At 62.4% G+C, this 53,668-nt stretch carries 61 protein-coding genes and 1 pseudogene (1 of these 62 cut by a window edge); 39 read left to right on the top strand and 23 right to left on the bottom strand.

The window, feature by feature from the left end; translation table 11 throughout:
* The 4 genes and pseudogenes from CHU94_RS01555 to ahpF all read left to right on the top strand — a co-directional run.
* Positions 1-294 (top strand): annotated as a pseudogene (locus CHU94_RS01555) (tripartite tricarboxylate transporter permease); the annotation flags it as partial.
* A gap of 18 nt (positions 295-312) precedes the next feature.
* Positions 313-1,608 (top strand): DUF3422 family protein, encoded by a 1,296-nt coding sequence (locus CHU94_RS01560; RefSeq protein ID WP_094476053.1) that lies wholly within the window; start codon positions 313-315, stop codon positions 1,606-1,608.
* A 107-nt stretch (positions 1,609-1,715) separates the two neighbouring features.
* Positions 1,716-2,279 carry an alkyl hydroperoxide reductase subunit C gene (ahpC, locus tag CHU94_RS01565; protein ID WP_094476055.1) on the top strand — a complete coding sequence of 188 codons (564 nt, stop codon included), beginning with the start codon at positions 1,716-1,718 and terminating at the stop codon, positions 2,277-2,279.
* 163 nt (positions 2,280-2,442) lie between these two features.
* Entirely contained in the window at positions 2,443-3,999 is a 1,557-nt protein-coding gene (gene ahpF, locus CHU94_RS01570; RefSeq protein ID WP_094476057.1) for an alkyl hydroperoxide reductase subunit F, read from the top strand.
* 86 nt (positions 4,000-4,085) lie between these two features.
* Here ahpF and CHU94_RS01575 read toward each other — a convergent pair whose 3' ends face one another.
* Positions 4,086-5,114 (bottom strand): integron integrase, encoded by a 1,029-nt coding sequence (locus CHU94_RS01575; RefSeq protein ID WP_094476059.1) that lies wholly within the window; start codon positions 5,112-5,114, stop codon positions 4,086-4,088.
* 134 nt (positions 5,115-5,248) lie between these two features.
* Between CHU94_RS01575 and CHU94_RS01580 the strand changes: the two genes are divergently transcribed.
* The 8 genes from CHU94_RS01580 to CHU94_RS01615 all read left to right on the top strand — a co-directional run bounded on the left by CHU94_RS01580 (position 5,249) and on the right by CHU94_RS01615 (position 10,130).
* Positions 5,249-5,713 carry a DUF4262 domain-containing protein gene (locus CHU94_RS01580; RefSeq protein ID WP_094476061.1) on the top strand — a complete coding sequence of 155 codons (465 nt, stop codon included), beginning with the start codon at positions 5,249-5,251 and terminating at the stop codon, positions 5,711-5,713.
* 130 nt (positions 5,714-5,843) lie between these two features.
* Entirely contained in the window at positions 5,844-6,284 is a 441-nt protein-coding gene (locus tag CHU94_RS01585; RefSeq protein ID WP_094476063.1) for a hypothetical protein, read from the top strand.
* Between the two features lie 96 nt (positions 6,285-6,380).
* Complete coding sequence (locus tag CHU94_RS01590; RefSeq protein WP_094476065.1) at positions 6,381-6,782, top strand: hypothetical protein; 402 nt, start codon at positions 6,381-6,383, stop codon at positions 6,780-6,782.
* A gap of 146 nt (positions 6,783-6,928) precedes the next feature.
* Entirely contained in the window at positions 6,929-7,330 is a 402-nt protein-coding gene (locus CHU94_RS01595; RefSeq protein WP_141211354.1) for a hypothetical protein, read from the top strand.
* 146 nt (positions 7,331-7,476) lie between these two features.
* Positions 7,477-7,989, top strand: a complete 513-nt coding sequence (locus CHU94_RS01600) for a hypothetical protein (RefSeq protein WP_141211355.1) — start codon at positions 7,477-7,479, stop codon at positions 7,987-7,989.
* A 14-nt stretch (positions 7,990-8,003) separates the two neighbouring features.
* Positions 8,004-8,525 carry a GFA family protein gene (locus CHU94_RS01605; protein ID WP_094476071.1) on the top strand — a complete coding sequence of 174 codons (522 nt, stop codon included), beginning with the start codon at positions 8,004-8,006 and terminating at the stop codon, positions 8,523-8,525.
* Positions 8,526-8,735: 210 nt separating this feature from the next.
* Positions 8,736-8,984: a hypothetical protein gene (locus tag CHU94_RS19335; RefSeq protein ID WP_094476073.1), complete on the top strand. Its 249-nt coding sequence runs from the start codon at positions 8,736-8,738 to the stop codon at positions 8,982-8,984.
* A 195-nt stretch (positions 8,985-9,179) separates the two neighbouring features.
* Positions 9,180-10,130 (top strand): tRNA-dihydrouridine synthase, encoded by a 951-nt coding sequence (locus CHU94_RS01615; protein WP_094476075.1) that lies wholly within the window; start codon positions 9,180-9,182, stop codon positions 10,128-10,130.
* Positions 10,131-10,203: 73 nt separating this feature from the next.
* Here CHU94_RS01615 and CHU94_RS01620 read toward each other — a convergent pair whose 3' ends face one another.
* A complete protein-coding gene (locus CHU94_RS01620; protein WP_094476077.1) occupies positions 10,204-10,980 on the bottom strand; it encodes an NUDIX hydrolase in 777 nt (258 codons plus the stop codon).
* A 108-nt stretch (positions 10,981-11,088) separates the two neighbouring features.
* On the opposite strand from CHU94_RS01620, the gene CHU94_RS01625 reads away from it, so the two are divergent.
* A complete protein-coding gene (locus CHU94_RS01625; RefSeq protein ID WP_094476079.1) occupies positions 11,089-12,003 on the top strand; it encodes an SDR family NAD(P)-dependent oxidoreductase in 915 nt (304 codons plus the stop codon).
* A gap of 9 nt (positions 12,004-12,012) precedes the next feature.
* On the opposite strand, the gene CHU94_RS01630 is transcribed toward CHU94_RS01625, so the two are convergent.
* Positions 12,013-13,209 (bottom strand): diguanylate cyclase, encoded by a 1,197-nt coding sequence (locus CHU94_RS01630; RefSeq protein WP_141211356.1) that lies wholly within the window; start codon positions 13,207-13,209, stop codon positions 12,013-12,015.
* Between the two features lie 153 nt (positions 13,210-13,362).
* Between CHU94_RS01630 and gshA the strand changes: the two genes are divergently transcribed.
* Entirely contained in the window at positions 13,363-14,898 is a 1,536-nt protein-coding gene (gene gshA, locus CHU94_RS01635; protein ID WP_094476083.1) for a glutamate--cysteine ligase, read from the top strand.
* Here the strand turns inward: gshA and CHU94_RS01640 are convergent.
* Positions 14,895-15,782: a LysR family transcriptional regulator gene (locus CHU94_RS01640; RefSeq protein WP_094476085.1), complete on the bottom strand. Its 888-nt coding sequence runs from the start codon at positions 15,780-15,782 to the stop codon at positions 14,895-14,897. The genes gshA and CHU94_RS01640 overlap by 4 nt on opposite strands.
* 95 nt (positions 15,783-15,877) lie before the next feature.
* Here CHU94_RS01640 and CHU94_RS01645 point away from each other — a divergent pair, with 95 nt between their 5' ends.
* A complete protein-coding gene (locus CHU94_RS01645; protein WP_094476087.1) occupies positions 15,878-16,846 on the top strand; it encodes a sodium-dependent bicarbonate transport family permease in 969 nt (322 codons plus the stop codon).
* Positions 16,847-16,913: 67 nt separating this feature from the next.
* Here the strand turns inward: CHU94_RS01645 and CHU94_RS01650 are convergent, their stop codons facing one another.
* Complete coding sequence (locus CHU94_RS01650; RefSeq protein WP_094476089.1) at positions 16,914-17,447, bottom strand: hypothetical protein; 534 nt, start codon at positions 17,445-17,447, stop codon at positions 16,914-16,916.
* Positions 17,448-17,623: 176 nt separating this feature from the next.
* Here CHU94_RS01650 and ylqF point away from each other — a divergent pair, with 176 nt between their 5' ends.
* The gene (ylqF, locus tag CHU94_RS01655; protein WP_094476091.1) at positions 17,624-18,595 is read left to right on the top strand and encodes a ribosome biogenesis GTPase YlqF; all 972 of its coding nucleotides are present in this window, start codon (positions 17,624-17,626) and stop codon (positions 18,593-18,595) included.
* A 74-nt stretch (positions 18,596-18,669) separates the two neighbouring features.
* Positions 18,670-19,392, top strand: coding sequence for an SOS response-associated peptidase (locus CHU94_RS01660; RefSeq protein WP_094476093.1), 723 nt, complete (start codon positions 18,670-18,672; stop codon positions 19,390-19,392).
* Between the two features lie 6 nt (positions 19,393-19,398).
* Here the strand turns inward: CHU94_RS01660 and trxC are convergent, their stop codons facing one another.
* The 6 genes from trxC to CHU94_RS01690 form a co-directional block, all read right to left on the bottom strand.
* A complete protein-coding gene (gene trxC / locus CHU94_RS01665) occupies positions 19,399-19,839 on the bottom strand; it encodes a thioredoxin TrxC (RefSeq protein ID WP_094476095.1) in 441 nt (146 codons plus the stop codon).
* 5 nt (positions 19,840-19,844) lie between these two features.
* Positions 19,845-20,669, bottom strand: a complete 825-nt coding sequence (locus tag CHU94_RS01670; RefSeq protein WP_094476097.1) for an alpha/beta fold hydrolase — start codon at positions 20,667-20,669, stop codon at positions 19,845-19,847.
* Positions 20,670-20,707: 38 nt separating this feature from the next.
* A complete protein-coding gene (locus CHU94_RS01675; RefSeq protein ID WP_094476099.1) occupies positions 20,708-21,802 on the bottom strand; it encodes a M48 family metallopeptidase in 1,095 nt (364 codons plus the stop codon).
* A 3-nt stretch (positions 21,803-21,805) separates the two neighbouring features.
* Complete coding sequence (locus CHU94_RS01680; protein WP_094476101.1) at positions 21,806-23,008, bottom strand: YjgN family protein; 1,203 nt, start codon at positions 23,006-23,008, stop codon at positions 21,806-21,808.
* 90 nt (positions 23,009-23,098) lie between these two features.
* On the bottom strand, positions 23,099-23,998 hold the full coding sequence (locus tag CHU94_RS01685; RefSeq protein WP_141211357.1) for a hypothetical protein: 900 nt from the start codon (positions 23,996-23,998) through the stop codon (positions 23,099-23,101).
* A 64-nt stretch (positions 23,999-24,062) separates the two neighbouring features.
* The gene (locus tag CHU94_RS01690; protein ID WP_094476105.1) at positions 24,063-25,247 is read right to left on the bottom strand and encodes a toxin-antitoxin system YwqK family antitoxin; all 1,185 of its coding nucleotides are present in this window, start codon (positions 25,245-25,247) and stop codon (positions 24,063-24,065) included.
* 176 nt (positions 25,248-25,423) lie between these two features.
* Here CHU94_RS01690 and CHU94_RS01695 point away from each other — a divergent pair, with 176 nt between their 5' ends.
* From CHU94_RS01695 to CHU94_RS01705, 3 genes are all read left to right on the top strand, one after another.
* Positions 25,424-25,864 carry a universal stress protein gene (locus CHU94_RS01695; RefSeq protein ID WP_094476107.1) on the top strand — a complete coding sequence of 147 codons (441 nt, stop codon included), beginning with the start codon at positions 25,424-25,426 and terminating at the stop codon, positions 25,862-25,864.
* A 75-nt stretch (positions 25,865-25,939) separates the two neighbouring features.
* Complete coding sequence (locus CHU94_RS01700; RefSeq protein ID WP_094476109.1) at positions 25,940-26,773, top strand: zinc-dependent peptidase; 834 nt, start codon at positions 25,940-25,942, stop codon at positions 26,771-26,773.
* A gap of 27 nt (positions 26,774-26,800) precedes the next feature.
* Complete coding sequence (locus tag CHU94_RS01705) at positions 26,801-27,424, top strand: YitT family protein (protein ID WP_094476111.1); 624 nt, start codon at positions 26,801-26,803, stop codon at positions 27,422-27,424.
* A 424-nt stretch (positions 27,425-27,848) separates the two neighbouring features.
* Here the strand turns inward: CHU94_RS01705 and CHU94_RS01710 are convergent, their stop codons facing one another.
* Together CHU94_RS01710 and CHU94_RS01715 are read right to left on the bottom strand one after the other, a co-directional pair.
* A complete protein-coding gene (locus CHU94_RS01710) occupies positions 27,849-29,015 on the bottom strand; it encodes a dipeptidase (protein WP_094476113.1) in 1,167 nt (388 codons plus the stop codon).
* 96 nt (positions 29,016-29,111) lie between these two features.
* A complete protein-coding gene (locus CHU94_RS01715) occupies positions 29,112-29,729 on the bottom strand; it encodes a thioredoxin fold domain-containing protein (RefSeq protein WP_255033736.1) in 618 nt (205 codons plus the stop codon).
* A gap of 510 nt (positions 29,730-30,239) precedes the next feature.
* On the opposite strand from CHU94_RS01715, the gene CHU94_RS01720 reads away from it, so the two are divergent.
* From CHU94_RS01720 to CHU94_RS01740, 5 genes are all read left to right on the top strand, one after another.
* Positions 30,240-30,620: a SirB2 family protein gene (locus tag CHU94_RS01720; RefSeq protein WP_094476115.1), complete on the top strand. Its 381-nt coding sequence runs from the start codon at positions 30,240-30,242 to the stop codon at positions 30,618-30,620.
* 92 nt (positions 30,621-30,712) lie between these two features.
* Entirely contained in the window at positions 30,713-32,263 is a 1,551-nt protein-coding gene (locus CHU94_RS01725; protein ID WP_094476117.1) for a diguanylate cyclase, read from the top strand.
* 61 nt (positions 32,264-32,324) lie between these two features.
* Entirely contained in the window at positions 32,325-33,014 is a 690-nt protein-coding gene (locus tag CHU94_RS01730; RefSeq protein ID WP_094476119.1) for an ankyrin repeat domain-containing protein, read from the top strand.
* Between the two features lie 5 nt (positions 33,015-33,019).
* Positions 33,020-33,400, top strand: a complete 381-nt coding sequence (locus CHU94_RS01735; RefSeq protein ID WP_094476121.1) for a MerR family transcriptional regulator — start codon at positions 33,020-33,022, stop codon at positions 33,398-33,400.
* Positions 33,401-33,457: 57 nt separating this feature from the next.
* A complete protein-coding gene (locus CHU94_RS01740; protein WP_094476123.1) occupies positions 33,458-34,048 on the top strand; it encodes an NAD(P)H-dependent oxidoreductase in 591 nt (196 codons plus the stop codon).
* 25 nt (positions 34,049-34,073) lie between these two features.
* Here CHU94_RS01740 and CHU94_RS01745 read toward each other — a convergent pair whose 3' ends face one another.
* Entirely contained in the window at positions 34,074-34,400 is a 327-nt protein-coding gene (locus tag CHU94_RS01745; RefSeq protein ID WP_094476125.1) for a DUF6172 family protein, read from the bottom strand.
* A gap of 44 nt (positions 34,401-34,444) precedes the next feature.
* Between CHU94_RS01745 and CHU94_RS01750 the strand changes: the two genes are divergently transcribed.
* A complete protein-coding gene (locus CHU94_RS01750; RefSeq protein ID WP_094476229.1) occupies positions 34,445-35,041 on the top strand; it encodes a 3'-5' exonuclease in 597 nt (198 codons plus the stop codon).
* Between the two features lie 21 nt (positions 35,042-35,062).
* Here the strand turns inward: CHU94_RS01750 and CHU94_RS01755 are convergent, their stop codons facing one another.
* Positions 35,063-35,311, bottom strand: coding sequence for a hypothetical protein (locus CHU94_RS01755; protein WP_094476127.1), 249 nt, complete (start codon positions 35,309-35,311; stop codon positions 35,063-35,065).
* Positions 35,312-35,395: 84 nt separating this feature from the next.
* Here CHU94_RS01755 and CHU94_RS01760 point away from each other — a divergent pair, with 84 nt between their 5' ends.
* Positions 35,396-36,400, top strand: a complete 1,005-nt coding sequence (locus CHU94_RS01760) for a 2-hydroxyacid dehydrogenase (protein WP_094476129.1) — start codon at positions 35,396-35,398, stop codon at positions 36,398-36,400.
* 9 nt (positions 36,401-36,409) lie between these two features.
* Here CHU94_RS01760 and CHU94_RS01765 read toward each other — a convergent pair whose 3' ends face one another.
* Positions 36,410-37,021 carry a DUF938 domain-containing protein gene (locus CHU94_RS01765; protein WP_094476131.1) on the bottom strand — a complete coding sequence of 204 codons (612 nt, stop codon included), beginning with the start codon at positions 37,019-37,021 and terminating at the stop codon, positions 36,410-36,412.
* Between the two features lie 280 nt (positions 37,022-37,301).
* Between CHU94_RS01765 and CHU94_RS01770 the strand changes: the two genes are divergently transcribed.
* The 3 genes from CHU94_RS01770 (at position 37,302) to CHU94_RS01780 (ending at position 39,409) form a co-directional block, all read left to right on the top strand.
* A complete protein-coding gene (locus tag CHU94_RS01770; protein WP_094476133.1) occupies positions 37,302-38,105 on the top strand; it encodes a formylglycine-generating enzyme family protein in 804 nt (267 codons plus the stop codon).
* A gap of 27 nt (positions 38,106-38,132) precedes the next feature.
* Positions 38,133-39,017: a TraB/GumN family protein gene (locus CHU94_RS01775; RefSeq protein WP_217901280.1), complete on the top strand. Its 885-nt coding sequence runs from the start codon at positions 38,133-38,135 to the stop codon at positions 39,015-39,017.
* Between the two features lie 128 nt (positions 39,018-39,145).
* On the top strand, positions 39,146-39,409 hold the full coding sequence (locus CHU94_RS01780; protein WP_094476135.1) for a hypothetical protein: 264 nt from the start codon (positions 39,146-39,148) through the stop codon (positions 39,407-39,409).
* Positions 39,410-39,442: 33 nt separating this feature from the next.
* Here CHU94_RS01780 and CHU94_RS01785 read toward each other — a convergent pair whose 3' ends face one another.
* The 3 genes from CHU94_RS01785 to CHU94_RS01795 form a co-directional block, all read right to left on the bottom strand.
* Positions 39,443-40,498, bottom strand: coding sequence for an alkene reductase (locus CHU94_RS01785; protein WP_094476137.1), 1,056 nt, complete (start codon positions 40,496-40,498; stop codon positions 39,443-39,445).
* A gap of 97 nt (positions 40,499-40,595) precedes the next feature.
* Positions 40,596-41,693 carry a sialidase family protein gene (locus CHU94_RS01790; protein ID WP_094476139.1) on the bottom strand — a complete coding sequence of 366 codons (1,098 nt, stop codon included), beginning with the start codon at positions 41,691-41,693 and terminating at the stop codon, positions 40,596-40,598.
* A gap of 24 nt (positions 41,694-41,717) precedes the next feature.
* Positions 41,718-41,987 (bottom strand): MoaD/ThiS family protein, encoded by a 270-nt coding sequence (locus tag CHU94_RS01795; protein ID WP_094476141.1) that lies wholly within the window; start codon positions 41,985-41,987, stop codon positions 41,718-41,720.
* Positions 41,988-42,150: 163 nt separating this feature from the next.
* Between CHU94_RS01795 and CHU94_RS01800 the strand changes: the two genes are divergently transcribed.
* Genes CHU94_RS01800 through CHU94_RS01810 form a run of 3 tightly spaced genes read left to right on the top strand, consistent with a single transcriptional unit; the run spans position 42,151 to position 44,574 of the window.
* On the top strand, positions 42,151-43,074 hold the full coding sequence (locus CHU94_RS01800; protein WP_094476143.1) for a M14 family metallocarboxypeptidase: 924 nt from the start codon (positions 42,151-42,153) through the stop codon (positions 43,072-43,074).
* Complete coding sequence (locus CHU94_RS01805) at positions 43,071-43,472, top strand: group II truncated hemoglobin (protein ID WP_094476145.1); 402 nt, start codon at positions 43,071-43,073, stop codon at positions 43,470-43,472. Before CHU94_RS01800 ends, CHU94_RS01805 begins: the two co-directional genes overlap by 4 nt.
* A gap of 22 nt (positions 43,473-43,494) precedes the next feature.
* Positions 43,495-44,574 carry an XdhC family protein gene (locus tag CHU94_RS01810; protein ID WP_094476147.1) on the top strand — a complete coding sequence of 360 codons (1,080 nt, stop codon included), beginning with the start codon at positions 43,495-43,497 and terminating at the stop codon, positions 44,572-44,574.
* Between the two features lie 4 nt (positions 44,575-44,578).
* On the opposite strand, the gene CHU94_RS01815 is transcribed toward CHU94_RS01810, so the two are convergent.
* Positions 44,579-45,331, bottom strand: a complete 753-nt coding sequence (locus tag CHU94_RS01815; RefSeq protein ID WP_094476149.1) for an IclR family transcriptional regulator — start codon at positions 45,329-45,331, stop codon at positions 44,579-44,581.
* 82 nt (positions 45,332-45,413) lie between these two features.
* On the opposite strand from CHU94_RS01815, the gene CHU94_RS01820 reads away from it, so the two are divergent.
* Genes CHU94_RS01820 through CHU94_RS01840 form a run of 5 tightly spaced genes read left to right on the top strand, consistent with a single transcriptional unit; the run spans position 45,414 to position 50,490 of the window.
* Positions 45,414-46,247, top strand: a complete 834-nt coding sequence (locus CHU94_RS01820; RefSeq protein WP_094476151.1) for an SDR family oxidoreductase — start codon at positions 45,414-45,416, stop codon at positions 46,245-46,247.
* Positions 46,248-46,283: 36 nt separating this feature from the next.
* Complete coding sequence (locus CHU94_RS01825; RefSeq protein ID WP_094476153.1) at positions 46,284-47,612, top strand: NAD(P)/FAD-dependent oxidoreductase; 1,329 nt, start codon at positions 46,284-46,286, stop codon at positions 47,610-47,612.
* 30 nt (positions 47,613-47,642) lie between these two features.
* Positions 47,643-48,563 carry a bile acid:sodium symporter family protein gene (locus CHU94_RS01830; protein ID WP_094476155.1) on the top strand — a complete coding sequence of 307 codons (921 nt, stop codon included), beginning with the start codon at positions 47,643-47,645 and terminating at the stop codon, positions 48,561-48,563.
* A complete protein-coding gene (locus tag CHU94_RS01835) occupies positions 48,560-49,570 on the top strand; it encodes an NAD-dependent epimerase/dehydratase family protein (protein WP_094476157.1) in 1,011 nt (336 codons plus the stop codon). Before CHU94_RS01830 ends, CHU94_RS01835 begins: the two co-directional genes overlap by 4 nt.
* The gene (locus CHU94_RS01840; RefSeq protein ID WP_094476159.1) at positions 49,567-50,490 is read left to right on the top strand and encodes an EamA family transporter; all 924 of its coding nucleotides are present in this window, start codon (positions 49,567-49,569) and stop codon (positions 50,488-50,490) included. The genes CHU94_RS01835 and CHU94_RS01840 overlap by 4 nt, the downstream gene beginning before the upstream one ends.
* 11 nt (positions 50,491-50,501) lie before the next feature.
* On the opposite strand, the gene CHU94_RS01845 is transcribed toward CHU94_RS01840, so the two are convergent.
* The 3 genes from CHU94_RS01845 to CHU94_RS01855 form a co-directional block, all read right to left on the bottom strand.
* Positions 50,502-51,146, bottom strand: a complete 645-nt coding sequence (locus CHU94_RS01845) for a Smr/MutS family protein (protein ID WP_094476161.1) — start codon at positions 51,144-51,146, stop codon at positions 50,502-50,504.
* A 9-nt stretch (positions 51,147-51,155) separates the two neighbouring features.
* On the bottom strand, positions 51,156-51,875 hold the full coding sequence (radC, locus tag CHU94_RS01850; protein WP_094476163.1) for a DNA repair protein RadC: 720 nt from the start codon (positions 51,873-51,875) through the stop codon (positions 51,156-51,158).
* A gap of 336 nt (positions 51,876-52,211) precedes the next feature.
* Positions 52,212-53,384 carry a hypothetical protein gene (locus CHU94_RS01855; RefSeq protein ID WP_141211359.1) on the bottom strand — a complete coding sequence of 391 codons (1,173 nt, stop codon included), beginning with the start codon at positions 53,382-53,384 and terminating at the stop codon, positions 52,212-52,214.
* A gap of 168 nt (positions 53,385-53,552) precedes the next feature.
* On the opposite strand from CHU94_RS01855, the gene CHU94_RS01860 reads away from it, so the two are divergent.
* Positions 53,553-53,668, top strand: the 5' end (the start) of a protein-coding gene (locus tag CHU94_RS01860; protein WP_094476167.1) for a peptidylprolyl isomerase. 349 nt of this gene lie beyond the right edge of the window; only the first 116 of its 465 coding nucleotides appear in the window; its start codon is at positions 53,553-53,555; its stop codon lies beyond the right edge, outside the window.

The following is a 53,668-nucleotide window of genomic DNA, read 5'->3' on the forward strand; positions in this document are numbered from 1 at the left end:
TATTCGACCAACAACAACACCTGGGATATCTGGATGGTGGCGCTGTTTGGCATCATTGGTTACATCTTTATCAAGCTGGGCACGGAACCTGCGCCACTGCTCTTGGGCTTCATTCTGGGGCCGATGATGGAAGAGTACCTGCGCCGGGCGCTGCTGCTGTCCCGGGGGGACTGGAGTGTGTTCATCACCCGGCCGCTCTCGGCTGGCTTGTTGGCCGCTGCCGTTCTGCTGCTCGTCATCGTGCTCATGCCTTCTATCAAGGCCAAGCGCGAAGAAGCATTTGTTGACGATTGATTCTGTTTTGAACTGGGCCTGGCGTTGAATTCACTTCCGGCACAACACGCCCAGCGCTTGTCGCTGCACAACGAGGTCCACGCCCGCCCACCAGAGCCTATGGGCTTGCCCATGGCTTTGTCCCATGTGGTGATGGTGTGCAACGCGCAGCAGCGTGATGCCAGCCGGGCCCACATGGCTGCTCTGGCGCGCGACCACCATTTGCCACCACCCGATGCAGCGTCTATCCATATCCGCATGGACTTTGGCTTGTACCGGGTGCGCTGGGAACTGCACACCGAGTTTGTCACTTGGACTTTTATGCGCCCGATAGCAGGGCAGGGCGGTACCGAGCGCGAACCTGAGCTGGCACTGGATGCGGTGCCTCACCATTGGTTTGCGGCGTTGCCGGGTGAATGCCTGGCCAGCCTGCATCTGTGGGTGCTGCCCACGCAAGAAGTGAATACCGGCCCCTGGATTCGCCAAGTGTTGCACGAAGAAACGCTGGTGGCGTCTACCGTGGCCGACGGCTTTGGCGAGGTGTACACCGACTTTGCGGTGCATGCCGACGGCTTCTCGCGCATGGTGCTGCTGGCGGGTGGCATGACGCCGCGCCGCTTGGGCCGCCTGGTGCAAAGCCTGCTGGAGATCGAAACCTACCGCATGGCAGCCCTGTTGGGATTGCCTGCAGCGCGCGAGGCGTCCACGGTACTGGCCAGTGCCGAGCGGGAGCTGGCCGAGCTGGCAGAGGCCATACGCTCCGCCACGCGTGACGATGAGCCGCAGCTGCTGGACCGCCTGACTCGTCTGGCGGGCCAGGTGGAAAGTCAACACGCGGCCACCCATTCGCGCTTTTCGGCGAGCGCAGCCTACTTTGAGCTGGTGGACAAGCGGATTGAAGACATTGCCGAGTCCCGTCTGGCGGGTATGCAGACCATCCGCGAATTCATGGACCGCCGCCTTACGCCTGCACGCAGCACCTGTGCATGGTCTAGCCGGCGGCAGGACGCGTTGTCGCAACGTGTCTCGCGCATCAGCAACCTGCTGCGTACCCGGGTGGAAATTGAGCAGCAGCAAAGCAGCCAAGCCCTGTTGGCCACCATGAACAGTCGCCAGGGCATGCAGCTCAAGCTGCAGTCCACCGTGGAAGGCCTGTCGGTGGCGGCCATCACCTACTACATCGTGGGTCTGGCCAGTTATTTGGCCAAGGGCGCCCAGCACTGGGGTTGGCCCTGGAGTCCCGAAATGACGGCGGCAGCCGCCATTCCGGTGGTGGCGGGCAGCGTTTGGTGGTCTTTGCGCCGTCTGCACCACCGGGTGTTTCGGTCGTCATAGCCAAAGTCAATGTGGTTGATTGGATCAATCAACCCAAAACATTGCGCAATCGCTCTAAGATTCACCCCGTTCACTTCACGAACAACCTATTTCTACAGGAAGTCACCATGTCTTTGATCAACACGCAAATCCAAGCTTTCAAGAACGAAGCTTTCCACAACGGCAAGTTCGTCACCGTGTCCAACGAGTCCATCAAGGGCAAGTGGAACGTGTTCATCTTCATGCCTGCCGCATTCACCTTCAACTGCCCTACCGAAGTGGAAGATGCAGCGGACAACTACGCTGAATTCCAAAAGGCCGGTGCTGAAGTGTTCATCGTGACCACCGACACCCACTTCGCCCACAAGGTGTGGCATGAAACTTCCCCCGCTGTGGGCAAGGCCAAGTTCCCCCTGATCGGCGACCCCACCCACGCCCTGACACGCGCTTTTGACGTGCATATCGACGAAGAAGGCCTGGCACTGCGCGGCACCTTCATCATCAACCCCGAAGGCGTCATCAAGACTGCCGAAGTGCACTCCAACGAAATCGCCCGTGATGTGAAAGAAACCGTGCGCAAGCTGAAGGCCGCCCAGTACACCGCCGCTAACCCCGGCCAAGTGTGCCCCGCCAAGTGGAACGAAGGCGCCAAGACCATCGCTCCTTCCATCGACCTGGTCGGCAAGATCTAAACCCCGGCATCTGTCGGTAGGGCGGCGCAAGCCGCCCACCAGCCGGACAGCGTCCCGCAGCGTGTGTTGTGGGCCGTCCGGCTTTTTTATGCCCAAATTGGGCTCTGGACCCCGTGTAGTCTGCGCAAGCAGCTACTGAATAGATAGCAAAAAAGGAATCACCATGCTCGACGACACCCTCAAATCCCAACTCGGCGCTTACCTGGAGCGCGTCACGCTGCCGATCGAGATGGTGGCGTCCTTGGGTGATGACGACAACTCCGCGCAGATGCGCGAGCTGCTGCAAACCATCCAGAGTTTGCGCAGCGACAAGATCACTGTGGCATTCGACGGCACTGATGCGCGCAAGCCATCTTTCAGCCTCAAGCGCGCTGGCACGGACACTTCGCTGCGCTTTGCCGGTTTGCCCCTGGGCCACGAATTCACCTCGCTGGTGCTGGCCCTGCTGTGGAGCGGCGGCCACCCGCCCAAGGTCGAGCAAGACGTGATCGACCAGATTAAGGGCCTGGACGGCGACTTCAACTTCGAGGTTTACATGTCCCTCACCTGCCACAACTGCCCGGACGTGGTGCAGGCCTTGAGCCTCATGGCTATCTTGAACCCCAAGGTCAAAACAACCGTCATCGAAGGCGGCGCTTTCCAGGACGAAATCAACGCCCGCGAAATCATGGCGGTGCCCAGCGTCTACCTGAATGGCGCATTGTTTGGCAACGGCCGCATGCTGGTGGAAGAAATTGTGGCCAAGCTCGACACCGGCGCCGCCGACAAAGACGCCGCCAAGTTGAGTGCCAAAGACCCGTTTGACGTGCTCATCGTTGGTGGTGGCCCTGCAGGCGCCGCCGCTGCGGTGTACGCGGCCCGCAAAGGCATCCGCGTGGGTGTGGCGGCCGAGCGCTTTGGTGGCCAGACCAACGACACCATGGCTATTGAGAACTACCCCTCGGTGCAAGAGACCGATGGCCCCAAGTTCGCAGCCGCCCTGGAAGCCCAGACCCGCTCGTACGGCGTGGACATCATGAACCTGCAGCGCGCCGACAAAATCGTGCCCGCCGCAGAGGCCGGTGGCTTGACCGAAGTGGTGCTGGCCAACGGCGGCACGCTCAAGGCCAAGACGGTCATCTTGTCCACCGGCGCGCGCTGGCGCAATGTGAACGTACCTGGAGAGGCCGAGTACAAAAACAAAGGCGTGGCCTACTGCCCGCACTGCGACGGCCCCTTGTTCAAAGGCAAAGACGTGGCGGTGATTGGCGGGGGCAACTCCGGCATCGAAGCCGCTATCGATCTGGCCGGTGTGGTGAAGTATGTGACCGTGATTGAGTTTGCCGACCAACTGAAGGCCGACGCCGTGCTGGTCAAAAAGCTGCACAGCCTGCCTAACGTGACCGTGCACACGAACGCCCAAACCACCGAGATCACCGGTGCCGACGGCAAGGTGAACGGCCTGAAATACAAAGACCGCGCTACCGGCGTAGAGCACCACATTGCGCTGGAAGGCGTGTTCGTGCAAATCGGCCTAGTGCCCAACACCGAGTTCCTGAAGGGCGTGGTGGACCTGAGTAAGTTCGGCGAAATCGTGGTGGACGCCAAAGGCCACACCAACGTGCCCGGCGTGTTTGCCGCAGGCGACTGCACCACCGTGCCCTACAAGCAAATCGTGATTGCAGCCAGCGAAGGCTCCAAGGCCGCGCTGAGCGCGTTTGACCACTTGATCCGGCACTGAGCTTTCTGAGCTGCCGTTTCCAAGTAAAAGAGGGCTGTGGCCCTCTTTTTTATTGCGCAAGCAGCTATAAATTTGATAGTGCTTGGCTAGTGCGCCGGCAGCAAGGTGTCCAGCGGGCTGGCCGTGCCTCCCGCAGCTACTTTGAGCACGTGGGTGTAAATCATGGTGGTGGACACATCGCTGTGGCCTAGCAGCTCTTGCACGGTGCGGATGTCGGTGCCCGCCTGGAGCAGGTGCGTGGCGAAGGAATGGCGCAAGGTGTGCACTGTTGCATGTTTGGCGATGCCTGAATGCATCAATGCAGCTTTTAGCCTGTTACCCAAACGCTCATCAAAAAGGTGATGTCGTCGCTCGACACCTGTACGCGGGTCTATGGATAGTTTGTCTGACGGGAAAACCCAATGCCAAGCCCAAGACTCACCAGCCCGTGGGTACTTTGCTTCCAAAGCATGGGGCATGAAAACGCCGCTTCGCTGCGATGCACGATCTGTTGACCACAGGGCGCGCGATTTTGCCAATTGATCGCGTAGGCTGCGTACCAAACTGTGCGGCAACATCACCACTCTGTCTTTATCACCCTTGCCACTGCGCACCACAATGGCGTGGCGATCAAAGTCCAAGTCTTTCACACGCAGGTTCAGGCCTTCGGCAAGGCGCATGCCAGTGCCATACAAGAGGCGTGCTAAAACGCCTTCTGCGCCCTCGATCAATGCCAACACAGATTGCACTTCAGCCACAGTGAGCACCACAGGAATCCGCTTGCGCTCAGGCGGACGACCAATCGACTGCAGCCAAGGCAAGTCTTGGCCCAACACTTCCTTGTACAAAAAAAGAATGGCGTTGAGCGCTTGACGGTGTGTGGCGGGTGACACCTGCCGCTCAGCTGCCAACATGGTCAAAAATGCCTCCACTTCCGCTTGACCCATAGTCCGCGGATGGCGCATCTCACCATTGCGACCATGCCAGCGCACAAAAAAGCGCGCCCAATAGACATAAGCTTTTTCGGTTTGCAAGCTATAGTGAAGATAACGAATCCGCTCGCGCAGTTGATCCAGAAGGCGCGTGGACTGGAGTGCAGGTGCACCGACTTTGGGGTCTTTGTTATACCTGTTCATTTATACAGTATATTTTTCTAACCCTATGTTTGCAAATGATTTTTCGCCCTCGTTTGACCCATGTTATTTCGTGCAGTGCCGTGGTATCCGGCAAATTCACGGGATATATCAATAGTTAAATTTGGAAAGTACGAATGGATGAGCGAGATCGGAAAGCGCTGGAAGATATTGAAAAGTTTGGTTGCCACGTTCTGAATGTTATGGAGGGTGAAGAGCAGCCATGCTTTTCATATTCCATTGGCATAGAAAAAACGCTAAACCAACCTGAATTAATAATAGTTGGGCTAAAGCGCGAACTTTCACACTCCATAATAAATAACTATCGCCAAAGGTTAGCAGCCGGTGAGGTTTTTATTTCTGGGGCGTTTTATTCGGACTTCATAGAAGGGTTTGACGTTACGTTCATTGAAATGGACAAAAAGCATTACAAGGAATACCTTGGCTGGGGGCTTTGGCTTTACTCGGGTAATAACTTTAAAACTTACCAACTAATTTGGCCTACCACGGCTGGCATTTGGCCGTGGAGCGAAAACAAATCAGAATATTATGTTTGGGCGCAGCCAATTCTCAATTCATCGGGTGTGCTTGAAAAAATTTAACAAGGCGCTCCAGCACCGCACACTTCGTGTGCTCGACAGTTCGTAAGCCGCTTTTTTGTGGTTTTGCTGCGCAAAAGTTTTCCACAAAAAAACAACTTACGAACTGCGGCTGAGCTGAACGTTAAAGCTCATGACACCTGCCCAAGCTGCTCCTGACCTCGAACAACGCCTGCTCGTTCTGGGGTTTGATTTCAGTCGTCCCAGCCTACAGCTTGCCTTGAAGGCATTTCGGGAGCACTTGTCTGTCTCCGTGGACGGTGTGTCGGACTACGTGATGGTAGAAGTTGGAACGAACGACTTTGAGTTTCAGTCAATTCGTCCGGCGCTCACCATCGATCTCACTCGCCAATTTGGTCATTTTGAAAACGGCGAGTTTTCGCACTACGAGCAATTGCACCTAACGCTCTATGCCCCGGTCAAACCAGAATTTGAAGACTTGCAGATGTCAGAATTTTGCGACGACGGTGAGGAGCGCGGCACTTTCTTCGATGCCGTTGAGGCCAACCGAGCCATCGTCGCCGCAGGCAACATTGAATTTGCTGCATGCCTCCTCAAGCAGTGGGATGTGTGAAATGAGCTTTAACATGTCTGCCCACACGGACACACTGCTGCAGGTTGCCGCTATGCGGCGCTTGCTGCGTGCCGGTAGCCTCCAACGTTATGCGCCATGACAACTCCGAGCGAATTCGAGTTTGAGGGGCTGCGAATGCATGCCGCAGTAGACGCGACCGGCGCAAGCCTATTCGTATCGATTGCCAGCGGCTTTGCAGAGTTTGAAGTCAAGGTTCCGCTTGCAGAGAAAGATTTGCAGGTATTGCAAGCCGACTCAGAGCGTTCTGCATTTCTTCAAGCTGCACTGCATCATCCGTTCCAGCTTCGAGAAACCGCACTTTCTGAAATTGAGCAGCGAAGATACCTAGACATCATTCTTCACTCCCCAGTCGCAGACGTCGAAGCATTCTTGACCACCCTCGACCACGGCTTGGCAAATGGAGCCATTTCTAACATGCTGAGAATTACACGAGGCCGGAATCAACAAGCCATGCGCAGCGGGGCGTGGTTCGCATGAGGCCAAGCATGGGCAAGGTGGCTTTCGTGCATAACCGTTCATTGCAGCCGACCTGCGCCAGCTTCGCTGGCTGGTCGGCTGAATTCAAACGGTAGGGCTCATATCCATGATCTTCTGCCTATGATCAGGTCAGCCTTGGAGAAGCCATGAGTTGGGACGTTTCGATTTGCAGATTTGGTCGACAGTACGAGACGATGGAAGAGATTCCGAACGACGAACGCTGCTATCCGCTAGGCACAAGAGTCGAGATACACGCCGCCATCTCACGGTCGTTTCCAGGCACCGACTGGTCAGACCCAGCATGGGGCGTTTGGGAGTCCCCGTTCGGATCAATTGAGTTCAGCATCGGAAATGACGATCCTGTTGAAGGTGTAATGCTGCACGTTAGAGCAAACGAAGCTGTAGTTCACCCGATCATCGAACTCTGCCTGGACCAAGAGTGGCAAGCATTCGACATGTCGAACGGAACGTTCCTTGAGAAGTCTGCAGTTCCTGAGGCTGGACTTCGAGGTTGGCACGAGTTCAAAACGCGAGTACTGCGCCAATGAGGCCTAACCCCTCGGTCGAGGTTAGGCCCAACGGCGAGGCAGGCCAGCAGCCTCGAGGTTGTGCTTATCATCCTTCCGGCGGCTGGGCAGCCTCGCCGTCGGCCCCGCCTCACCTCGAACGTTAGGCGTCACAAGGAGAATCCCTTTTGGTTCGCATTGCAATTGCAACTTCGATGCTTTGGCTGCTGGCCAGTTGCGCGAGCTCGCACTTTGATGTCGGGGGAACAGAGACCGTTCTCCCGCTGAGCCGCGCTTGGGTTGACGGGCGGCAAGTTGAATACATCACAACCGACATCTCGGATGCGGCGATGGCGCGTGCAGCTGGCGTGAACTATGCACCGCGACTACGCGATGCAATTGCTTCTCGGCCCTCCGTCCTTGAGCGTGTGTACAAGTTTTCTGGGGGAGAGCAGATCAGCATTTTTCAATCAGCTCCCCGCCCTGTAGGCGCCGGTAACACGGATCAGGCCTATAGCCCGCTCTGGCGTCTCGTCATGGTCACGCGCAGGGCATCCGGTATCGGTCCCGAACTCAAGTCTGAAGAAGAGCTCCTATCCGCGCAGGAGAAGGGCCTTGTCTCCCTCGAAGTTACCGACATCGTCGTCAACTGCCCGGTCACAAGGGCGGTTGGTGGCGGTAGCCTGCAAGGCGTACGGTGACAATCAACACGCATATGCCGCACCCATCTCTATTCAAAGCCGAAGGTGGCTGCGACTGCAAGGCTGTTCGCTACCGCATGGAGTCAGCGCCACTGGTTGTGAACTGTTGCCATTGCCGCTGGTGCCAACGAGAGTCAGGCTCTGCATTCGCACTAAACGCGATGATTGAATCGGATCGCGTGACGAATTTGGGTGTGGAACCAGAGATCGTCAACACTCCATCTGCGAGTGGGAAGGGGCAGAAGATCGCCAGATGTCCTGTCTGCAAGGTCGCCGTCTGGAGCCACTACGCGGGCGCCGGTCCCATCACCAAATTCATTCGTGTCGGCACACTGGACAACCCGGACTTGCTCCCGCCGGACGTGCATATCTTCACCCAGTCCAAACAGCCGTGGGTCGATCTTTCAGGCGCGGTACGGGTCTATTCCGAATACTACGAACGTGAAGAAGTGTGGTCGCAGGAAAGCCTGGCAAGACGTGAGGCCCTGCTACCGCACATCGAGGCCTACCAAGCTGCGATGCGTGGCGACGCGTAACTACGCGTCATGCGGAGTGCGGTCGTCGCCAGTGCGGCCCAACCCATGGTGCCCGTGAATGAGGACGCGCGCCACGTGCCGTCCGGATATGGGAATGCGGTGACAATGCGCCCCTGACTCCTTGGCGCAGCATTTCCCCGGTCCCGAGCGGAATGCGGGGAGCAAGGCCGACTACGAATATCTGTTTTTTACTACCTTGTCAGACTGTTCATGATCCGACATCAGACCATCGCCCTGATCCTCTTGGCATTTGCGGTGAGTGCTTGCGCATATGGGGTTTTGTTCTACGCATCCACAGCGATGCCATACCCAGATCCCACGCCTGAGCTATTGCGTTTGCAGGAGGCGCAGCTTCGCTTCGCCATCGCCCTGGTCTTGGGCAGCGCCATGGCTGGAGTCCTCTGCGCCGTGTGGCTGTGGCGTTTGCGCGCCAAGGGAGGTGCGGCATGCGCCAAGTAGTTCTGTGCCTTGCGATGCAGCTGGGTCTCACGGCAGCACATGCTGCGCAGCCTGCCGACCAGCAGTTCAAGCGTGATGAGTTTGACGACTCCGTGATGCCTTAGGCCCAGATATAGCTGTTGTTCGCCGCCCCAACACCGTTCCCATTTGCTTTCGTTTCCCACTGCCGTGCCCGTACGTATCTACCTTGCCCCCATGGAGGGGCTTCTCGACTTTGTGTTGCGCGACATCCTGACCCGTGTGGGCGGGGTGGAGAAGTGCGTGTCGGAATTCATCCGCATCACGCATACGCTGATGTCCGAAAAGGCACTGTTGCGCACGGTGCCTGAGCTGGCGCATGGTGCGCGCACCTATGCGGGTGTGCCGGTGTGGCCGCAGCTGCTGGGCTCAGACGCACCTTGCATGGCCGAGAACGCCGCCCGCCTGGCGGAGATGGGCGCACCCGGCATTGACCTGAATTTCGGTTGCCCGGCCAAGGTGGTCAACCGCCATGGCGGTGGTGCCACGCTGTTGCAGGACCCGGAGATTCTTCACACCATCGTCGCAGCCGTGCGGGCCGCTGTGCCGGCACACATCCCTGTCACGGCCAAGATGCGGCTGGGCTACAACGATGACAGCCTGGCGCTGGACTGCGCCCGCGCGCTGGAGGCTGGTGGTGCTGCTGAAATTGTGGTGCACGCTCGCACCAAAGCCCAGGGCTATCGCCCGCCCGCCTACTGGGACCGCGTCGCCGATGTGCGCAGCGCGGTACAGGTGCCGGTGGTGGTGAATGGCGAAATCTGGAATGTGCAAGACGCCCAAGCTGCCGTGGCGCAAAGCGGCTGCAATACGCTCATGCTGGGTCGCGGCATCGTGGCCCGCCCGGCGCTGGCCCGCAGCATTCTGGCCACCATGGGCACCGCAGCCGGCAGCCTGGCCCAGCCGGGGGAAGACTGGACGTGGCAAGACCTGGGCCCGCTCATGCACGCCTTTTGGCAAGTGGCCAGCACGCGCCTGGAGCAAAAGCAGCAGGCCGGCCGCGTGAAGCAGTGGCTCAACCTGCTGCGCCGCCACTACCCCGAGGCGCAAGTGGCGTTTGATGAGATGCGCACGCTGGTCAAGCCCAGTGATGTGGATGCGTGGGTACGCCGCTCCATACCGGTTTAGGCATCAAATTGGCCTCTAGGCCACATGAATACTGCGCGAAAAGCTCCTTATTTGATAGCAAATATTGTTGGCGTCAAGCCCACAGACTCTCCAGACCGTCCACCGGAACAAAGCGTTTGTTGCGCACCACCAGCCGGGTGGGGCCGGGCAGGGCGCGCTCAGGCACGGAATGGCGCGGATCGCCGGGGTAGCACAGCACCACCACGTCCTGTTCGCTGAAGTTCTCTGGGCAGATGCAGGGCGGGCGCTGCTGGCTCGCCGCCTGCAAAGCCTCTGCCGCGCTGCGGTAGCGGGCCAGGTGGCCCAGGCTCATGATTTGGGGTGGCGCCATGTCGATCTCGCCGCGGTAGTAGCGCTGCAGCGCATCCTTGGGGCTGAGCCAGATGCTGGCGGTGGTTTCAAAGTTGTCGTGGCTGGCCACTTGGTCGCTGGGGGAAAGGGCCAGGAAGAAGCGGGTGTCAAAGCGCTTTTTGCTCAGCGCTGCCATGCGCGGCGTGATCCAGCGGCTCCAGGGCACCAGGGCGCTGGCGGGCAGACGGATGCCGGCTTCCTCGGTCAACTCGCGCAGCGCTGCCACCAACAGGCTGGCCGCCATGGTGGGGCTGAGTTCGGCTTCATTCATTTGCAGGGGCAGCGTGGCGGTCGGAATGTCCAGTGTCTGAAGGGCCTCGGGGCTGCTGTCCTGCGCGTCTAGCTTGCCACCAGGGAACACATAGGCCTCGCAGAAGGTGTCTGACAAACCACTGCGCTTCATCAAAAACACTTCCAGCCCGTGGTGGGCATCGCGCAGCAGCACCACGGTGGCGGCATCGCGGGGGGCGCCGGTGGCAGGTTCCAGGGTGTCTTGCATGGGACTTTGTCTTTTTGGTGAGCAATTGCTTGAATTAAAGTACCGGCAGCTGACGGTAGGCCTACGGAATGGCCTTGGGTCAGATGCAACAACCCGAGGAGACGAGTGATGAATCTGGATTTCAAAGGCCGCGTGGCCATCGTAACGGGCGCAGGCGGCGGCTTGGGTCGCCAACACGCCTTGGCCCTGGCCGCACGCGGCGCCAAAGTGGTGGTGAACGACCTGGGCGGCGCGCGCGATGGCTCTGGGGGCTCGCTGTCTGCCGCCGAGTCCGTGGTGGCCGAGATCCGCTCCGCGGGTGGCGAGGCAATCGCCAACGGCGCATCGGTCACCGACTTTGAGGCCGTCCAGGCCATGGTGCAGCAGGCCGTGGATACCTGGGGACGCGTGGACATTTTGGTGAACAACGCGGGCATCCTGCGTGACAAGAGTTTTGCCAAGATGGAGATTGCCGACTTCCGCACCGTGGTGGACGTGCACCTCATGGGCGCAGTGCATTGCTGCAAGGCCGTGTGGCCGCATATGACGGAGCAGAAGTACGGCCGCATTCTGATGACCACCTCTAGCTCCGGCCTCTACGGCAACTTTGGCCAAAGCAACTATGGCGCGGCCAAGCTCGCCCTGGTGGGCCTGATGCAAACGCTGGCCTTGGAAGGCGCCAAAAACAACATCCACGTCAACAGCCTAGCCCCCACGGCGGCCACCCGCATGACCGAAGGCCTGATGCCCGAGGCCGTACTTGCCGCCTTGAAGCCGGAGGCCGTGGTGCCCGCCATGCTGGTGCTGGTGTCCGAGGGCGCGCCCACCCGCACTACGCTGTGCGCCGGTGCCGGCAGTGTGGAGGCCGCGCACATCACGCTCACGCAAGGCGCATGGATCGGGTTGGATGCCAACGCGCCTGAAACCTTGGCCGCGAACCTGCGGCAGGTCTTGGCCCGTGCGGGTGACATGGTGCCTGAGAGTGGTGCCGCGCAAGGCAGCCAAGAGGTCACCCGCGCCCTGGCCCAGCTGGGCGGGCGCTGAGCCCGGCAGTCAAAACGCGGTGGCGGGTGCGGGCGGTGTACTGCCCGCGTTCTCCCAAGAGCGGCGCTCTGCCTCATCCACCACGGCCACCGGATCTGCACTGGCTGCACGCACGGTGACCAGACCCATGCCGTAACGCGGCATGAAGGTATGGAATGCTTCGTCCAGCCCCACCACACTGAGCGGCTTGGACAGCACCATGCGCAGGCGCAGCACGGTGCGTTCCACCAACTCCTCGTGTTTGACGCCGGAGATCACCACCACAAAGCAGCGCGGGTGGTACAGGCCCACCACACAGCGAAAGCCCACCGCCCGGCGGATACGCGCGGTAATAGACGTCAGGATTTGCTGGTCCACGCGGTGGCCCGCGGACTCGCCCAGTTCGTAGAGGTTGTGCAAATGGAGGCACACCACGGTGCATTGGCCCTGCTGGCGCGCGGCACGCCAAAACGTGTCGTCCACCTTGGACAGCAATACCGATCCCGTGGGCAGGCCGGTAGCCGGGTCTGCCCCTTGGGCCAGGCCTGCCAGGCGTAGCAGGCGGCGGTTTTGCCGGTTTCGACGCACGGCAAGCGCCGTGGTCAACAAAAAATGGGCGACCGTGCAAAAGGCCGTGAGCGCCATGCCCTGCCAGCCAAACCACGTGGGGTGCAGCGTGAAGGCGTACAGACCCAGTGTCATGCCTGCCAGAAAAAAGCAGGCCACCACCATCCAGCGCGCCAACTCGTCCCCCAGCACATGGGCTCGGACCGACACCCCCAGCGCGAGCAGCATGGCCCCGGCACTGAAGCCTGCTGCGACTTCGATCACTTGCTCGGGGTGCGGGCCCTCGTAGTTCAGGGCCCAAAACGCGAGCAGCACGGCGGTACCGATCAACACCGTGGCGCCCCAAGCCAGGCTGTAGTAGACGAAGCGGTCTTCGGCCGCCGCACCCAGCCACAGGCCCAGGTAAATCAGGGACAGGGCACCACACAGGGGGCCCATGCTGGCTTTCAGTGTGAGCAAAATGGACGCCGGGAGCTCAGGAAACCAGAGCGCGGGCAGGCTGGTCATCAGGATGGCGCAGCTGCCCAGCATCAGCACAAACACCAGCCCCCGCCACGAGGCGACGCTGCGGTTCATGAGTACGTCGGCCAGCGCGACGGTGGCCAGTGTCAACAGGCCGCCGAGCATGCAGGACCAGACCATCAGTTCGGAGGTTTCCACGGGGGCATTATTCACCAGCCGCCCGGCTGCACCGTTGAAATTTGGCCGGTCGTCCCAAGCTACTTCTGAACCGCAAAGTCAACCCGCCGCCTGCAGCAAATGCCGGCCTGTGGTAACTTTGCGCCCCGAAGAAAAATGGAAGGGCCCCTAGGCATGGACAGTAGAGAAACGGCCCTGAGCGCCCTGACCGCAGAACGTTTGCGCGGTATCCGCCGGGGAGTGGAGAAGGAAAGCCTGCGCGCGCTGCCCAGCGGCATGTTGGCCCTGACCTCGCACCCCCAGGCGCTGGGCTCGGCCTTGACGCACCCCCATATCACCACCGATTTCAGCGAATCGCAGGTGGAGCTGATCACGGGTGTGCATGCCGACCCCGAGGTATGCCTGCAGGAATTGGCCGATGTGCAGCAGTTCACCTTGGGCGCCATGGGCGATGAGCGGCTTTGGGTGTCCAGCATGCCCTGTTGTCTGCCGGGTGATGACGAGATTCCCCTGGGCCAGTACGGCTCGTCCAATGTGGCGCAGTCCAAGACTGTGTACCGCCGTGGCTTGGGTCACCGCTATGGCCGGCGCATGCAAACCATTTCGGGCATCCACTACAACTGGTCGCTGCCCGATGTCAGCAGCGAGCAGTACTTTGGCTTGATCCGCAACTTCCGCCGCCACGCGTTTTTGTTGCTGTATTTGTTTGGCGCTTCGCCTGCGGTGTGCTCTTCGTTTGTGGCGGGCCGCCAGCACCAGCTCCAGCCGCTGAGCGAAGGCACCATGTATCTGCCCTATGCCACCTCGCTGCGCATGGGCCGCTTGGGCTACCAGAGTGATGCGCAGGCCTCTCTGGCCGTGAGCTACAACAGCCTGGAGGGCTACGCCCACTCGCTGCACAACGCGCTGACCCAACCCTACGCACCCTACGAGGCCGTGGGCGTGCGGGGTGCCGATGGCGTCTACAAGCAATTGGCGACCACGCTGCTGCAGATCGAAAACGAGTTTTACGGCACCATCCGCCCCAAGCGCGTGACCTTTGCGGGCGAGCGCCCGCTGCATGCGCTGCGTGAGCGTGGCGTGGAATATGTGGAGGTGCGCTTGATGGACCTGGACCCGTTTGAAGTGGTAGGTATCAACAGCCAGACCATGCGCTTCCTGGACGTGTTCTTGCTGCACTGCCTCTCCACCGCCAGCCCGGATGACTCACCGCAGGAAATTGCTGCCGTGGGGCGCAACCAGCACGCAGTGGCCGAACGCGGCCGCGAGCCTGGCTTGCTGCTGGAACGTGGCGATGCCCAGGTCACCCTGACCAGCTGGGGCCAAGAGCTTGTGGACGGCATGGTGGGCATTGCCCAAGCGCTGGATGCCGCCCATGGCACCGACGCCTACAGCCGCGCCGTGCAAGCCGCGCAGCACGCATTGCAGCACCCTGACACCTTGCCCTCGGCGCGCGTGTTGCGTGCCATCACCGAGCAACACGAAGGTTCCTTTGTGGCTTTTGCGCGTGCGCAGTCTGAGCAAACGCGGGCGGCCATGTTGCAGGCTCCGTTGGCGCCTGAGGTCGCTGCACGCTTTGCCCAGGAGTCGCAAGCGTCATGGGACGCACAGCGTGCCATCGAGGCGGCCGACACCATGCCGTTTGAGGTGTACCTGAAGGAATACCTGGCGCCGCATCGTTTGCAGGCGCGAGCCATCAAAGCTGCCTAAGTGGCGTCTTGCTGCAGCAAGCGCAGCACCAGCGGGTGCTGCACTTTCTTTTGGGTGCCGATGGCAAAGAAGTGCTGTTGCACACCCTCACACGGCCCGATTCTTTGTACCTTGTAGTGCGCCAGGATGTCGGCATGCACCCAGTCTGCCGCCGGGAAAATGCCCATGCCGCTGGCCCCAAAGGTCTTGAGCAAGGCACTGTCTTCAAACTCTCCGCGTACCTGGGGCCGTAGCCCGTGCTGCTCAAACCACTGGTCCAGACGCGCGCGCACGGCCGAATGGTGGGTGGGCAGCAATACGGGCAGTTCTGCCAGGCTGGCGGGAAACGTCTTGCGTGCCTTGCTGGCCAGCGCCGGTGTGGCGTACCACGACAAGGGTGATGCGCCAAGTGGATGGCTGTAAAGCTTGATATTGGGGTTGGTGGGGGCCGGTTGGTCGGCCAGCACCAGGTCCAGCTTGTGCAGGGCCAAATCGGCCAGCAGGGCCTCCCACGCATTCTGGTGGCAGACAAGCCGGAGCTTGGACTCGTGTTCGATGGGCGCCAGCAAGCGGTGAATCACCAGCTTGGGCAGGCTGTCGGCGATGCCCAAGGCCAGGCGCATGCCGGGCTCGGTGCCCGCGGCACGCACCAGCGCGGGCAGTTCCTCGCCCAGTTGAAAGATCTGGTCTGCCCGTTGCAGGGCGGCTTTGCCAGCCTCCGTCAGTTCCAGGCCGCGCCCCGCGGGTTTGAGCAGCACATGCCCCAGCGCGCGTTCCAACTCACGGACCTGGGTGCTCACAGTTTGCACGGCAGTGCCCAGTCGCTCTGCGGCGCGGGACATGCCGCCCTCCTTGGCCACCACCCAAAAATAGTACAAGTGCCGGTAGCTGAAGGGAGGAAGCATATTCTGTAAAAGCAGAAGTGTTGTTCATCAATTATCTGCTTTATCAGAAACATAAAAGACATTACCTTCTCCCGTCATTCACACACGAGGTGCACATGGGAGGTTTTCTCGATCCGGCCATTCTGTTTTTTGTCTTTGGCATGGCTGCGGGGCTGCTCAAGTCCAACCTGGACATTCCGCACCCCATCTCGCGTTTTTTGTCGCTGTACCTGCTGATGGCCCTGGGCCTCAAAGGCGGGTTTGCCTTGGCCAAGTCGGGCTTCAACGCGGAGGTGGCCATCACCCTGGGGGCCGCACTGGCCCTGGCCTTTGCCATTCCTGCCCTTGCCTACTATTTGTTGCGCCGCTTCCTCAATGGGTTTGATGCGGCGGCGGTGGCAGCCACCTACGGCTCAGTCAGTGCCGTGACCTTCATCACGGCCGTGCAGCATCTGGACAACCTGGGTGTGGCGTATGGTGGGCACATGGCCGCTGCCATGGCACTGATGGAGTCGCCGGCCATAGTAATGGCAGTGGTTTTGGCCAGCTATGTGCGCCGGCAGTCTGCCGCAGGCGCCATGCCGGTGCCGGGCACCTTGCGCCGCGTGTTGCATGAATCGCTGACGGACGGTGCGCAGCTCCTGTTGTTGGGGGCCATGGCCATTGGCATGGCCACTGGTGCGGCAGGCGAGGCCGTGATGAAACCCTTCTCGGTGGACTTGTTCAAAGGCATGCTGGCCTTCTTCCTGCTCGATATGGGCTTGCAAGCGGCCCGCAACATGGGCGGCCTGAGGGGCCAGTCTGCCTGGCTGCTGGTGTACGCGGTGGTGGCACCTCTGGCGCACGCCGGTTTGGCACTTTTGCTGGGCTGGGCCTTGGCCATGTCGGTGGGCAACACCGCGCTTTTGATGGTGCTGGCGGCCAGCGCGTCGTACATCGCGGTGCCCGCCGTGGTGCGCCAGACCATTCCTGAGGCAAATCCCTCCCTGTACTTTGGCATGTCGCTGGGGCTCACATTTCCGCTCAACATTTTGTTCGGGATTCCGGTCTATACCGAGGTGGCCCGGCGCGTGCTGGGCGCATAAAAAAACGCCGGCTCCTTGCGGAGCTGGCGCTGTGTGCCTGTTCGCAGCGCCGTCTGGCGCCGGGGGCTCAGGCTGCTTTGCGAACGCGGGCCACTTTCTTGGCCACTGCGCGTTTGGCAGTTGCCGCCTTGGCTTTCACCTTGGAGCCAGCAATCTTGCTCACCAGCGCATCGCTTTGGGCTTCCAGCTTGGCCGCTACATGGCTGACCGCCACGGCTGCCGGCACAGCCGCCACGGCGATGGTGTTCAGGGTGGTAAGGCCTGTGCTCTTTTCAAAGCGGTTGGCGTTGGCTGCCACTTGTTCCAGGCCTTTGCCAGCCAGTTCCACGGCCTTGTTGACGGCGCTGTCGGCACTGTCGGTGGTCAGGGTCACGCCATGGGTGTAGAGGGCGGTGACCTTTTTCTGGGCGGCAACGGCGTTGGTACGCACTTCGGCGCTGATGCGGTTGCCTGCCTTCTTGACGGCGGCGGCCCAGGACTGGTCGACATAACCTACAGCACGGGCATTGCCCACGCGGTAGGCGTTGATCACATTCTTGGCAGTGTTGCCATAAGACGCGATCAGTTCGTTGGTCACGGTGGATAGTTTCTTGTTGGCCATGGAAAACTCCTGCAAAGTGGATGAATGAAAAACCAGTGCCTTGCATTCTCCGAAGCCCTCCTAGTGAAGGCACCTTAAATCCTGCGTCTTTCCTAGAGGCGCACGCCTAAGAGATGGTGGAGTGCCACATGCCGGACAATGCAGGGTTTAGCGCACAGGCAGAAAGACGATAAGGCATGGCAATTCAGTGGTTCCCGGGGCATATGCACCTGACCCGCAAGGCGATCCAGGAGCGCATCAAGGCGATCGACGTGGTGATCGAGCTGCTCGACGCGCGCCTGCCCGGATCGAGCGCCAACCCCATGCTGGCCGAGATGACCGCAGGCAAGCCTGCGCTCAAGGTGCTCAATAAGCAAGACCTGGCCGATCCCGCACGCACGGCACTCTGGTTGACGCACTACAACGCCATGCCCGGCGTGCGCGCGCTCCCGCTGGATGCCAGCATGACCACGCCGGCCAAAGCCTTGGTCGCCGCCTGCCACGAGTTGGCCCCCAACCGCGGCGGCATGGCCAAGCCTATGCGGGTGCTGATTTGTGGCATTCCCAACGTTGGCAAGTCCACCCTCATCAACACCTTGAAAGGTAAGCGCGCTGCCAAGACCGGCGACGAGGCCGGTGTGACCAAGCTGGAACAGCGCATCACCATCGCCGACGACTTTTACCTCTACGACACGCCCGGCGTACTGTGGCCGCGCATCATCGTGGCCAAGAGCGGCTACAACTTGGCAGCCAGCGGCGCCATTGGCAAGAACGCGTTTGACGAAGAAGAGGTGGCGCTCGAACTGCTGGACTACCTGCGCCAGCACTACGCCGAGCCGCTGCAGGTGCGCTACAAGCTCACCGGTGTGGCCGACATGACGGACGAGCAACTACTCGACGCCATTGGCCGCAAGCGCGGTGCGCTGCAGAGCGGCGGCAAGATCAACCTGCAAAAGGCGGCCGAGATCGTGATCCATGACTTCCGCGCTTGCGCCATCGGCCGTATGACGCTGGAAACCCCCACCGAGTTTGCCGACTGGCTGGCCGCCGGCCAGAAGCTGGACGCCGAGCGCCAGCTCAAGAAGGACGCGATCGAGCTGGACCGCAAGATCCGTTTCAAGAAGGTCCCCCGCCCACCGCGCGTGGCGGATGCCGGGGTCGAGGAATAGAGCCAAATAGGCCTCTGGGTTCCGTGGATACTGCGCGAATAGCTCCTCTGTTGATAGCAATCTGAGCGGCGGTCATGTGTACCAATTACGTTCCCTCTGCCAAAGCCGCGTATCTGGAGGCGCGTTTAGGTGCATTGGCGGCCCCGGCGGATACGCCTGCCTTGGCGCACGTGTCGGAGGTTTTTCCGGGCTACAGCGCACCCGTGGTGTTGCGCCGCGGCGCCCCAGTGGACGGGTTCGCAGTATTGCGCCCCGCACAGTTTGGTTTGATTCCACATTGGTGTACCGATGCTGCGCAGGCCCGCGACATCAGCCGCAAGACCTACAACGCACGCAGCGAAACCGCAGCCGGCAAACCCAGCTTTCGGGCCGCTTGGGCCGCCCGCCAGTGGGTGCTGGTGCCCATGCAGTGCTTTTTTGAACCCAGCTGGGAAGACGCGCCAGCAAACGGCGGCCGCCCCACGCGATGGCGCATTGCGCGAGCGGACGGAGCGCCCTTTGCTGTGGCGGGCCTGTGGGACCGCTGGACCGATCCGGCGACGGGCAGTGTGCAGGGCAGCTTCACCGTGCTTACAGTGAATGCCGATGGCCATGCTGTGATGGGCCGCATGCACCGGCCTGACGAGGAAAAACGCATGCCGGTGATCGTGCCGCCCGCACACTACGCAGAATGGTTGCAGGCCAGCCCGCAGCAGGCCATGGACTTTATGCGCGCGGCGCCAGCTGAAGACTTGGTGGCTGCTGCGGCTCCGCTGGAGCGACGCCCGCTGGTGGCACCCAATCTCTCGCTGTTCTGAAACGCCTCAGCGGCCCAGGTGGCTGCGTGCCCAGCGCACGATGTCGGCCGTGCCCATGGCACCCGGCTGGCGTGCAATCTCACGGCCACCGGCGAATAGCGCCAGGGTCGGAATACTGCGGATCTGAAAACGCCTGGCCAGATTGGTCACCGCTTCGGTGTCGACCTTGGCCAGGCGCAGCTGGGGCTCCAGCTGGGCTGCGGCCTGGGCAAAGGCCGGTGCCATTTGTCGGCAGGGCCCGCACCATGGGGCCCAAAAATCGACCAGCACCGGGATGTGGCTGCGGGCGATGTGTTTGTCAAAAGCCGCTTCGTCCAGCGCCACGGGCTGGGCTACAAACAAGGGTTTTTTGCAGCTGCCGCAGTCGGGCGCACTGCCCAGTTGGGCGTGTTGCACGCGGTTGGTGGTGTGGCAGTGGGGGCAAACAATGTGCAGGGCGTCGGTCATGCCCTTTAGCTGGGGAGCTTCTTCAGGCTTTCAAGCCAGTCCCGCACCGCGGCCTGCAGCGCCTCGGCCTGGTCCAGCATCACCCAGTGGCCGCTGCGAAAGCCCAGGGCTACATTGGCGGGATTGCGGGCCAGGGTTTCCAGCCAGTGGGGTGAGTGGAACATAAAGGGTTTGTGCGTACCGTAGGCGTAAAACAGGGGGCACTGTGGCCGCACGGGCAGGGTGTGGCGCAGGCCGCCAGCCGCGCCCAGCCAGGCCATGGCGTAGGGGCGGTTCATGCGCCAATGGATGGCCTGCGGTGCCGCCGGGCAGTGGAGTCTGCGGGCCATGTGCTGCGTCATGCGGTCGGCCAAGCCCTCGGCCCCCAGCATGCCCAGTCCCCAGGCTGTGGCCAGCCAGAGCTGGTAGGCCAGGACTTGCAGCTTCTGTTTGCCGCTGAGGGCGCGCAGGTAGGCACCGCTGTTGTGGTCGCCAATATCGATGCCCACGATGCTTGCCACCCGGTCGGGGTGGCGCATGGCGAGCTCGTAGCCGAACACGCAGCCCCAGTCGTGCAGCAGCAGGGTGACGGGCTGGCCGGGGCTGACGGTGTCCAGAATGGCGCGCAAGTGGGTCGTCATCTGCGCCAGGCTGCGGTTCGGGCCGTGGGTCGGGTTGTCAAAACCGGGCAGCGTGAAACGCACGCAGCGGTACTGCGGGGCCAGTGCGGCCACCATGCCATCCCACAGGCGGTAGGTGTCGGGCCAGCCGTGCAGCATGACGATCGTGTGGCTGCCACGGCCCTCCAGATACACCTCGGTGTCATGGACATAGAAGCTGTGTTGGCTCATGGATTTGCTATTGAATTGATAGCTGCTTGCGCCCACTTCTATTGGGCTGCAGCCCGAAAGAATGCAATACGGTCGGCATCGGACGGGTGTGAGGCAAAGGCGATGCCGAGCCAGGAGGGGCTGTCTTCGTCGGCGGTATCGTCTTTTGACGGCTTGGAGCCCGAGGTCTCGCGTGTTTTCTTTTGGCGCTCTTGGTCCAGTGCTTCAAACAGCGTCACCATGTGCAGGGGCGACAGGCCCGCTGCCTTGAGTACCTGTACTGCATGGGCATCCGCCTCGCGTTCGGCTTCGCGGGAGTAGTGGGCTTGGCCCAGAAGGGCAGGCACCGCTGCCAGCAAGGTGCTGAAGTCGCCCAGCACCACCGCCCCCAGTGCCCCCAGCACCGTGGCCTGCACCAGCATGCGCAGGCCATGGCGCTGCTGCACATGGCCCAGCTCATGGGCCAGCACGGCCGTCAGTACCCGGGTGTCGGCATTCACCAAGGCGACCATCTCGTCGGTCATGATGATGGTGCCACCTGGCAGGGCCAGCGCATTGGGGCCTATCTTGCTTTGTCGAAACACGAGCCGCCATGGTTGTGGGTCTGCGCTGTTTTGCCGCGCCACGGCGTCGGCAAATGCCTGGGTAATGCGGGCCTGCTCGGCCAATGGCAGTTTGCTGGGCAACATCAGGGCTTGGTCCACCGCCGCCAGGGTGCTCTCGCCCAGACTTTGTTCGATGCCCGGCGGTGTCGCGGCCACTACCGCACGCGCCAACAGGGGAAGCCCCCACAGTTGCAGTGCCACTGCCAGTGCAGCCAGCACCGCTACGCTGCCTGCCACCCAACGCCAGCTTTGCTGCATCTTCACGACCAGAGACTCGTTCAGTCCCTGACTTTGCATCCAGGTGTCCCAAGCCAGCCCGTCGTCACATTGCACGTGGCCGCCGCTGGCAAGATGGGCCAGACGCTGGCCATGGCGCGTGCGCTCGGGCCACTGCACCTGGTGGGCGGGGACCTGCAGGTCCACGCCCTCGCCCACAATGTGCAGGCGGCGTTGCCGGCCCTCGCCCAGCAGCTGCAGCGTCACCGGCTGGGCGCGTGCGCTGCGGCCATCGAAGTAGGTGGCAGCCAGGGTGCTGCCGCTGTGGTGCACGGCTTAGAGCCCCACATCCAGGCCAAAGAAGTCGCCGGCCGCGTCTCCAGCGGCATCCCCCTCGCGCGGCTGTACTTGCGCAACCAGCAGGTCTGGGTTGGCACGCGACTTGATGCTTACCGCCTCCAGTCGCACCCGCGCCAAAGCCACCGCCGCAAAAGGCCAGTACAGCCCCAAGGTAATGACGACCAGCACCCAATTTTTGAGAGAGACCCAGAGCAGGGAGCGCACACGCAGTTGGCTCACAAACCGGAGCTCGGTATTGCCGGTTTTGGTCCACACCAGGTTTTGCAAGCGTGCGATGGCGTAAGGCTTGATGCACACCAGCACGGCCAGCATGAGCAGCAAGGCGGGCAGGAGCGCTGCAGCAATCATCCAGATACCGGTTTGATTCCGCAGCCCCTCCAGCCCCTCGAGTCCGGAGGCCACACCAAACAGAATGCCCACGGGCAGGACAACGGCCAGCAGCCAGATGCCGATCACCTTGAGTGTGAGCAGGTAAAACGATCCCACTGTGGCACGGAAGGTGGTTTGCAGATGGCCCAGGCTGTAGTGGTTGTGTTGATATTGCTTGAGGTTCCACATCAGCCAAGGTGCAATGGCCAGTGTGGTGAACATGACGCCCAAGGCCAGGAAGCCAAACCAGGCTGGGGGCGCGGCTTCATCGCTCACCAATGTGAGCCCGCCGACCAGGACCAGGCCGGGCAGGAACAGCGGCAGCATGGCCCGGTAGGCGCCCGGCAGATCACCGGTAAACCGGAACCGCAGGCCACGCCAGCTGGTGTTGGCCAGGCGGAACTGCATCGATGATTTGAACAAGGCGGGCCACAGACCCGCTACCAGCACCAGGGCCACCAGGCCCGCTATGTTGGAGAACTCACCTGCCACCGAATACAGAATGAACAAGATGCCAACCAGGGCATAACCCTTGAACATCTTTTTCGGGTCGCCATGAAAGCCCAGGGGCTGGCCCCCCACCAGGGTGTTGCCCATGAAGTAGCGCAAGCGCCGAGCCTTGGCCCAGGGGAAGTAGATGCCCAGCGTGACCAGCATCAGCAAGAGGTTGACGATCCAGATGCGGAAGTACTCGCTGCCGGAGCCGGTGAAGGCGATGCTGATCTGGTGGGTCGAGGGAGGGACTTGCACCTGGGTGTCAGGTGCGTCCAGGGAGTGGGTGCCAGACGTGGCTGTGTCTGCATGTTGCATGCGCGGGATCCTCCTTGAAAGTGGGTGGGGCCTGGGGCCCTCTGTGTGTGGTCGCCATCATATAGCGGCGCGGGGGCGCATGGGCGGCGCTCACGGTTTGGCGCGCAACTCTGGCTCCAGCGTGTCCCACAGGCTGCGATCGGCCAGCGGCGTGTCTTTGGGCAGTAGGGGATTGGGAATGCTGAAGATGCGCCGCCCTCCGAGGCTGATGTCGCTGAGGATGGATTTTTTGAAGGCCTGGTAGCGCCGCTCGAACTTGCCGTTCTTGATTAGCACGCGCAGACCCGCTTCGGCCCGTTGGGCGAGCCGCTCTCCCTCCGGGGTACGGGGGAAGAAGAAGTAACGCGGCAAGGGGGAGTAGAGCAACAGCTTGCGTTCAATCGCCAGCGCGGGATAGGTCCGGCGGCCCACAGCCAGCTCTTGGCTGATTTCGTTGACCCCGCGTGAGAATAGGTCGAAGCGGCCAGAGTCCAGCATCGGCAGCAACAGCTCGTAAGTCGGCGCGGTAACCACTTGAAAACCGTTGGCGCGCAGGATGTCGCTGTCGACCCAAGTGGCGCCCTGGCCGATGGACAGGGCCTGCAATTGGGGCAATGTGCGTACTGGGTCGGCCCAGGCCTGGGTGTCGGACTTGATGAGGAATAGGCGGTAGCCCGTCAGTCCTTTGTCCAGCGGGATACGGATGGGGCGCAGTGTATGTTCACGGGCGATGCTGGTGGTGCGGGCCATGACGCTGATGTCGGTGGCAGTGCTGAGCAGTAATTCGGCCCGCCCGGCATTCATGACCTTGGGGCTGGCCTGCAGCACGTAGGGGCCCCACTGGGGCATGGTTTCGTCCAGGGCGGCTTGCAGCAGTTCCCAGTAGTAGTTCAGCCGCGTGTCAGACCCACTCTCGGGAGGCGGGTAGACATAACGCATTGTCTCGGCCTGGGCCCACAAGGGGCAGGCCAACAGCAGCGCAACCAGCAGTTGTCTCAACGACCGAATCATGGGGGGCCTCGTGTGCCTTGTCTTCCTCTTGCTCCCCAGTGTAGTCCGCTTGTGTGACAGTGTCTCAGCGTGTGTAGGCCTTGCGGGAACCGTCTTCAAACAGGGCGTCGTCTCGGAGCAGCTTGCCCGATTCGTCCCACTCGCGCTGGCGTTTCACGTTGCCTTGGCCGTCGTAGTGCTCTTCCAGTTCGGGCTGGCCGCTGTCAAAGAAGAACTTGTGCACGCCCGTGGCGCGCTCACCGTAACGAACTTCCAGTGCATACCGCCCTTGGGCACGCAGCGTGCCTTTGTCACTGAAGCGCTGGCTGTCGCGCAGCTCGGTGTTGCCCTCTTGGGTGTAGATGTCTTTGCTCTTGGGTTGGCCATTCAGGTAGAAGGTGGCCTCGCTGGCCAGGCGGCTGCGCTTGCGTCCACCCGCATCCACCAGCGCGTACAGGCGCTCACGCACCAAGGTGCCGCTGGCGTGGTACTCCGAGTCGCGCACCAGTGCCGCAGGTCTGTCGGTCTCGTTCCAGACCTTCTCGCGGCGCTTGCCACCGTCTTCGGCGAAAAAACGTTCGGTGCGCTGGCTGCCTCGGCGTTCCATTTCTTCCTGTGGTTGGCCGTTGTCCATCAGCACAGCCTGTTTTTGCACCACCCCACCCAGCAGGGTTTGGGTGCCACGCAGCTTGCCGCTGCTGCTGTAGGTGGATACCGTGCTGGCACTGCCGCCAAAACCACACAGTGCGGCGTCATCCACATGTGGGGCCAGCAAAGGCTTGGGGCCGCAGCGCAGGCTGGCGAGTTGCTTGCCGGGCGTGAACTGGGCACTGGCGCCCTCGCGCTCGGTGTCCGCCACCCATTCCACCGTTTTGGGGCTGCCGTCCTCATACCAGCTGCGGCGCAGGCCGCGTGCGTTGCCCTTGACGTTGGTGAATTCCAGCACCAGTTGGCCATTGGCTGCCCACTCGCGTTCCAGGCCTTCGTGCGGGCCGTTGGCGGTGATGGTGAACTCCTTGGCCAGCTTGCCGTTGCGGAAGTAGCGCGACAAGCCCACGGAGTCTCCGTTGCGCAGTTCGTACTCGCGCTCCACCAGGCCACTGTCGCGGTCCTTGCAGCGCACCATGCCGCTCTTGCCCGCGGTCTCGGCACCATTGTTAGTGTTGATGGATTTGCCGTTGAATTCGCAGTCCTGCACGGCCAGGGCAGCGCTGGTGCTGACCAGCAAGGCTGCGCCCAATGCCAGGCGCCAAGTGGGTGTGAGTTGCATGGTTTTTGAGTCAAATGAGGCTTTTGGCCATGTGGAATGTGCGCGAATAGCTATAAAAAATATAGCAAAACAAGGGTCCGGCTTGCATCTATGGCGCACGTGATCTATATCAACGACTGTAGCGCAGCCCACGCGCAACATGGAGGCTGGTTTACTTCTTGGAAGGTGAGGTGCGTATGTTCAAACACATTCTTCTGGCGACCGACGGCTCCACCGCATCGGCCCATGCAGGCACCCTGGCGGTGGGCTTGGCCCGTGCGCATGGTGCTCAGCTCACTGCGGTGTACGTGGCCGACCCCTACCCCTACTTGGGTGTGGGCGAGGCCAATCCCTTGGGCTACCAGGCCTACGCGGCCGCGTCCCAAGAGTTGGCGGCCCAGGCCCACGCGCAGGCCGAAGCCCAGTGCCGAGAGGGGGGCTCTGTGGTGGCCCTGCAGGTGAAACTGGTGGAAGGCGTGACTGCGGCCAGCGGCATCGTGCAAACGGCGACCGAGGTCGGGGCCGACCTGATCGTGCTGGGCTCCCATGGCAGAACCGGTATCGTTAGGCTCATGCTGGGCAGCGTGGCCACCAAGGTGGTGGCCGAGAGCCCGGTGCCGGTGCTGGTCACGCGATAGAGCGCACTCATCGCTTGAAAAAGGCCTTGGGGCCTCCAGCTACGGCGTTCCTGCAACGCATTGGATGGGAGCCCTGTGGCCTTTGTTGTGTTTTGCCTGGCTGCGGTTGGGCTCTTGGCCTGGCTGCTGGGCTACCCCTGGTGGCAGCGCCGCCAGCGCCGCCGGCTGCAGGCGCAGCCTTTCCCCAAACACTGGCGCACGCTGCTGCGCCGCCGCGTGCCCCTGGTGGCCCGTTTGCCGGCCGACCTGCAGCTGCAACTCAAGCAGCACATGCAGGTGTTTGTGGCCGAAAAAACGTTTATTGGCTGCGCTGGCCTAGAGGTAAGCGAGGAGATGCGGGTGGTGGTGGCGGCCAATGCCTGTCTGCTGCTGCTCAACCGGCCCGACGCTGCTGGGTACTTTCCCAAGGTGCGGCAAATCCTGATGTACCCCGGCGCCTTTGTGGTGAACCGCCGCCACACCGATGCTGCGGGCGTGCAGCTGGAGCAGCGCGAAGCGTTGGCTGGCGAATCCTGGGGCGAGGGACAGGTGGTTCTGTCCTGGCAGGACACGCTGGAGGGTTCCGCCACGCCCGATGACGGCCGCAATGTGGTGATCCATGAATTTGCCCACCAGCTCGACCAGGAAAATGGCCGCGCTGTGGGGGCGCCGTTGCCGGTGCTGGGCGATGCGCGCTACAACGCCGCGCGCTGGCAGCAGGTGTTTGAAGACGCCTACGAGCACTTGCGGCAACAGGTCTTCATGGGGGAGCAGGGGCTGCTGAACCACTACGGTGCGCAAGATCCGGCGGAGTTTTTTGCCGTGGTGACGGAGGTGTTTTTTGAGCAAGGCCCGTTACTTGCAGCCGAGTACCCGCAGGTGTATGCGGAGTTGCGCGGCTTTTTCAGGGTCGACCCGGCGAGTTGGTGAGCCGTAGGGCGGCACAATGCTTGCTCTATGGCCGATATGAATCCGCTCACCGCCCCGGTGCACACCCACACGCTGTTTGAAGATGCGCAAGCCATCTTCACTGGCACCCTGTTTGTCAGCCTGGCGCTGATCCTGTTTGCCCAAGCGGGCTTGCTCACGGGGGGGACGGCCGGCGCAGCATTTGTGTTGCACTACGCCACGGGCGTGAGCCTGGGCAAGCTGTTTTTCCTGATCAATCTGCCGTTCTATTGGTTTGCATGGCGCCGCATGGGGCGCGAGTTCACGCTCAAGACCTTTGTGGCCATCAGCTTTTTGTCGGCCATGGCCGAGTGGTCGCCGCGCCTGTTTGCCATCGAGCGCCTACACCCGGCGTATGCCGCCGTACTGGGCGGTCTGCTGCTGGGGTCGGGCTGCCTGTTTTTGGCCCGGCACCGTGCCAGCCTAGGCGGTGCCACCATTGTCTCGCTGTACCTGCAGCAATCGCGTGGCTGGCGTGCGGGTGTGGTGCAGATGGGCATGGACTGTACGATCGTGCTGTTGGCCCTCACCGTGGTAGACCCGGTGCGCGTGGCCTATTCGGTGCTGGCGGCGGTGGTGATGAATTTGTTCATTGCCATCAACCACCGGCCGGGGCGGTATGCAGTTCTTTGAGGTTTCTGTCTTTCAGTCCCGGCGTTCCCCCCCCTATCCCCCCAGCCCCCTTTCCACCCCCGCCGGGGTGGAAAGGGGGAGCCTCATTTGGCTTCTTCGCGCCGGATACGGGTTACGCGCGGTGCGCTGCCACTGTTACTTCACGCTACGGCCCGCACCTGCGGTTGTGGGACTTCGGCGAGCGCTGTGCGCCCACGCTGGCGGCCGTGCCCGCCAGTGGCTCCTCGCCTGCACCTTTGCATTTGCTCCAACTGTTGGCACTGGCCGTGGCGTACCCACCCAGTGGCAACCCTACGCACTTAGCCCGTACTCGGCGTAAAACAACAACATATGGCTGTCAAAGGCTCCCCTCGCCGACGGGGCGAGGGGCGGGGCGAGTGGGTGTTAAAAATGAGTGGGTGTCCAAAAAAGCGAGCTCTCTGCCTCAGACCGCAGGCAGCTGAGCCTGCAGCAGACGCAGCACGTTGCCACCCATGATGGCGGCCACATCACCCTCAGAGAAACCGGCCTCCAGCAGACCCTGGGTGATGCGCACCAGTCCCGTGGTGTCAAAGGCGGTGCTGGTGGCACCGTCAAAGTCTGACCCTAAGGCCACATGCTGCACGCCCACCAGGTTGGCGGTGTAACGGATGGCCTTCACGATGGCCTCCGTGCTTAGGTCGCAGACCGCACCTTCAAAGTAGCCAATGCCCATCACACCTCCCGTGGCTGCAATCGCCTTGATGTGGCGGTCGCTGAGGTTGCGCGGGCCGGGGCAGGTGCCCTGCACGCCCGTGTGGGACACCAGCACCGGGCGCTTTGTCATCGCCAGTACGTCGTCAATCACCTTGGGCGAGGCGTGGGCCAAGTCCACCAAGATGCTTTTTTCTTGCAGTTTGGCGATGACCTGTTTGCCAAAAGGCGTCAGCCCGCCTTTCTCCAAGCCGTGGGCCGAGCCGCCGACTTCGTTGTCAAAGAAGTGTGTCAACCCCATGATGCGAAAGCCCGCCTCAAACAGCGTGTCCACATTCTCCAGCTTGCCCTCCAGCGGGTGCAGCCCTTCAGTGGCCAGCAGCGCAATGAGTGTGCCGCTGGCAGGCGGCTTGCCCTGAGTCAGCGCTGCCAGGCCGGCCTGGGTGCGCACGATCCGCATGGCACCTGCACTGCCGGCTGCGGCGGCGTGCAGCTTTTCACTCTGGTACAGGGCACGCTGTAGCAGGCTATCCCAGGTCCGCACTGGCCAGCGTTGGGCCATCACCAGGGCGTTAAGGCTGTCGGTGTCGCCCGCGTTGCGTTCGAAGTTCAGGCCCTTGGGGCTTTTGGTCACCGTGCTGAAGACCTGCAGGCTGACCTTGCCCTCCTGCAGGCGGGGCAGGTCGGTGTGGCCGTATTCGTAGCGTTTGAGCAGGTCGCGCGACCACAAGAGCGCATCGTCGTGCAGGTCCGCCACAAACAGGGTGTTGTGCAGGGCGGTGGCTTGCGCGTTGGCGCTGTGCGGGCCAGTCAGGGCCACACGGTTCAGGCGCTGGTCCACGATGCGAGGCAGGGTGAAGAACACCCCCAAACCCAGTGCCGCCACCACGGCGATTGCCATGCCTATCTTGCGTCGCATACTGTCTCCCGAAAATCCATAAAAAAGGGGCCTAAGCCCCCGTAGATTATGCGCAAGCAGCTAGCAAAAACATAGCAAAAATGCCCTGCTCAGGGTTTATACCCCCAGGAACTCGGCCAGCGCCGCAGTTTCCATGGCGCCCGCATTGGTCACCACCGTGCCGGTCTTGAGGTTCTTGGCCAGGATGTAGGGTACGGACTCAACCTTCAGGCTGTTGAACAGCTCGGTGTTGGCCTTGATGGTGGCCTCGTGCTCAGGCGACATGCTGGCGGGCAAGGGAGCGCCACCCGTGCCGGCCAGCAGGGAGGCCTCGTGGGCTGTCATGAATTCGGCCGGGTTGCCGGCTGCCAGGATCGCGGCCCCTTGGGGGGCACTCTTGCCGTTGATGAAGGACACGGGCACCCAAACGAATTTGACCTTGCCTAGCAGGGGCTGCGAGGTTTGCCACAGGTGGCCGCAGTGCGGGCATTGGGGGTCGAACAGAACAAACACCGGGTTGGCGCTCATCAAAGCGCCCACGGTGAACCCTTTGCCGGTGGTGGCCACTTTTTCATAGGCCTGTGTGGGCGGCAGGGCGCTGGCGGCGGGAGCTGTTGTGGCAGCTTCCTCTGTTTTGGAGCAGGCTGCCAGCCCGGCGACTGCGGCCACCAGGGGCAGGGCCAGCAGGTGCAAGCGTTGGCGTTGGGCGGGGGACTGGGACGTGGCTTTTGGCATGGTGAATGTGGAGAAATAGGGAAATGGCCCGGCTTGACAGGGCACAGCGTGGGTGGAGTGTGCCTGAGCCGGGGAAGTTCCCGCCGTGGTCATTTTGCAGGCACCCTTGGCAAAGCCCCTGTTGGCGCGGGTTTTGCTGCTTGTGAACATAGTTATCCACAAAGTCACGCACAGTTTTCGGGTGCAACTTCGGTGGCCTGGAAAACGATTTCCGGGTTTTCACGGATTGTCCATTTTTGCTAGCACAGTTTTTTCCTCCATTGACAAAATGCACATCCTGCTTTCCCAGTATGCAGCGATATGCCTAAAAAATAGGCGCCGTGTGGCAAGCCACGGCCAGCGCGGTTTTGGCCGCTTGTTCTGGTGGTTATCCACAGCGTTGTCTCCACGATTTTTGGGTAAGTTTTTTTTGATTTTTTTTGGGCCTTGGCCCTGGCAGGGCCGTGCCGGCAATGCGTCCTACTATCATTTGAGGAGTAAGCATGTGGTCCTTGGCGGCCTTTTCATCGTATGAATACCTACCTTTGGCTCAAACATCTGCATGTCAGCTGTGTTGTGCTGAGTGGCTGCTTGTTTGCCCTGCGGGGCGGGTGGATGTTGTGGGCCCCGCACCGGCTGCAGCAGGGCTGGGTGCGGGTGTTGCCACACGGTATTGACACTGTGCTGTTGCTCAGTGCTGTCGGCTTGGCGGTATGGAGTGGCCAGTACCCCTTGGCGCAGGGCTGGCTGACGGCCAAGGTGCTGGCACTGTTGGTGTACATCGTCCTCGGCAGCGTGGCACTCAAGCGCGGCTGCACGCGGGCTGTGCGGGCGTCGGCTCTGGTGGCGGCCCTGTTGGTGTTGGCTTTTATCGTGTCGGTGGCGCTGCGCAAACAGTTGCCCTGGGTTTGAAGGGCGCGAGACAAGCAAGCAATTGCGTGCTGCGCTTGCATCTGCGATAGTGTGTCGGGGGCGGGGAATAAGAAGAGTCAGGGACACACTACATGCTGTTCTTCAAGCTGTCGGATCGGCCGTATTCGTTGCGCAGCAACTTGCGGCTTCTGGTATTCGCCTGCGTGATGCCTGCGACGCTGGTGAGTGGCTTGCTTACCTACTCCACCTACCAGTTGCGCCGCGCGCAAGTCGAGCAACAAACGGTCTTGCTGGGCCAGTCCATCCTGGCAGATCTGGAACGGGATCTGGCATCCATTGAGTCGGTCCTGAAAGCCATGGCCACTGCACCCGAATTGGCGCGTGGTGACCTGCAGGGATTTCACCAACGCGCCAGCGAGACCTTGTCTGCAGGCCTGGCCTACAACTACATCGTGACCGACGTGCAGGGACGACAGTTGCTCAACACCTTGCGTCCTTGGGGCTCGCCTTTGCCAGTTGTCGGCACACCACCGCAGCTCGCGCGGGTATTCAGCGAGCAGAGCAGCGTTCTGACCGACCTGTTCATGGGGCCGGTGGCGCGCCGCCAGGCGGTTGCCATGGGTGTGCCTGTGAAGCTCGGTGAACACGTGGCCTACAGCCTCAACATCGGTCTGGACCCCGTGCGTATCCAGGCGCTGCTGGGCCATCAGCATCTCCCGCCTGGCTGGTTGGTGGCGGTGTTGGATAGCAGCGGTCAGATTGTGGCGCGCTCGCGTGATGTGCAGCGCTACCTGGGCCAGCCCGCCGTGCCCGAGTTGTTGGCCGCCATGGCTCTGCGCGACAGCGACACCCTGCTGTCTGAAACCAAGGACGGGGAAGCGGTCTTTACCGCTTACGTCACCTCAAAATCCTGGCGCTGGCGCATCGTGGTGGGCGCACCGAGGGCTGTGTTGCTGCAAGACTTGCTGGCCCATTTGGGGTGGGTGATTGGCGGCATTTTGGTGGCCTATGGGCTGGGGTTATGGCTGGCGCGCACCATTTCCCTGCGGGTGTTGGCCTCGGTGCGGGAGCTCAACGACGCGGCCCAAGCCCTAAGCCATGGGGAAGACGTGGTCGTCCCTAGCATCCGTTTTCAAGAGGCTGAGGCGGTCGGTGCTGCCTTGTTGCAGGCCTCGCAGGCCATGAAGCAGGTCAAATTTTTTGCCCAGCACGATGCCCTAACCGCGTTGCCGAACCGCCTCTTGTTTGACGAGGTGGCGGAGCGCAACCTGGCGTTTGCCCGTCGGCGTGGCCAGATGCTGGCGGTGGTGGCCATTGACTTGGACGGCTTCAAGACCGTGAATGACACCCAGGGGCACGCAGCGGGGGATGAAGTCCTCAAGACTGTGGCGCAGCGTATTCAGGCGGCCATCCGTGCGTCGGATGTCGTCGCTCGCATCGGCGGGGATGAATTCATCCTTTTGCTCAGCGAGGTGGACCAGGTGGCTGCGATGGATACCGCGGAGCGCATCGTGCAGGCGCTTTCAGAGCCTTACCCGGAGGTGTTGGCTCCGGTGTCGGCCAGTGCGGGTGTGGCCCTGTTTCCGCGCCATGGCGCGGACACCAAAACCTTGGCATTGGCCGCTGACCAGGCGCTATACCGTGCGAAACAGGCTGGCAAGCGGCGCGCTATGCTGGCTTGATGCCATGACTCGACCATCCAACTACCCATACCATTGCATGCCTTGCCGAGAACTGCCCCGAATGACGCTGAACCGCCGCCACGCCGCCCTCACTGCCCTATGTTTGCTGGGCAGTACCGTATTGGCACAACCCGTGCACCTGACGGGCAACAGCCCAGAGTTGGTCGATGCGGCGGCGCGCGGACAGCTGGGAAAGGTCTTGCTGTTGCTGGACGGCGGAGCGCCCATCGAGTCGCGCGCCAATACGGAACGCAGCGGCAATGCCACCCCGGTGCTGGCGGCAACCCAAGGCAAGCATGTGGAAGTGGTGCGCCTACTGGTGTCGCGTGGGGCCAATGTCAACGCGCAGGATGCACAGCAAGACAGTGCCTTCTTGCTGGCCAGTGCCAGCGGCTATACCGACATCGTGCAGCTCACCCTGACCGCAGGGGCGGATCTGGCCAGCACCAACCGCTATGGTGGCACCGCCCTGATTCCGGCCTGCCACTATGGCCATGTGGAGACGGTACGCCTGCTGCTCACCACCCGTATTGCTGTCGATCACATCAACAACTTGGGATGGACGGCGCTTCTGGAAGCCGTGATCCTGGGCGATGGTGGGCTGGCACATGCAGAAATTGTTCGCATGCTGATTGCTGCCAAGGCCGATGTCAACCTTGCCGACGCCCAAGGTGTGACCCCTTTGCGGCACGCCTTGGCGCGCAAGCAGGTGCATGTGGCCGAGCTGCTGCGCGCGGCAGGGGGGCGCTGATAGTGATGTACATCGGAGCACTGGCCGCCGAGAGCGGTGCCAGCGCCAAAGCCATCCGTCTCTATGAATCACTAGGGCTGCTGGGCCGCGTGCAGCGCCTGGGCAAGTACCGCGTCTACACCGAACAGCACCTGGTGCTGGTGCGCATGATCAAGCAGGCCCAGGCCATGGGCTTGCGCTTGGCCGAGGTAGTGCCCGTGCTACGGGGACGCACGGCGGAGCCTGATTGGGATGCGTTGTTGCGCCAGGTCGGGCAGCGCCGTACCGAGATTGCCTTGGAGGTGACCCGCTTGCAGGCTCTGGATGCCCAGCTGCAGGCCATTCAGACTGAAATTACTGCCTGCACCGGGACGCAATTGCCTGTGCCCCTGGCCGCCTGCGCTTGACTCTGCCCCTAGGGGCAGACTTAGGGTTGCTGTTCCTCCACTACCGGAACTGCAACCATGTCCTTGCCCGCTGGCAAAAACGTCCTCGTCATTCTGGGCCACTCCGGCCACAACACCTTCAGCGCAGCTCTGGCCGACACCTATGCCGCGGCTGCGCGTGCTGCGGGCCACACGGTGCGTACGTTGCATCTGGCCGACCTGAACTTTGATCCGCTGCTGCACGGCAGCAACCCGCACCAGCAGGCGCTGGAGTCCGACCTGCTGGCCGCGCAGGACAGCATGGCCTGGGCGCAGCACATGGCCTGGGTGTTTCCAGTGTGGTGGGGCGGGGTGCCGGCGCTGCTCAAGGGTTTTCTGGACCGCACCTTCATCTCAGGCTATGCCTTCAAGTTCAACGCAGGGTCACCGTTTCCGGTGCCACTGCTCAAGGGGCGCACCGCGCATTTGCTGGTGCCCATGGACACACCGCCCTGGTACTTCCGCTGGTTTTATCGCATGCCGGCGATCCACCAGATGCGCAAGACAACGCTGGAGTTTTGTGGCATTCGGGTGCGCAAGACCTTGTCATTGGGGCCAGTGGTCAGCTCCACACCCGCGCACCGCGCACGCTGGCTGGCGCAGGCGGGGGCACTGGCTGGCCGCATCTAGCGGCAGCGCAGCCCGCGGCCCAGCTTCAGGCGTCCAGAAAGTCGCCCGCCGTGGGCGCTGCGCCCGGATCGCGTGCCTTGCGCACGCCGTGTTTGGCCAGAATTTCTACATAAAACTGCGTACCACCGCATTGCACCAGGGCGTCAATCAGCTTGGTCAGCTCGGCCACGTGGGCGGTCTGTGCCGTGTCCTGGGTGGGGCCAAAGCGGCAGTCAAAGTCCCAGTAGTCCACGCCCTCGGGCAGGGCACGGCGGCGTTCGCGCTTGAGGTACTTGCGGATTTCGTGCTTGGTGGCTTCGAGCAGGCGCTCGGGGTGTTTGCCTTCTACGGCGAGGGGGAAAGTCTTTTTCATGGGAGTCCTGGGCCGATAGAGGCGGGTGGGCGATGATACGCCCCATGCAGGAACGCCACCCCACCCCCGACAAAGACACCATTGCCCAGCTGCCGCCCTTTGAGCGTCTGGGGCTGGACCGCATCACCCTGGTGAGTACTGGCGCAGAGGCCAAAGAGGCCTATGCCGCCCTGACCGACACCTCGGCCTGGGGTTTTGACACCGAGTCCAAACCCACCTTCAAGGTCGGTGAGGTGTCCGACGGGCCGCACATCCTGCAACTAGCCACGCCGCAGCATGCCTGGGTGTTCCAACTGCTGGACCCAGCCTGCACCGCCGTGGCTGCCGAGCTGCTGGCGCTGGGTGGCATTGCCAAGGCCGGTTTTGGCTTGGGCGACGACAAGAAACGCATTGTGGGCAAGCTGGGGGTGCAGCTCCAGGGCATTCTGGAGCTCAACACGGTGTTCCGCGAGCGCGGTTACCGCAAGGACATGGGCGTGAAAGGCGCAGTGGCGGTGCTGTTCCAGCAGCGCTTCATGAAGTCCAAAAAAGCCGCTACCAGCAACTGGGCCAGTGCGCGGTTGACGGAGTCCCAGCTGGTCTATGCCGCGAATGACGCCTACGGGGCCATACGCGTCTTCCACGCGCTGGGTCTGGCCTGAAGGGCGTAGCCCGCCGGGGCCTCAGTGGGTCACGAACTCATAGGCAACTTCCTCGCTCTCCACCATGTCCAGGATGTCGTTGAGCTCGTCCTCGCTCTCGGTGCTGGACCAGGTTTCTTCGGGGTTGGTGGCAAACAGGGGTTCGATGGCCATGTCCAGGAACTGGCCGTTGGGCAGACTCAGTACGGGCGTGCCCTCGGAGGTTTCGACCAGCTCCCATTCGTCGGGGACCGACATTTCGAGCTTGATAGTGACGTGGAGTTTTTTCATGGATTTCCTTGGTGGCTGAGGCGGCGAGGTTAACCCAGCCCGCCGTAAGATGGATGACACCCTTTGCATCCCAACCATCCTGCCATGCACATTGCCGTTTACAGCACCCGCCCCTATGACCGTGCCGCCCTGAGTGCAGCCGCACAAGGCACGCCACACCGATGGACCTTTCTGGAGGTGCGGCTGGACGCGACAACCGTAGCCACGGCCGCCGGGGCGGATGCAGTGTGCGTGTTTGTGAACGACCATCTGCCCCGTCCCGTGTTGCAGGCCCTGCACGCGCTGGGCGTGCGCCTGTTGCTGCTCCGCTGTGCCGGCTTCAACCAGGTGGACCTGGCGGCTGCGGCCGATCTAGGCCTGGCCGTGGGGCGCGTGCCCGAGTACTCGCCCTACGCTGTGGCCGAACACACGCTGGCCCTGGTGCTCACGCTCAACCGCAAGATCCACCGCGCCTACGCCCGGGTGCGCGAAGGCAACTTTGCGCTCGATGGCCTGCTGGGTTTCGACCTGCATGGCCGCACTATCGGCGTGGTGGGCACGGGCCGCATTGGCGAAACCTTTTGCCGTCTGATGACCGGCTTTGGCTGCACGCTCTTGGCAACCGACCCGCAGCCCAACCCGGCCTGTGTCGCCTTGGGCGTGCAGTACGTGCCGCTGCCCGAGCTGCTGGCGCGCAGCGACGTGGTGAGCTTGAATTGCCCGCTCACACCGCAGACCCACCACCTGATTGACGCAGCGGCCTTTGCCGGCATGAAGCGCGGTGCCATGCTGGTCAACACCAGCCGCGGCGCCGTGGTGGACACGCGGGCCGCCATCGATGCGCTCAAGAGCGGGCAGCTGGGCGCGCTGGGGCTGGACGTCTACGAGGAAGAGGGCGACCTGTTCTTCCGCGACCTGTCGGGCGCCGCCATCCAGGACGATGTGTTTGCGCGCCTGCTCACCTTCCCCAATGTGGTGGTGACCGGGCACCAGGCCTTTTTTACCGAAGACGCGCTGACCGCCATTGCGGCCACCACGCTGGACAACATCGACCACTTTGCCGCCACAGGGCAGGCGCGCTATCCGGTGTCGGTCGAGAAGCTGGCCTAGCGCCTCGGCTCAGGCTGGGGTGCGGCCCCAGACCAGCAGCAGATTGTTGGCCGGCATTGCGTGGCGTGCCTGCAGGTGCAGGCACGCCAGAGCAGCTTGCGCTTGCACATCCGCGAGCTGGCGAATGCCAAAACTGGGGTCATGCGTGCGCAGGCTCTGGTCAAAGTCCAGGTTGCTTTGCGTGGGCACGACGTCGGCCTCGAAGTAGGGACCGTAGGTAACCAGAACACCGCCCGGCTTCAGGTGCGTGGCTGAGCCTTGCATCAGCGCGGCGCAAGCGGCCCAAGGTGCAATATGCAGCATGTTGATGCACAAAATCAAATCAAACGGCGTGTCTTCCAGCTGCCAGGGCGTCTTGCACACGTCCAGCGGCAGCGCCACATTCACATTGGCCAGGTCGGCCTCGGTGGCGCGCACTTCGATGTTGTAGAGCGCCCCTGGGTGCACCTCGGTGGGCTGCCAGGTCCAAAGCGGCATGTGCTGCGCCAGCCACACCACATGCTGGCCGGTGCCCGAGGCAATCTCCAGTGCCGTGCCCTGCGCAGGCAGAAAGGTTTGTAGCGTTTCCAGGATTGGCTGTTTGTTGCGCTCGGCAGAGGGGCTGAAATCGGGTTGGGCCATGGGTTTAGGGCACGCGCTCAGTGGCAAAGGCCGCGAGATTAACCCAGCTTGTACTCCCGTTACCACAAGATTCAGCCACTCAAACGGAAGCCTCAGCGACTGCTCAAAAAATAGGCGCGCTGTCCGGGGCCAATCCTGGCGCGGCTTTGCGGGCTTGTGAACACGCTTATCCACAAAGCAGCCCACAGGCGCACGGGGTAAGTATTTTTTGCAAGCCGGGAGGCGACGTGCCCCGTACTACAGTGCCGTCCTTGGGGTTTGAAGCATTCAAGGGAGATATATGAAAAAAATACTGATGGCTTGCGGTTTCGTATTGGGTAGCTGTTTCACGCTTGGCTCGGCACTGGCACAGGGGGCACCGCTGCAAAAGGACTGCGAGCTGTGTCCCGAGTTGGTGCAGGTGCCGGCGGGCAGTTACACCATGGGGCGGCAGGATGGTCTGTCCAACGAGCGGCCGGAGCACAAGGTCACCCTCAATGCGTTTTACCTGGGGCGCATGGAAGTAACGCAAGCCCAATGGAAGGCCGTGATGAACAGCACACCTAGCGCGAACGGTGCTTGCGGGCCGCAGTGTCCGGTGGATTCGGTGAACTGGGATGAGGTTCAGGAGTATTTGGCCAAGCTCAGTGCCTTGAGCGGCAAGACCTACCGCCTGCCTAGCGAGGCGGAGTGGGAATACGCGGCCCGGGCCGGTACCAGCAATCTGTACGTGTGGGGCGATATGCCCAGTCGTGAATACGCAAATTACGGCAGCGAAACCTGTTGTGAAGGACTGGCTGAGGGGCGCGATGCCTGGGTGCATACCGCGCCGGTGGGAAGCTTTCCGCCGAATGCGTTTGGCCTGTTCGATATGCTGGGCAATGTAGCCGAGTGGACGCAGGACGTCTTCTACAAGAACTACATGTTTGCCACCAAGGACGGCAGTGCGTGGGTGAGCGATGCACCTGGTGCGGCATTTTCACGTGTGGTGCGCGGTGGAGCCTGGAACCAGGATGGTGCCTCTTTGCGCGCCACCAAGCGTGCACAGGCCATCACGACGGAGCCCAGTGACGCCATCGGCTTTCGGGTAGCCCGATCGCTTTGAAAGAGCTGGTAGCGCGTGGAGACGGTAATGATGAAAAAACTGGTGTTGACGTGGTGGCTGGTGTTGTCAGCGGGCCTGGCATGGGCCCAGGCCCCCGTGCCGCTGTTGTGGAAGGTGAGCAGTGGCTCCAACAGCATGTACCTGCTGGGCTCCTTTCACCTGCTCAAGCCCACGGACTACCCGCTGGCGCCCAGCGTAGATGCCGCGATGGCGGACGTACAGCAGCTGTACTTCGAGGTGTCGCCGCAGGAGATGGAGTCGGCCGACCTGGCCGACCGGATGAGTCGGGCAGCCTTACGTACCGATGGCCGGATTTTGCAGCAGGCGCTGCCCCCCAAGACCTGGGCTGCTCTGCGTGCCTATGCGGCCAAGGCCGGTATGCCGTTGGAGCCGCTGCAGCCTTTCAAGCCCTGGTTTGTTGCGCTGGCCTTGACGCTGTCGGAGTTCCAGAAGCTGGGCTTTTCTCCGGCATTGGGGTTGGACCAGCATTTGATGCAGGCCGCTGCCCGCAGCCAAAAACCGACCTGGGGTCTGGAGACGGCGGGCGCGCAAATCCAGATGCTCGACAGCATGGATACCGCCACCCAAGCGGATTTTCTGGCGGAGACTTTGATCGACCTGCAAGATATGCCGGGCCAAACCGACACCCTGCACCGCGCTTGGCGCGAGGGGGATGCCAAGGTGCTGGAGCGCGAGAGCATGGCCGATTTGCGGGCGCGGTTTCCGGCGCTCTACACCCGTCTCATCGTGGACCGCAACCGCGCTTGGTTACCCCACCTGCAGGCCTTGCTAGATGGCAAGAAGGCTGGCGGGCGGGCTTTGGTGGTGGTGGGGGCGCTACACCTGGTGGGGCGCGATGGCGTAGTGCGCATGTTGGCGGACAAGGGCTACCGGGTAGAGCGTCTGCCCTGAAGCGGACTTAGGGCTGGCTGTCTAACTGAAACAACAGAGTACTAGGGTAAACCCTTGCATCGGACATAGGGTTTACCCTATACTGCGGCGCAACATCAGTTGTTTTTACTTATCTCAAGGAGCCCGCCATGGCCACCACCACATTGAACAGCCTCACTCTGCCTTCCAGCGCCCAGCCTACCGTGGGTGCATCCCTGCAAGCGCTGCTGGCTGCCAGCCAGGCCTTGGTTGTGGCCCTGTGGCAAGCTGCGGTGGGTACCAAATCTTCCGCTGCCAGAACTGCCTACCAAGAGGCTGAAGCGCTGCGTACATATGCAGCGCAAATCCAGAGCAGCGATCCCGAATTCGCGAACGACCTGTTCGCTGCTGCCGACCGCCACGAAGGCCTATAAGCCTTCGCATGGGCGGCCCCGGCCGCTCCCCTCTTACATCGTGGGGTAATCGGTGTAACCCTTGGCGCCGGGCGTGTAGTAGGTGCTGCTGTCAGGCACATTGAGTTCCGCCCCGGCCTTCACACGTTCTGGCAGGTCGGGGTTTGCAATGTAGCTGTTGCCAAACGCCACCGCATCCAGTTTGCCTTCTTTGATCGCCTGCTCAGCCTCTTCAGCGCTGTAGCCCATGTTGCCGATCAGTACTCCCTTGAATCTCTCGCGAGCCACCGTCACGACGTCGGCCTTTTGCACGCCAAAGAAATCTGCGCGCATCAGGTGCAGGTAGGCCAGCTTGAAGTCGTTGAGCTTCTCGGCCAGGTAGGCGGTCAGGCCCACGGGGTCGCTGTCCTTCATGCTGTTGTAGCTGTTCAGCGGCGAAAGGCGCAGGCCTACACGGTCTGCACCAATGGCGGCGCTCACAGCCGTCAGTACTTCAAACAAAAAGCGCGCCCGGTTTTCGACAGTGCCACCATACGCATCGGTGCGCTGGTTGCAGCCGTCGCGCAGGAACTGGTCAATCAGGTAGCCATTGGCGCCGTGCACTTCCACGCCGTCAAAGCCGGCTTCGATGGCATTTTTGGCCCCTTGCGCGAAGGCTGCCACGATGTTGGCAATCTCGTCGGTGCTCAGCGCGTGCGGCACGGCATGGGGGACCTTGCCGGCCGGCGTGTGGATTTCGCCCTCAATGGCAGTGGCGCTGCTGGACACGGTGCGCTGGCCACCGTTGATGTCGGGGTGTGCGGCGCGGCCAGCGTGCCAGATCTGCAGGAAGATGCGCCCGCCCTTGGCGTGCACGGCGGCGGTGGTTTTCTTCCAGCCTTCAATCTGTGCTGCGGAGTAAATACCGGGCTCAGCCACAAAGGCCGAGGTATCTTCCTGCACCATGGTGCATTCGGTGATCAAGAGGCCGCCACTGGCGCGTTGCGCGTAGTACTCGGCCATCAGGTCGTTGGGCAGGTGTTCCATGCCCGCGCGGGTGCGTGTGAGCGGGGCCAGCACAAAGCGGTTGGGAAGGGTCAGTGCGCCAACTTGCAGGGGATTGAATAGCATGGGAAATCGGTCCAAAGAGTGAGTCAACAAGGGGCGAGAAGGTATCACCCGCCGAATAAGCCGAAGGCCGTGGGGTTACTGGAAAGTGGCGTAGCGCTCAGGCTACCCAGCCCAGTGCTGCCACGGGTGGCAGATCGTGGCTGACGCTATGCCAGTGTTCTCCGGCATCCGTGCTGACCCACAGGCCGCCGGTGGTGGATGCCATGGCGAGCGTCTGGCAGTCTGCTGCCAGCGCCAGGCCGTGGCGGTAGACCAGGTGGTAGGCGTGGGTCTGTGGCAGGCCGGCGCTGAAGGTCCGGAAGGTCTTGCCACCGTCGTCCGTTCGGTTGACTACGAGCTTGCCGTCCACCGGATAACGGTGGGTGTCAGCGGCTGCCGGTACAAACCAGGCGCGCAGCGGGTCTTGCGGGTCGCAGGCCACAGCAAAGCCAAAACCGGAGGGGGTGGGCGCCGCAACGTGCGCCCACAACTGTCCGCCGTTGGTGCTGCGGTAAATGCCACAGTGGTGCTGCACCCACAGCACATCGGCCTGCGCGGTGCACTGCACCATACGGTGGGGGTCTTGGGTGTTGGGGTCATCAGCGTTGTCGGCAGGCAGGTAGTCCGCGGTCATCCCGGCCGCGGTGAGGGCCCAACTGGCACCGCCATCCCGCGTTTGCCACACGCCACCGCAGGAAATGCCAACGCGGATGTGGTGTGCATCGCGCGGGTCCACCAGCACCGAGTGCATGCCCGGAAAGTCGTTGCCGCCCCCAAACCACCCCGGGCGGCGCGGGTCTTCCCACAAGGCGGTGCAAAGGGCCCAGCTGGCGCCACCATCCTCCGATTTGAACAAGCCTGCTGGCATGCAGCCGGCCCACAGGGTGCCAGGTTCAGCCATGCCGCCGGGGGCAAGCGCCCAGATCTGGTCCACATTCCAGGGCGTGGGGTCATTGGCCAAGGGGCCGCTGTCAGGCTTGGGTGGGAAAGCGGGGGCGGCCATCTCGGTCCAATTGGCACCGTGGTCGGTGCTTTTGCGCAGCTTGACGCCAAAGTGGCCCATACGCAGTGCTGCGAACCAATGGCCGGTGCGCGGATCGGCCAACACCTGGGTGACCGGGTCGCCCGTAAAGTGGTGGCTCACAACCCCCCACTGCGCGCCCCGGCCACGCACCACAAACAAGCCTTTACGACTGGCAACCAAGAGTGTTTGCATACGTCATGTTTCCTCTGCACTGCGTTAGCCGCCGGTCAGGGCCTGTATGACCAGTACCTTGTCGCCATCGACCAGAGGCTGGGTGAGGGTCTGGCGGTCCATCACCATGGTCTTGTTGATGAACACAGCCACGTGTTTGCGGATGTGGCTCTGGTCGTCCAGCACATAGTGGCGCAGGCCCGGAGCCGCTGCCAGCGCGGCATCGAGTACCGCCATCAGGCTGGCGGGCGCCACCTGTTGGGGGGCACATTCCACATGGCGCCGCAAGCTGGCGGCAAACTCCACCGTCACCATGGCTGTCTCCCTTGTTCAGAGGCCGCAGTATTGCCAGCGCTGCGCCGCTTGGCAAGCCGGGTAGTCCATTTTTATGCAAAAAGTGCCTATGACCCGCACAGCGTTTGCGCAAGCAGCTACTAAAATCGTAGCGTTTTACAGACCTCAAATCTCACACCTCCCCATGCGCACCGCACCTCCTTACCCCATTGGCACCCCGGGGCAGCCCTGGGGCGCTGCAGAACGCGCCCAGTGGCGCGCGCGCCAAACGCGCCAGCGCAGTTACGCCGACGATGTGCTGGCCGCAGTAGAGCGCCTGCGCCCACGCTTTGCGGTGAACACCTATGGCGAGGTGGTCTACGGCGACGAGCACTTCCCGCTCATGGCCATCCGCAGTCGCGACTGGAATGCGACTTTGCCCACCGTGCTGGTGACCGGCGGGGTGCATGGTTACGAGACCAGCGGAGTGCAGGGCGCACTGCATTGTGTGGACGCGCTTGCGGCCGACTACGCGGGGCGGGTCAACCTGTTGGTTGCACCCTGCGTGAGCCCCTGGGCCTACGAGCGCATCCTGCGCTGGAACCCTGACGCGCTGGACCCCAACCGCAACTTCTGCGAGGGCAGCCCCGTGCTAGAGAGCGCCGCGCTCATGCGCTTGGTGGCTCCACTGCGTGGCCAGATTACCGCCCACATCGACCTGCACGAAACCACCGACACCGACGAGAGCGAGTACCGTCCCGCCGTGGCCGCGCGTGATGGCAAACCATTTGAGCCCGGCACCATCCCCGACGGCTTTTATGTGGTGGACGATAGCGCCAACCCACAACCTGCCTTTCAGCAGGCCATCATCGATGCCGTGCGGCGCGTTACCCACATTGCCCAAGCGGACGCACAAGGTTGCCTGATCGGCTCGCCGATGGTGGCACCCGGTGTGATCCATTACGCGATGGCTGAGCTGGGCCTGTGCGCCAGCGTGAGCGGCGCGCGCTACACCTGCACCACCGAGGTCTACCCCGACAGCCGGCGCGCCACGCCCGTGCAGTGCATCGCCGCGCAGGTGGCTGCGGTGAGTGCAGCGCTGGTGTTTGTGGGCTATAAAAGGGCATGAGTGATACCCCCGATCAAGCCCGCACCCCCTTTGAGTGGATTGGCGGTGAGTCTGTGGTCCGCAGCCTGGTGGACCGTTTTTACGACCTAATGGACCTGGAACCCGGCTACACCGCCTTGCGTGCCGCGCATGGCAGCACGCTGGACAAAGCGCGCGACCACCTGTTCTGGTTTTTGTGCGGTTGGTTGGGCGGGCCCGACTACTTTGTCGAGCGCTTTGGCCACCCGCGCCTGCGCGCGCGCCACATGCCCTTCAAGATCGGCATTCTGGAGCGTGACCAATGGCTGGCCTGCATGGATCAGGCCATGGGGGACACCGGCATTCCCGCGGAACTGCGCGAGCGTCTGAAAACTTCGTTTTTCCAGACGGCAGACTGGATGCGCAACGTGGGCGTTTAGCCCCGCTGCAAGGCCCCGGCCCATGGAAAACCTCGATGTGATGGTTTTGCGTGCCTTGTGCGGCTGGCGTCAGGCCGGGCGGCGCGCGCTGTTGGCAACGGTAGTGCGTACCTGGGGCTCGTCGCCACGACCGGTGGGGTCCATCTTGGCGCTATGTGAAGACGGTTCCGTGGTCGGCTCGGTGTCGGGCGGGTGTATTGAGGACGATTTGATCTTTCGCTTCACGAAGGCCTACGCGTCAGCCGGGGCTGCTTGCAGTGATGGTGTACAGCAGATACCTGGCGGGCCGCCGCAGCGCGTGAAGTACGGCGTTACGGCCGACGAGGCGCACCGCTTCGGCCTGCCCTGTGGTGGCACATTGGAGCTGTTGCTGGAGTTTGATCCCGATGCCGCCAACTTGGCCGACTTGCTTGCCCGTCTGGAACAGGGGCAGTTGGTGCGGCGCACGGTGCAGTTGGCAGATGGCGTGACCAGTCTGCAGACCGCCAGTACTCCAGCTGCGCTCAGCCTGTCAGAGAGCGAGTTGGTCAATACCTTTGGGCCTGAATACCGTTTGCTCATCATCGGTGCTGGCCAGCTCAGCGAATATGTGGCCACCATGGCGCAGTTCTGCGGTTTTGCGGTGACCGTGTGTGACCCGCGCGATGAGTACCGTGGCGCCTGGGGTGTGCCCGGTGTGATAGTGAGCAGCGCCATGCCCGACGAGGTCGTCACTGCCTTCAAGCCGGATCGCCGAAGTTGTGTCATTGCGCTCACGCACGACCCCAAGCTCGACGATCTGGCGCTGCTGGAAGCCCTGCAGTCTGACGCCTTCTACATTGGAGCCATTGGCTCCCGCCGCAACCACGCCGTGCGCCGCCAGCGCATGCTGGAATATCTGGACCAGACGCCAGAGACTCTGGCGCGTCTGCGTGGCCCCATTGGCATCTACATCGGTAGCAAGACACCGCCTGAAATTGCGGTGAGTGTGATGGCCGAAATACTGGCGGTAAAAAACGGCGTGACTTTACCGCGCGATATGGCGGTGTCGTATGCCAAAGACGAACTGGCCATCGCCCACAACGACCCAGGCACCTTGGTTTGCGGCGTACGGCAGACCTGAGCAATCAGGCGAGCGTGCGCCCCAAGGCGGTCGCTGCTTCCAGCAGCTGGGGCACATGCTGCAAGGCCTGCTGCAGGGGCATGCGGGCTGCGGGGGCCTGCAAGGCCACGGCGGTGCGCACCGCGCGGCTGCCCGGCTGCAACACCGGCACCGCCACACACACCAAGCCGTCCACAAACTCCTCGGCATCCACGGCATAGCCCTGGCGCACGATCTGCGCCAGCTCGTCTTCCAGCGCCTGGCGCTGGGTGAGGGTGGTGGCGGTGTAGCGGGGCAGGGGGAGGCTCTCCAGCAAGGCGGCGCGCGCCTGTTCAGCCATGTGGGCGAGGAACAGCTTGCCGCTGGCCGAGCAGTGAATGGGCACGCGGGTACCGGCTTTGAGCTCCATGCGCAACGGAAAGGCGGACTCCACGCGGTCCAGGTACATCACATCGGTGCCGCTCAGGGCCGTGAGGTTGCAGCTCTCTCCCACGACGCTGACCAACTGGCGCAGCACCGCATGGCGTACGCCGCGCCGTGTGTCGGCACTGAGCACGTTCTCGGCCAGGCGCACCAGGCGCGCCGCAGGCGCATAGAGCCGGCCGCCGGGTTCTCGGGTGATCAGCCCGCCGGCCTCCAGTTGCGCGAGCATGCGGTGTACGCTGGGCTTGGGCCAGCCGCTGCTGCGCACGGCGTCGGCCAGGCTGAAGGGCTGGCCGGTGGCGCACACCAGGTCCAGCAACTCGAACATGCGCAGTGCGGGCGTAGGTTTTTCCATAGATTCGGTATTTGTTCCGAAATTCGAGACAAATATATACAAATATTCGAGATGAATAAGGGCGCTGATTATGCTCGTCCCTATGTCTGCACACCAGTCCCAACCATCGTTTCCCTTCCAGAACACTGTGCTCACGGGCGCTTGTGGCGGTCTGGGGCAGGAGCTGGCGCGCCAGTTGTTGGCCCGCGGCGCAGTGGTGGCGCTGGTGGGGCTGAACCGCACCGCGCTGGACGCATTGGCCGCCACCGCTCCCTACCGCTGCGCGGTCTACACGCCCGATGTGGCCGACCCCGCGGCCATGCAGGCCTGCGCGCAGGATTGGGTGGGTCGCTTTGGTGTGCCCGATCTGTTGATTGCCAATGCGGGTGTAGCAGGCGGCTTTGATACGGCCCAGGCCGATGACCTGGCCGTGATGCGCCGCATGCTGGAGATCAATGTGCTGGGTGTGGCCACCACTTTCCAGCCTTTTCTGGATTCCATGCGCGCCCAGGGCCGAGGCAGTTTGGTGGGCGTGGCCAGTCTGGCCGGCTGGCGCGGCATGCCGGGCAATGGTGCCTACTGCGCGAGCAAGGGCGCGCTCATTCGCTACCTGGAAAGCCTGCGCGCGGAGCTGCGCGGCAGCAGCCTGCGGGTACACACGGTGAGCCCGGGCTACCTGCGCACGCCGCTCACGGCGGGCAACCAGTTTGTGATGCCGGGCCTCATGGAGGCCGACGACGCGGCGCGTGCGCTGCTGGCCGGCGTCGCGCGCGGGCGCGAGCACATCGTGCTGCCGCGCCGCATGGGTTGGCTGTCGCGCGCGCTGGGCCTGTTGCCTGCTGCTTGGCACGATCGCATCCTGCTGGGTCAGCCGCGCAAGCCGCGTGTGGGCGAGGCCGGAGCCACGGCCATTCCGGGCTTGCCGCCCCGCCAGTAAGGGCTACAGACTTCATAAGAACCCGAGAGAGACCTGATGAGCATCTTCCCCCCGCACCCACCCACGCGCGAGTGCATCGCCTTGATTGGCGCCGGCCCCAGCGGCCTGGCCGCCGCCCGCAACCTGCAGAAGCTGGGCCTGCCTTTCCAGGGCTTCGAGACCCACAGGGATGTGGGTGGCCTGTGGAACATCGACAACCCGCGCAGCACGGTCTACGAGTCGGCCCACCTGATCTCCAGCAAGACCACCACCGAGTTCAGCGAGTTCCCCATGCGCGCCGAAGTGGCCGACTACCCCAGCCACAAGGAGATGCGCCAGTATTTCTTTGACTTTGCCGAGCACTTTGGCTTGCGCAAGCACTTTCACTTCGGTGCCAAAGTGCTGTCGGTGCGGCCGCTAGGCGAAGGCGTGGCGCCGCTGTGGACCGTGCAGTGGCAGACGGCCGATGGCGCGGTACAGAGCGCCGAATTCAAGGGCGTGGTGATCGCCAACGGCACGCTGGCCGAGCCCAATATGCCGAGGTTTGAAGGGCACTTTGACGGCGAGCTGCTGCACACCGCAGCCTACAAGAGCGCTGAGCTTTTTCGCGGCAAGCGCGTGCTGGTGGTGGGCGCGGGCAACTCGGGCTGCGACATTGCGGTGGACGCAGTGCACGCCGCGCAGAGCGTGGACATCTCGGTGCGCCGCGGCTACTACTTTGTGCCCAAGTACGTGTTCGGCAAACCGGCGGACACGTTGGGCGGCAAGATCAAGCTGCCGGCCTGGCTCAAGCAGAAGGTGGACAGCACCGTGCTGGGCTGGTTCACCGGCGACCCCAGCCGTTTTGGCTTTCCCAAGCCGGACTACAAGATGTACGAATCGCACCCCGTGGTGAACTCGCTGGTGCTGCACCACCTGGGCCATGGTGACCTGCATGTGAAGGGCGACATTGCGCGGCTGGACGGCCACACGGTGCACTTCAAGGACGGCAGCGCCAAGGACTACGACCTGATCCTCTGCGCCACCGGCTACCGCCTGCACTACCCCTTCATGGACCCGGCGCTGCTGAACTGGCGGGGCATGTCGCCCCAGCTCTACCTCAACATCTTTTCGCCGCAGTTCGACAACCTGGCGGTGATGGGCATGATCGAAGCCAGCGGCATTGGCTGGCAAGGTCGCTACGAGCAGGGCGAGCTGGTGGCGCGCTACTTCAAGGCGCGCGACGCGGGCAGCCCCGCCGCCGCCGCACTCACTCGCGCCAAGCAAGGCCCGCCGCCAGACCTGAGTGGTGGCTATCGCTACCTCAAGTTGGAGCGCATGGCCTATTACGTGCACAAGGACACTTACCGCGCCGCAGTGCGTGCCGCCAGCGCAGCGCTGGCCTGAGTTGTTCAGACCTACACAAGGGAGACCTCCATGTTGCCTGTGGACGAGATACGCCTGAACTTCAACCCCGCCTCGCTGGTAGTGCTCAACATCGTGCTGGGCTTTCTGATGTTCGGCATTGCGTTGGACACGCGCGTGGCCGACTTCAAGCGCGTGCTGCGCATGCCGGTGGCCATGGCTGTGGGCATTGCGGCGCAGTTTGTGGTGTTGCCCGCTGTGACCTATGCACTCACGCTGGCACTGAACCCCGGCCCCAGCATTGCGCTGGGCATGATTCTGGTGGCCTGCTGCCCGCCCGGCAACGTGAGCAACATCCTTACGCACCGCGCGCAGGGCAATGTGGCACTGTCGGTGTCGATGACAGCCATTTCCAACGCGCTGGCGATCGTGCTGATGCCCTTGAACTTTGCCTTCTGGGCCGGCATGCACCCCACGGCATCCGCGCTGTTTCGCAGTATCGCGCTGGACCCGATCGAGATGGCAGGTCACATTGTGGTCATCATCGGCATTCCCTTTGTGCTGGGCATTGCCTGTGCGGAGAAGCTGCCGCGCATAACTGAAAAAGTGCGCAAGCCTGCGCGCATTCTCAGCTTTTTGTGCCTTATCGGCTTCATCGTCGGCGCGGTGGCGGGCAACTGGCGCTACTTTCTGGACTACGTGGGCCTGGTGTTGCTGGCCGTCGCCATCCACGACGCGCTGGCCTTTGGCACCGGCTATGTGTGCGCGCGCGCTACCGGCCTGTCGGACTATGACCGCCGCGCGGTTTCCATTGAAGTGGGTATCCGCAATGCGGGCCTGGGACTGGTGTTGATCTTCAGCTTCTTTGGCGGGCTTGGTGGCATGGCCGTGGTGGCGGGCGTGTGGGGCTTCTGGGACATCATTGCTGGCTTGGCGTTGGCCAGCTGGTGGGGACGCAGGCCACCGGTGAAGCCTGCAGGAGTGGACACATGAGCGCCTTGCCGCAAGAGCGCGCGCGCCGCGTGTTGGTGACTGGGGCGGACGGATTTCTGGGCCGCAGCTTGGTCGCGGCCCTGGTGCGCGATGGAAGCCTGGACAGGGTGGTGGCCACCGATGTGCGGCCCGTGCCGGCCGAGCGCCGCCTGCCCGGTGTGCTCTATTTGGAGCAGGATGTGCGCGACCCGACCATGGGCAAGCTGCTGGCGGCGCATGCCATCGACACGGTGGTGCATCTGGCTTCCATCGTCACGCCGGGCAAGCATTCGAGCCGCGAGTTCGAATACTCGGTGGACGTGCTGGGCACGCGCAATGTGCTGGACGCCTGCGTGGCCCAGGGCGTGCAGCACCTGCTGGTCAGCTCCAGCGGAGCGGCCTATGGTTACCATGCCGACAACCCCGAGTGGCTCGTTGAACGTGACGCCTTGCGAGGCAACGAAGCCTTTGCCTATGCCCACCACAAACGCCTGGTGGAAGAGATGCTGGCGCAGTACCGTGCCAGCGCACCGCAGCTGCTGCAAACCGTGTTCCGCATCGGCACCATCCTGGGCGCGCAAGTGGACAACCAGATCACGGCGCTGTTTGAGAAGCCGCGCTTGCTGGCCATTCGCGGTAGCGAGAGCCCTTTTGTGTTCATCTGGGACACTGATGTCACCGGTGCCGTGCTGCATGCGTTGCAGCGCCGCCGCGCGGGCTGCTTCAACCTGGCAGGCGACGGCGCACTGCCGCTGCGCGCCATCGCCAAGCGCCTGGGCAAACCTGTGCTCAATCTGCCGGCCAGCCTGCTCAAGGCCGCATTGGCCGTGGGTCACTCGCTGGGCGTGAGCCGCTATGGCCCTGAGCAGTTGGATTTTTTGCGCTACCGCCCCGTGTTGCTGAACACCGCACTCAAGACCGAGCTGGGCTATGTGCCCAGCAAGACCAGCAGCCAAGCGCTCGACGCCTTCATCGCCGCACGGGCTGCCCAAGGCCGCCCGCTGACTGGTACTCGGGCGGTGGCATGAGTGGCTCTGCCGTGGCGCGCCCCTGGAGCCGGGGCGACAGCCTGCGTGCGCTGGCCGTGGTGGTGCTTTGGGGTCTGAACTTTGTGGTCATGAAAGTGGGCCTGCAGGGCCTGAGCCCCATGCTCCTGGGGGCGCTGCGTTTTGCTGCAGCGTCGCTGCCATTCCTGTGGTGGGTGGGGCGCCCGCCGTTGCCCTGGCGCTATGTGCTGGCCTATGGCCTGGCACAGGGGCTGGGGCAGTTTGGTTTTTTGTTCTGGGGTTTGCAGCTGGGCATGACGGCGGGCATGGCTTCGGTGGTAATGCAGATGCAGGCCTTCTTCACGCTGCTACTGGCCGCCCCTATGCTGGGTGAGCGGGCGCGCAGCTGGCAGTGGGCCGGGCTGGTGCTGGCGCTGGGCGGCCTGCTGGCCATTGCCAGCGCCCATGGTGACGGGCCGGGACAGATGACGCTGGTGGGCCTGGTGCTCACGGCCAGCGCAGCCTTCATGTGGGCGGTGTCCAACATCGTGGTGCGGCTGGCAGCGCGCCACGGCAGTTACGAGCCCTTTCCTTTCATCGTGTGGACCAGTGTGGTGCCCATCCTGCCGTTCACGGGTTTGGCGCTGTGGGCGGATGGTTGGAGCGGCGTGTCTGCCCAACTGGCCGCGTTGCATTGGCCGGCGGTGGCCTCGGTGCTGTATTTGGCATGGCTGGCCACATTGCTGGCGTATACGTTGTGGACGCGGCTGCTGCAACGCCACACGGCCGGCAAGGTCACGCCGTTTTCTTTATTGGTGCCCGTGGTGGGGTTGGCGGCTGCGGCGCTGGCCTTTGGCGAAGTGCCGCTGCCCTTGCAGTGGGCGGGCACAGGAGCCGTATTGTTGGGCTTGGTGGTGAACCAGGCCGGGCAGTGGTGGGCGGTCCGCAAACCTACCGTGTAAGGGCGCTTGACTCAAACGCGGTTCAGGGGCTGCAGCAGCACGACGAGTGCTCCCGCGCCGCCCTGTGCCGGTTGGGCCTGCACAAAGGCCACCACCTCGCTTTTTTGCACCAGCCATTTGTGTACTTTGTCCTTGAGCACCGGCGCCTTGCCGGGTGAACCCAGGCCCTTGCCATGCACCACGCGCACGCAGCGTATGCCTTGTTTGTGCGCCTCGCGGATAAAGGCGCCCAGCGCTTCGCGGGCCTCATCGCTGCGCAAGCCGTGCAGGTCAATCTGCTTCTGGATGCTCCACTTGCCCTTGCGCAGCTTCTGCGTCACATCGGTGCCCACACCGGGGCGGCGAAAGCTCAGGTGCTCGTCGGTGTCCAGCAGCGTGGTGACGTCCACCTCGTCGCTCAGCGCCTCTTGCAGGGCTGCCGCGTCATCCAGCATCTGCTGCTTAGGGATGGGTTTGGGCGGCTCGGGCGTCAGCCTGGCGCGCTGGGGCGGCTCCAGCGGTTTGACCTTGCCAATGGCCGTTTGAAACAGGTTGCTCGCGGCGGCTTTGCGTTTGGCCTCGGCTGCCTTCTGGGCGGCCAGCGCGGCTTCGCGTGCGGCTTGGGCCTCGATTTCCTTCTTGACCAATTTCAGGTCGGACAGGGCGTTGATTTTCATGGCTGCCCTTTAAATGAGTCCGGTCTCGGCCATGGACAATGCCTGGCCAGGTCCGACGATGATGTGGTCCAGCACGCGCACGTCCACCAGCGCCAGCGCGGCCTTGAGGGTTTGGGTCAGCGCCTCGTCGGCGCGGCTGGGCTGCACGCTGCCGCTGGGGTGGTTGTGTGCCAGCACCACGGCGGCTGCGCTGTGGTGCAGTGCACGGATCACCACCTCGCGCGGGTACACGCTGGTCTGGGTGAGCGTGCCGCGAAACAGCTCTTCCATGGCCAGTAGCTTGTTCTGGCTGTCGAGAAACAGCACCGCAAACACCTCATGCCCCTTGGCGGCCAGGTGCAGCTGCAGGTAGTGCTTCACGGCCTGCGGGTCTGCAAACACCTCGCGCTCCTGCAGACGCTGCGCCATGGCGCGGCGGGCCAGCTCCAGCACCGCCACAATCTCGGCCCGCTTGGCCGGGCCCAGGCCCTTGACACGTTTGAGGTCGTCCGCCGTGGCATTCAGCAGGCCAGCTATGCCTCCAAAGCCGCCTTGACCCCCGTCATTGCTGCGTGAGCCGCTATCACTTTTGAGTTGCAGCAGCTCCTCCGCCATCTGCAACACCCCTTTGCCCGCAATGCCAGTGCGCAGCAAGATGGCTAGCAACTCCGCATCGCTGAGCGCCCCGGGGCCGCGCGCGAGGAGCTTTTCGCGCGGTTGGGCTTCCAGTGGGAGGTCTTTGAGGGGCATGGGACAAAACTTTAAGCGCAAATCAGAGCGTAGCAGGCAGAGTGGGAATTGGGGAAAAGCCGCGCCGACTAGTGGCTAAACTCCGATTGACGGATAAGTGTTTCGCCGAAGGGAGGCGGGCTCTCAAACTGCGCAGGTCAACAGCCTATCGGAGCCTAGAGCCCGAGCCATACATTGTCTAATCTGGTTGAATTCCTACCTTTTTCATTGTCCGACGGTCAACCAGCCGTAAGGCCGTATCAATACCGCAGGTCTGTTGTTCGGCATGGGGGAGATATGTCCCCCAGATGAGTCTGGGCCCGTTCCCGGAATAAAGGCTGCGTCGCTTTACTGGGCTCATTGCAGGTTCAATTGATTCGGTTGCGGCTGCCTGGTGCTTGGTTCCCACCCGCTGAATGTCGCCCAGCGAATGCCAAAGTAACCGGCGCGCTGCTTGAACTTCAAAAAATCGCCTTGTTGAACTTGGTCGAATGTTTGCTTTGACACGGTGAATGACCGGACATCTTCTGCTGAAGCCCAGTCTCGTACGATCAATTGGTGAGACTCTCGCTTCTCGCTGAAGAGGCCGCGGCCTCTTCGTTTCTCTATCTTCTTCCAATCAACTGGAATCAAAAGCAGAGTCTCGGTAGATGGGTCTAACGCGATGTTCGCATCCCGCAACTCAACGGCAGTGAAGAGGAGCGCGCCAATGCTGCCTACGAAAAGCACTTCGAGCAATACCAGATGCAACCGCGCGCTGCGGCGCAGTAACACTACTGTGGTCGCTACCATAGCGGCTAGCAACAAAGAAGCTGGCAGCAGGCTCAGCGTCCAAAGGCGTGCTAAATCCACAACAAATGTGCTCTCAAAAGCTATACGCCCCCATGACACAGCGGCAGAGATAGCTAAGCCGGAACTCATACAAAGGATCAGCACCGAAGGCATAAGAAATCTGTCTCGCTCTCGCGGGAGTGAGGCAGGTGGGTCGGACCAGAGTTCCTTAGCCAAGACAGAAAAATCGGCCATGGCCGAGGCTGCCGCCTCTCGCAAACGATCTTCAATCGTGCGTTCGCTGGCCCAATCCTGTGCACGCCACTCCATCCACATGCGGCCATTGGCGCAGGCCACCCGCCCAAGCCGACAACCCGAGCCCTGCGCTGCAAAGAGGTGCTGTGCTGCATGCAGCAGCCGCGTGTTATTCGAAAAGCGAGACTCTAAGTGATCGTCATTGGAAGCGACATATACCAATGGGTCAAAACCTATGTGGCCGAACTGAAACTCCACAGCGAGACCAGTCCATTTGAAGAATCGATCCCATCCATTTTCACGCTTGAGTTCGAATCGAAATTCCGTCGGCACATCGACGGCTACGCGCAGCCCGTAAACCAAACCGCGAATAGACCGAAGTCCTGTCTCACAAGACTTGCCACCGAGTGAATCCAGCTCTCCGCTCCAAGTACGTACCCATCGGTAGCGCCATTGGAAGGCCAACGTGATGAATAGCGTAATCAGTCCCAATGAAAACCACATACATCGTTCGCCTTATCAGGGGGTTATAGGCGCCAGCATCCCGGCTATCGCTGATAGTTGGGCTTCTAGGGGGATGTCTTTGAGGGGCATGGCATAGGGGCGAAGCGCGAGCGAACGTGCTCAATAGAGCAAGCTTTCTACAATAGAGGCCAGTTTATCGGGACTTTTATGACCAGCACGCTTCCCCGGGTTCACCCGGGCTCCTTTCTCACCTTGCATTACCGTTTGGGTGGCCCTGCCGGGGACATCATCAACACCTTTACCGGCAAGCCTGCCACCCTGAG

The sequence above is a fragment of the Rhodoferax sp. TH121 genome, from assembly GCF_002251855.1.
Taxonomy (GTDB): Bacteria; Pseudomonadota; Gammaproteobacteria; order Burkholderiales; family Burkholderiaceae_C; genus Allorhodoferax.

Coding starts and splice junctions, on each gene's coding strand:
- ahpC (WP_094476055.1), top strand. CDS start 1,716: ATGTCTTTGATCAACACGCAAATCCAAGCTTTCAAGAACGAAGCTTTC.
- ahpF (WP_094476057.1), top strand. CDS start 2,443: ATGCTCGACGACACCCTCAAATCCCAACTCGGCGCTTACCTGGAGCGC.
- CHU94_RS01575 (WP_094476059.1), bottom strand. CDS start 5,114: ATGAACAGGTATAACAAAGACCCCAAAGTCGGTGCACCTGCACTCCAG.
- CHU94_RS01580 (WP_094476061.1), top strand. CDS start 5,249: ATGGATGAGCGAGATCGGAAAGCGCTGGAAGATATTGAAAAGTTTGGT.
- CHU94_RS01585 (WP_094476063.1), top strand. CDS start 5,844: ATGACACCTGCCCAAGCTGCTCCTGACCTCGAACAACGCCTGCTCGTT.
- CHU94_RS01590 (WP_094476065.1), top strand. CDS start 6,381: ATGACAACTCCGAGCGAATTCGAGTTTGAGGGGCTGCGAATGCATGCC.
- CHU94_RS01595 (WP_141211354.1), top strand. CDS start 6,929: ATGAGTTGGGACGTTTCGATTTGCAGATTTGGTCGACAGTACGAGACG.
- CHU94_RS01605 (WP_094476071.1), top strand. CDS start 8,004: ATGCCGCACCCATCTCTATTCAAAGCCGAAGGTGGCTGCGACTGCAAG.
- CHU94_RS19335 (WP_094476073.1), top strand. CDS start 8,736: ATGATCCGACATCAGACCATCGCCCTGATCCTCTTGGCATTTGCGGTG.
- CHU94_RS01615 (WP_094476075.1), top strand. CDS start 9,180: ATGGAGGGGCTTCTCGACTTTGTGTTGCGCGACATCCTGACCCGTGTG.
- CHU94_RS01620 (WP_094476077.1), bottom strand. CDS start 10,980: ATGCAAGACACCCTGGAACCTGCCACCGGCGCCCCCCGCGATGCCGCC.
- CHU94_RS01625 (WP_094476079.1), top strand. CDS start 11,089: ATGAATCTGGATTTCAAAGGCCGCGTGGCCATCGTAACGGGCGCAGGC.
- gshA (WP_094476083.1), top strand. CDS start 13,363: ATGGACAGTAGAGAAACGGCCCTGAGCGCCCTGACCGCAGAACGTTTG.
- CHU94_RS01640 (WP_094476085.1), bottom strand. CDS start 15,782: ATGCTTCCTCCCTTCAGCTACCGGCACTTGTACTATTTTTGGGTGGTG.
- CHU94_RS01645 (WP_094476087.1), top strand. CDS start 15,878: ATGGGAGGTTTTCTCGATCCGGCCATTCTGTTTTTTGTCTTTGGCATG.
- CHU94_RS01650 (WP_094476089.1), bottom strand. CDS start 17,447: ATGGCCAACAAGAAACTATCCACCGTGACCAACGAACTGATCGCGTCT.
- ylqF (WP_094476091.1), top strand. CDS start 17,624: ATGGCAATTCAGTGGTTCCCGGGGCATATGCACCTGACCCGCAAGGCG.
- CHU94_RS01660 (WP_094476093.1), top strand. CDS start 18,670: ATGTGTACCAATTACGTTCCCTCTGCCAAAGCCGCGTATCTGGAGGCG.
- trxC (WP_094476095.1), bottom strand. CDS start 19,839: ATGACCGACGCCCTGCACATTGTTTGCCCCCACTGCCACACCACCAAC.
- CHU94_RS01670 (WP_094476097.1), bottom strand. CDS start 20,669: ATGAGCCAACACAGCTTCTATGTCCATGACACCGAGGTGTATCTGGAG.
- CHU94_RS01680 (WP_094476101.1), bottom strand. CDS start 23,008: ATGCAACATGCAGACACAGCCACGTCTGGCACCCACTCCCTGGACGCA.
- CHU94_RS01685 (WP_141211357.1), bottom strand. CDS start 23,998: ATGATTCGGTCGTTGAGACAACTGCTGGTTGCGCTGCTGTTGGCCTGC.
- CHU94_RS01690 (WP_094476105.1), bottom strand. CDS start 25,247: ATGCAACTCACACCCACTTGGCGCCTGGCATTGGGCGCAGCCTTGCTG.
- CHU94_RS01695 (WP_094476107.1), top strand. CDS start 25,424: ATGTTCAAACACATTCTTCTGGCGACCGACGGCTCCACCGCATCGGCC.
- CHU94_RS01705 (WP_094476111.1), top strand. CDS start 26,801: ATGGCCGATATGAATCCGCTCACCGCCCCGGTGCACACCCACACGCTG.
- CHU94_RS01710 (WP_094476113.1), bottom strand. CDS start 29,015: ATGCGACGCAAGATAGGCATGGCAATCGCCGTGGTGGCGGCACTGGGT.
- CHU94_RS01715 (WP_255033736.1), bottom strand. CDS start 29,729: ATGCCAAAAGCCACGTCCCAGTCCCCCGCCCAACGCCAACGCTTGCAC.
- CHU94_RS01720 (WP_094476115.1), top strand. CDS start 30,240: ATGAATACCTACCTTTGGCTCAAACATCTGCATGTCAGCTGTGTTGTG.
- CHU94_RS01725 (WP_094476117.1), top strand. CDS start 30,713: ATGCTGTTCTTCAAGCTGTCGGATCGGCCGTATTCGTTGCGCAGCAAC.
- CHU94_RS01730 (WP_094476119.1), top strand. CDS start 32,325: ATGACGCTGAACCGCCGCCACGCCGCCCTCACTGCCCTATGTTTGCTG.
- CHU94_RS01735 (WP_094476121.1), top strand. CDS start 33,020: ATGTACATCGGAGCACTGGCCGCCGAGAGCGGTGCCAGCGCCAAAGCC.
- CHU94_RS01740 (WP_094476123.1), top strand. CDS start 33,458: ATGTCCTTGCCCGCTGGCAAAAACGTCCTCGTCATTCTGGGCCACTCC.
- CHU94_RS01745 (WP_094476125.1), bottom strand. CDS start 34,400: ATGAAAAAGACTTTCCCCCTCGCCGTAGAAGGCAAACACCCCGAGCGC.
- CHU94_RS01750 (WP_094476229.1), top strand. CDS start 34,445: ATGCAGGAACGCCACCCCACCCCCGACAAAGACACCATTGCCCAGCTG.
- CHU94_RS01755 (WP_094476127.1), bottom strand. CDS start 35,311: ATGAAAAAACTCCACGTCACTATCAAGCTCGAAATGTCGGTCCCCGAC.
- CHU94_RS01760 (WP_094476129.1), top strand. CDS start 35,396: ATGCACATTGCCGTTTACAGCACCCGCCCCTATGACCGTGCCGCCCTG.
- CHU94_RS01765 (WP_094476131.1), bottom strand. CDS start 37,021: ATGGCCCAACCCGATTTCAGCCCCTCTGCCGAGCGCAACAAACAGCCA.
- CHU94_RS01770 (WP_094476133.1), top strand. CDS start 37,302: ATGAAAAAAATACTGATGGCTTGCGGTTTCGTATTGGGTAGCTGTTTC.
- CHU94_RS01775 (WP_217901280.1), top strand. CDS start 38,133: ATGATGAAAAAACTGGTGTTGACGTGGTGGCTGGTGTTGTCAGCGGGC.
- CHU94_RS01780 (WP_094476135.1), top strand. CDS start 39,146: ATGGCCACCACCACATTGAACAGCCTCACTCTGCCTTCCAGCGCCCAG.
- CHU94_RS01785 (WP_094476137.1), bottom strand. CDS start 40,498: ATGCTATTCAATCCCCTGCAAGTTGGCGCACTGACCCTTCCCAACCGC.
- CHU94_RS01790 (WP_094476139.1), bottom strand. CDS start 41,693: ATGCAAACACTCTTGGTTGCCAGTCGTAAAGGCTTGTTTGTGGTGCGT.
- CHU94_RS01795 (WP_094476141.1), bottom strand. CDS start 41,987: ATGGTGACGGTGGAGTTTGCCGCCAGCTTGCGGCGCCATGTGGAATGT.
- CHU94_RS01800 (WP_094476143.1), top strand. CDS start 42,151: ATGCGCACCGCACCTCCTTACCCCATTGGCACCCCGGGGCAGCCCTGG.
- CHU94_RS01805 (WP_094476145.1), top strand. CDS start 43,071: ATGAGTGATACCCCCGATCAAGCCCGCACCCCCTTTGAGTGGATTGGC.
- CHU94_RS01810 (WP_094476147.1), top strand. CDS start 43,495: ATGGAAAACCTCGATGTGATGGTTTTGCGTGCCTTGTGCGGCTGGCGT.
- CHU94_RS01815 (WP_094476149.1), bottom strand. CDS start 45,331: ATGGAAAAACCTACGCCCGCACTGCGCATGTTCGAGTTGCTGGACCTG.
- CHU94_RS01820 (WP_094476151.1), top strand. CDS start 45,414: ATGTCTGCACACCAGTCCCAACCATCGTTTCCCTTCCAGAACACTGTG.
- CHU94_RS01825 (WP_094476153.1), top strand. CDS start 46,284: ATGAGCATCTTCCCCCCGCACCCACCCACGCGCGAGTGCATCGCCTTG.
- CHU94_RS01830 (WP_094476155.1), top strand. CDS start 47,643: ATGTTGCCTGTGGACGAGATACGCCTGAACTTCAACCCCGCCTCGCTG.
- CHU94_RS01835 (WP_094476157.1), top strand. CDS start 48,560: ATGAGCGCCTTGCCGCAAGAGCGCGCGCGCCGCGTGTTGGTGACTGGG.
- CHU94_RS01840 (WP_094476159.1), top strand. CDS start 49,567: ATGAGTGGCTCTGCCGTGGCGCGCCCCTGGAGCCGGGGCGACAGCCTG.
- CHU94_RS01845 (WP_094476161.1), bottom strand. CDS start 51,146: ATGAAAATCAACGCCCTGTCCGACCTGAAATTGGTCAAGAAGGAAATC.
- radC (WP_094476163.1), bottom strand. CDS start 51,875: ATGCCCCTCAAAGACCTCCCACTGGAAGCCCAACCGCGCGAAAAGCTC.
- CHU94_RS01855 (WP_141211359.1), bottom strand. CDS start 53,384: ATGTGGTTTTCATTGGGACTGATTACGCTATTCATCACGTTGGCCTTC.